The organism is Streptomyces sp. NPDC107538, from assembly GCF_055657445.1.
The window spans coordinates 454,707-512,377 of record NZ_JBVKAY010000007.1 but is presented as its reverse complement, the minus strand read 5'-3'; the positions used below and the strand labels follow the sequence as shown (position 1 = coordinate 512,377).

The 57,671-nt window shown below is 71.1% G+C and carries 45 protein-coding genes and 1 pseudogene (2 of these 46 cut by a window edge); 11 read left to right on the top strand and 35 right to left on the bottom strand.

Annotation, left to right across the window (positions count from 1 at the left end):
* The 10 genes and pseudogenes from ACZ7MG_RS26865 to ACZ7MG_RS26820 all read right to left on the bottom strand — a co-directional run.
* Window positions 1-425, bottom strand: the beginning of a protein-coding gene (locus tag ACZ7MG_RS26865; RefSeq protein ID WP_471381196.1) for an ABC transporter permease subunit. The gene continues 1,363 nt to the left of window position 1, outside the view; only the first 425 of its 1,788 coding nucleotides appear in the window; the start codon lies at window positions 423-425; its stop codon lies off the left edge, out of view.
* A 6-nt stretch (window positions 426-431) separates the two neighbouring features.
* Complete coding sequence (locus tag ACZ7MG_RS26860; protein ID WP_471381193.1) at window positions 432-1,958, bottom strand: ABC transporter substrate-binding protein; 1,527 nt, start codon at window positions 1,956-1,958, stop codon at window positions 432-434.
* Between the two features lie 134 nt (window positions 1,959-2,092).
* Window positions 2,093-2,398: pseudogene (locus tag ACZ7MG_RS26855) on the bottom strand (glycosyltransferase); the annotation flags it as partial.
* Between the two features lie 159 nt (window positions 2,399-2,557).
* Complete coding sequence (gene fdhD / locus ACZ7MG_RS26850; RefSeq protein ID WP_471381191.1) at window positions 2,558-3,493, bottom strand: formate dehydrogenase accessory sulfurtransferase FdhD; 936 nt, start codon at window positions 3,491-3,493, stop codon at window positions 2,558-2,560.
* A gap of 51 nt (window positions 3,494-3,544) precedes the next feature.
* The gene (locus tag ACZ7MG_RS26845; RefSeq protein WP_471381188.1) at window positions 3,545-4,927 is read right to left on the bottom strand and encodes an L-serine ammonia-lyase; all 1,383 of its coding nucleotides are present in this window, start codon (window positions 4,925-4,927) and stop codon (window positions 3,545-3,547) included.
* An 87-nt stretch (window positions 4,928-5,014) separates the two neighbouring features.
* Window positions 5,015-6,274: a serine hydroxymethyltransferase gene (glyA, locus tag ACZ7MG_RS26840; RefSeq protein WP_471381186.1), complete on the bottom strand. Its 1,260-nt coding sequence runs from the start codon at window positions 6,272-6,274 to the stop codon at window positions 5,015-5,017.
* Between the two features lie 79 nt (window positions 6,275-6,353).
* On the bottom strand, window positions 6,354-7,544 hold the full coding sequence (locus ACZ7MG_RS26835) for an NAD(P)/FAD-dependent oxidoreductase (RefSeq protein WP_471381184.1): 1,191 nt from the start codon (window positions 7,542-7,544) through the stop codon (window positions 6,354-6,356).
* 101 nt (window positions 7,545-7,645) lie between these two features.
* Complete coding sequence (locus tag ACZ7MG_RS26830) at window positions 7,646-8,779, bottom strand: aromatic ring-hydroxylating oxygenase subunit alpha (protein ID WP_471381181.1); 1,134 nt, start codon at window positions 8,777-8,779, stop codon at window positions 7,646-7,648.
* Between the two features lie 66 nt (window positions 8,780-8,845).
* Complete coding sequence (locus tag ACZ7MG_RS26825; protein ID WP_471381180.1) at window positions 8,846-9,478, bottom strand: MBL fold metallo-hydrolase; 633 nt, start codon at window positions 9,476-9,478, stop codon at window positions 8,846-8,848.
* Window positions 9,475-10,560, bottom strand: coding sequence for an S-(hydroxymethyl)mycothiol dehydrogenase (locus ACZ7MG_RS26820; RefSeq protein WP_471381177.1), 1,086 nt, complete (start codon window positions 10,558-10,560; stop codon window positions 9,475-9,477). Before ACZ7MG_RS26820 ends, ACZ7MG_RS26825 begins: the two co-directional genes overlap by 4 nt.
* A 314-nt stretch (window positions 10,561-10,874) precedes the next feature.
* Here ACZ7MG_RS26820 and ACZ7MG_RS26815 point away from each other — a divergent pair, with 314 nt between their 5' ends.
* Window positions 10,875-11,672, top strand: coding sequence for an IclR family transcriptional regulator (locus ACZ7MG_RS26815; RefSeq protein WP_471381175.1), 798 nt, complete (start codon window positions 10,875-10,877; stop codon window positions 11,670-11,672).
* Here ACZ7MG_RS26815 and folP read toward each other — a convergent pair.
* From folP to ACZ7MG_RS26765, 10 genes are all read right to left on the bottom strand, one after another.
* Window positions 11,660-12,607 (bottom strand): dihydropteroate synthase, encoded by a 948-nt coding sequence (folP, locus tag ACZ7MG_RS26810; RefSeq protein WP_471381173.1) that lies wholly within the window; start codon window positions 12,605-12,607, stop codon window positions 11,660-11,662. The two genes, ACZ7MG_RS26815 and folP, sit on opposite strands and share 13 nt — an antisense overlap.
* A 41-nt stretch (window positions 12,608-12,648) precedes the next feature.
* Window positions 12,649-13,251 (bottom strand): sarcosine oxidase subunit gamma, encoded by a 603-nt coding sequence (locus ACZ7MG_RS26805; protein WP_471381171.1) that lies wholly within the window; start codon window positions 13,249-13,251, stop codon window positions 12,649-12,651.
* Window positions 13,244-16,483, bottom strand: coding sequence for a sarcosine oxidase subunit delta (locus ACZ7MG_RS26800; protein ID WP_471381168.1), 3,240 nt, complete (start codon window positions 16,481-16,483; stop codon window positions 13,244-13,246). The genes ACZ7MG_RS26805 and ACZ7MG_RS26800 overlap by 8 nt, the downstream gene beginning before the upstream one ends.
* A gap of 12 nt (window positions 16,484-16,495) precedes the next feature.
* Entirely contained in the window at window positions 16,496-17,728 is a 1,233-nt protein-coding gene (locus ACZ7MG_RS26795) for a sarcosine oxidase subunit beta family protein (RefSeq protein ID WP_471381166.1), read from the bottom strand.
* A 58-nt stretch (window positions 17,729-17,786) separates the two neighbouring features.
* Window positions 17,787-18,647: a bifunctional methylenetetrahydrofolate dehydrogenase/methenyltetrahydrofolate cyclohydrolase gene (locus ACZ7MG_RS26790; RefSeq protein ID WP_471381163.1), complete on the bottom strand. Its 861-nt coding sequence runs from the start codon at window positions 18,645-18,647 to the stop codon at window positions 17,787-17,789.
* A gap of 37 nt (window positions 18,648-18,684) precedes the next feature.
* On the bottom strand, window positions 18,685-21,123 hold the full coding sequence (locus ACZ7MG_RS26785) for a GcvT family protein (protein WP_471381161.1): 2,439 nt from the start codon (window positions 21,121-21,123) through the stop codon (window positions 18,685-18,687).
* Window positions 21,124-21,418: 295 nt separating this feature from the next.
* On the bottom strand, window positions 21,419-22,396 hold the full coding sequence (locus ACZ7MG_RS26780; RefSeq protein WP_471381159.1) for an ABC transporter substrate-binding protein: 978 nt from the start codon (window positions 22,394-22,396) through the stop codon (window positions 21,419-21,421).
* A gap of 14 nt (window positions 22,397-22,410) precedes the next feature.
* Complete coding sequence (locus tag ACZ7MG_RS26775) at window positions 22,411-24,429, bottom strand: ABC transporter permease (protein WP_471381158.1); 2,019 nt, start codon at window positions 24,427-24,429, stop codon at window positions 22,411-22,413.
* The gene (locus ACZ7MG_RS26770) at window positions 24,429-25,514 is read right to left on the bottom strand and encodes a quaternary amine ABC transporter ATP-binding protein (RefSeq protein ID WP_471381157.1); all 1,086 of its coding nucleotides are present in this window, start codon (window positions 25,512-25,514) and stop codon (window positions 24,429-24,431) included. The genes ACZ7MG_RS26775 and ACZ7MG_RS26770 overlap by 1 nt, the downstream gene beginning before the upstream one ends.
* A 20-nt stretch (window positions 25,515-25,534) precedes the next feature.
* Window positions 25,535-27,004, bottom strand: coding sequence for an aldehyde dehydrogenase family protein (locus ACZ7MG_RS26765; protein ID WP_471381156.1), 1,470 nt, complete (start codon window positions 27,002-27,004; stop codon window positions 25,535-25,537).
* A gap of 216 nt (window positions 27,005-27,220) precedes the next feature.
* On the opposite strand from ACZ7MG_RS26765, the gene purU reads away from it, so the two are divergent.
* Window positions 27,221-28,093: a formyltetrahydrofolate deformylase gene (gene purU / locus ACZ7MG_RS26760; RefSeq protein ID WP_471381155.1), complete on the top strand. Its 873-nt coding sequence runs from the start codon at window positions 27,221-27,223 to the stop codon at window positions 28,091-28,093.
* 232 nt (window positions 28,094-28,325) lie between these two features.
* Here purU and ACZ7MG_RS26755 read toward each other — a convergent pair whose 3' ends face one another.
* Entirely contained in the window at window positions 28,326-29,162 is an 837-nt protein-coding gene (locus tag ACZ7MG_RS26755; protein WP_471381153.1) for a methylenetetrahydrofolate reductase, read from the bottom strand.
* A 3-nt stretch (window positions 29,163-29,165) separates the two neighbouring features.
* Window positions 29,166-30,836: a choline dehydrogenase gene (gene betA, locus ACZ7MG_RS26750; protein WP_471381150.1), complete on the bottom strand. Its 1,671-nt coding sequence runs from the start codon at window positions 30,834-30,836 to the stop codon at window positions 29,166-29,168.
* 206 nt (window positions 30,837-31,042) lie between these two features.
* Here betA and ACZ7MG_RS26745 point away from each other — a divergent pair, with 206 nt between their 5' ends.
* Window positions 31,043-31,789 carry an IclR family transcriptional regulator gene (locus tag ACZ7MG_RS26745; RefSeq protein ID WP_471381738.1) on the top strand — a complete coding sequence of 249 codons (747 nt, stop codon included), beginning with the start codon at window positions 31,043-31,045 and terminating at the stop codon, window positions 31,787-31,789.
* 16 nt (window positions 31,790-31,805) lie between these two features.
* Here ACZ7MG_RS26745 and ACZ7MG_RS26740 read toward each other — a convergent pair whose 3' ends face one another.
* The 8 genes from ACZ7MG_RS26740 to ACZ7MG_RS26705 all read right to left on the bottom strand — a co-directional run bounded on the left by ACZ7MG_RS26740 (window position 31,806) and on the right by ACZ7MG_RS26705 (window position 43,888).
* The gene (locus tag ACZ7MG_RS26740) at window positions 31,806-32,936 is read right to left on the bottom strand and encodes an aromatic ring-hydroxylating oxygenase subunit alpha (RefSeq protein ID WP_471381736.1); all 1,131 of its coding nucleotides are present in this window, start codon (window positions 32,934-32,936) and stop codon (window positions 31,806-31,808) included.
* Window positions 32,937-33,081: 145 nt separating this feature from the next.
* Window positions 33,082-34,245 carry an NAD(P)/FAD-dependent oxidoreductase gene (locus tag ACZ7MG_RS26735; protein WP_471381149.1) on the bottom strand — a complete coding sequence of 388 codons (1,164 nt, stop codon included), beginning with the start codon at window positions 34,243-34,245 and terminating at the stop codon, window positions 33,082-33,084.
* The gene (locus tag ACZ7MG_RS26730; protein ID WP_471381148.1) at window positions 34,242-34,604 is read right to left on the bottom strand and encodes a bifunctional 3-phenylpropionate/cinnamic acid dioxygenase ferredoxin subunit; all 363 of its coding nucleotides are present in this window, start codon (window positions 34,602-34,604) and stop codon (window positions 34,242-34,244) included. Before ACZ7MG_RS26730 ends, ACZ7MG_RS26735 begins: the two co-directional genes overlap by 4 nt.
* Window positions 34,605-34,820: 216 nt before the next feature.
* The gene (locus ACZ7MG_RS26725) at window positions 34,821-36,587 is read right to left on the bottom strand and encodes a BCCT family transporter (protein WP_471381146.1); all 1,767 of its coding nucleotides are present in this window, start codon (window positions 36,585-36,587) and stop codon (window positions 34,821-34,823) included.
* 175 nt (window positions 36,588-36,762) lie between these two features.
* Window positions 36,763-39,084 carry an FdhF/YdeP family oxidoreductase gene (locus ACZ7MG_RS26720; protein WP_471381144.1) on the bottom strand — a complete coding sequence of 774 codons (2,322 nt, stop codon included), beginning with the start codon at window positions 39,082-39,084 and terminating at the stop codon, window positions 36,763-36,765.
* 338 nt (window positions 39,085-39,422) lie between these two features.
* Window positions 39,423-40,511 carry an S-(hydroxymethyl)mycothiol dehydrogenase gene (locus ACZ7MG_RS26715; RefSeq protein WP_471381142.1) on the bottom strand — a complete coding sequence of 363 codons (1,089 nt, stop codon included), beginning with the start codon at window positions 40,509-40,511 and terminating at the stop codon, window positions 39,423-39,425.
* 135 nt (window positions 40,512-40,646) lie between these two features.
* Window positions 40,647-43,037 carry a SpoIIE family protein phosphatase gene (locus ACZ7MG_RS26710; RefSeq protein WP_471381141.1) on the bottom strand — a complete coding sequence of 797 codons (2,391 nt, stop codon included), beginning with the start codon at window positions 43,035-43,037 and terminating at the stop codon, window positions 40,647-40,649.
* A gap of 134 nt (window positions 43,038-43,171) precedes the next feature.
* Complete coding sequence (locus ACZ7MG_RS26705; protein WP_471381139.1) at window positions 43,172-43,888, bottom strand: NAD(P)-dependent oxidoreductase; 717 nt, start codon at window positions 43,886-43,888, stop codon at window positions 43,172-43,174.
* A 93-nt stretch (window positions 43,889-43,981) separates the two neighbouring features.
* Here ACZ7MG_RS26705 and ACZ7MG_RS26700 point away from each other — a divergent pair, with 93 nt between their 5' ends.
* From ACZ7MG_RS26700 to ACZ7MG_RS26680, 5 genes are all read left to right on the top strand, one after another.
* Complete coding sequence (locus ACZ7MG_RS26700; protein WP_471381136.1) at window positions 43,982-44,680, top strand: TetR/AcrR family transcriptional regulator; 699 nt, start codon at window positions 43,982-43,984, stop codon at window positions 44,678-44,680.
* A 68-nt stretch (window positions 44,681-44,748) separates the two neighbouring features.
* Entirely contained in the window at window positions 44,749-45,600 is an 852-nt protein-coding gene (locus ACZ7MG_RS26695) for a PfkB family carbohydrate kinase (RefSeq protein ID WP_471946160.1), read from the top strand.
* A gap of 150 nt (window positions 45,601-45,750) precedes the next feature.
* The gene (locus ACZ7MG_RS26690) at window positions 45,751-48,102 is read left to right on the top strand and encodes a glycosyl hydrolase family 95 catalytic domain-containing protein (protein ID WP_471381132.1); all 2,352 of its coding nucleotides are present in this window, start codon (window positions 45,751-45,753) and stop codon (window positions 48,100-48,102) included.
* Between the two features lie 260 nt (window positions 48,103-48,362).
* Window positions 48,363-50,075 carry a glycosyl hydrolase family 28-related protein gene (locus ACZ7MG_RS26685; protein ID WP_471381130.1) on the top strand — a complete coding sequence of 571 codons (1,713 nt, stop codon included), beginning with the start codon at window positions 48,363-48,365 and terminating at the stop codon, window positions 50,073-50,075.
* Window positions 50,072-51,337 carry an alginate lyase family protein gene (locus ACZ7MG_RS26680; protein WP_471381128.1) on the top strand — a complete coding sequence of 422 codons (1,266 nt, stop codon included), beginning with the start codon at window positions 50,072-50,074 and terminating at the stop codon, window positions 51,335-51,337. The genes ACZ7MG_RS26685 and ACZ7MG_RS26680 overlap by 4 nt, the downstream gene beginning before the upstream one ends.
* A 103-nt stretch (window positions 51,338-51,440) precedes the next feature.
* Here ACZ7MG_RS26680 and ACZ7MG_RS26675 read toward each other — a convergent pair whose 3' ends face one another.
* The 5 genes from ACZ7MG_RS26675 to ACZ7MG_RS26655 all read right to left on the bottom strand — a co-directional run bounded on the left by ACZ7MG_RS26675 (window position 51,441) and on the right by ACZ7MG_RS26655 (window position 55,799).
* Complete coding sequence (locus tag ACZ7MG_RS26675; protein WP_471381126.1) at window positions 51,441-52,367, bottom strand: alpha/beta fold hydrolase; 927 nt, start codon at window positions 52,365-52,367, stop codon at window positions 51,441-51,443.
* A gap of 155 nt (window positions 52,368-52,522) precedes the next feature.
* Complete coding sequence (locus ACZ7MG_RS26670) at window positions 52,523-53,200, bottom strand: GntR family transcriptional regulator (RefSeq protein ID WP_471381124.1); 678 nt, start codon at window positions 53,198-53,200, stop codon at window positions 52,523-52,525.
* Between the two features lie 10 nt (window positions 53,201-53,210).
* Window positions 53,211-53,714 (bottom strand): flavin reductase family protein, encoded by a 504-nt coding sequence (locus ACZ7MG_RS26665; protein WP_471381123.1) that lies wholly within the window; start codon window positions 53,712-53,714, stop codon window positions 53,211-53,213.
* 26 nt (window positions 53,715-53,740) lie between these two features.
* A complete protein-coding gene (locus ACZ7MG_RS26660) occupies window positions 53,741-54,226 on the bottom strand; it encodes an ester cyclase (RefSeq protein WP_471381120.1) in 486 nt (161 codons plus the stop codon).
* A complete protein-coding gene (locus tag ACZ7MG_RS26655; RefSeq protein ID WP_471381118.1) occupies window positions 54,213-55,799 on the bottom strand; it encodes a BCCT family transporter in 1,587 nt (528 codons plus the stop codon). Before ACZ7MG_RS26655 ends, ACZ7MG_RS26660 begins: the two co-directional genes overlap by 14 nt.
* Window positions 55,800-56,021: 222 nt before the next feature.
* Between ACZ7MG_RS26655 and ACZ7MG_RS26650 the strand changes: the two genes are divergently transcribed.
* The 3 genes in view from ACZ7MG_RS26650 to ACZ7MG_RS26640 are tightly spaced (at most 11 nt apart) and all read left to right on the top strand, a layout consistent with a single transcriptional unit that may run on beyond the window.
* Entirely contained in the window at window positions 56,022-56,636 is a 615-nt protein-coding gene (locus ACZ7MG_RS26650; protein ID WP_471381116.1) for an amino acid synthesis family protein, read from the top strand.
* Window positions 56,633-57,184: an amino acid synthesis family protein gene (locus tag ACZ7MG_RS26645; protein WP_471381114.1), complete on the top strand. Its 552-nt coding sequence runs from the start codon at window positions 56,633-56,635 to the stop codon at window positions 57,182-57,184. The genes ACZ7MG_RS26650 and ACZ7MG_RS26645 overlap by 4 nt, the downstream gene beginning before the upstream one ends.
* Before the next feature lie 11 nt (window positions 57,185-57,195).
* Window positions 57,196-57,671, top strand: partial view of an alpha/beta fold hydrolase gene (locus ACZ7MG_RS26640; RefSeq protein WP_471381112.1) — the 5' portion only. The gene runs 256 nt beyond the window's last position; the window shows 476 of its 732 coding nt (coding positions 1-476); it begins with the start codon at window positions 57,196-57,198; the stop codon falls past the right edge of the window.

Below are 57,671 nucleotides of genomic sequence, written 5' to 3'. Positions count from 1 at the left end.
CGCCGGGAGCCGAGGTGGAGGGTGCGGGCGCAGACCAGGGCGGCCACCACCAGGGTGACCACCAGCGCGCCGAGCATGAGCGTGACGGAGACCCCGAGGGCCGTCAGCACCTGCGGCAGCACCGGTTCACCGGACACCCAGGAGGTGCCCGCGTCCCCGTGCGCCAGTCCGTCCAGCCACCGCGAGAAGTGGACGAACGGCCCTTCGTCCAGGCCCAGTCGCTCGCGTACGGCGGTCAACTGGGCCGGGGTCGGGTCCTGGTCGGCGGAGCGGGCACGCAGCACGGTCAGCGCGGGGTCGACGCCGGAGAGCCAGGGCAGGAAGGCGACGGCCGCCAGCAGCGCGCCTCCCGCGACGGCGCGGCCGGCCCCCGCGCGCCACCGGGTCGGGAGGCTCCGGGCACCGGCCGGCGACGTGATGCTCATCGGTGGTTACTTCAGCCGGGTGTCGACATCGACGAGGGAACGCTCACGGGGGTCGAGGAGGACGCCCTCGACCTTGTCGGAGATGCCCTGGACGACCTTCTCGTGGACCAGCGGCACGACGGCGTCGGTGCGCAGGATCTCGGCCTCTGCCCGCATGATCTTCTTCTGCCGTTCGGCCGTGTCGCCTTCCTGGGCGGCGGACTTGATGGCCGCGTCGACCTTCGCGTCCTTCAGGCCGGCGATGTTGTAGACGCCGTCTCCGGTGTAGTCGCTGGCGAGGTAGGCGACCGCGTCGCCGGTGTCGAGGAGGGTGACCCGGGAGAAGACGAGGGCGTCGTACTTGCCGGCGAGGAGGTCGGCCTCCATCTGCGTGTACTCGCGCACGTCCTGCTTGACCGTGAACCCGGCCTTCTCCAGCTGCTGTTGGAGGACGGTGGCGGCCTCGGGGAGTTCGGCGCGGTTGGTGTAGGTGGCCAGGCGCAGCGTCCTGCCCTTGGTCTCCGTCCTCACCTGCGCGGTGGTCGCGGCCTTCGCGCGGCCGGTGACCTCGACGCGCTGGTCGGCGGCCCAGGGGACGGCGGGACCGAACAGGCCCTGGGCGGGGTCGGCGTAGCCGCCGAAGACGGAGTCGACGAGGACACCGCCGTCCACGGCCTCGCGGGCGGCGGCCCGCAGCCCGGCGTCGGTGAACAGGCCGCCGCCGGTGTTGAGGATCAGGCTGTCGGTGCGCACGGAGGGCACCTCGTGGCGGGTGTTCTCGTCGAGGAGCTTCGCCTGGGCGGTGGGGATCCACTCGGCGATGTCGACGTCTCCGCCGCGCAGGGCGCCCGCGCGAGCGGTGCCGTCGGCGATCCAACTGACGTCGATGCCGGAGGCCTTGGCCTTGCCGCCCCAGTAGCCGTCGTAGCGGCTGAGCGTGGCCTTGGTCTTCCCGGTGAGCTTGGTGATCTCGAAGGGGCCGGTGCCGGTGCCGACGGGGCTGACGGTGCCGTCGGCGGCGTACGCCTTCTCGGCGAGGATGCCGAGGGCGGGGCTGGCGAGCCGCAGCGGGAGGACCGGGTCGGCGGCCTTGGTGGTGAGGGTGACGGTGTCGGTGTCGTCGGCCTCGGCCGTCAGGGTCACATCGCTGAGCACCCGGGGCTTGGTCTCGGCCTCGTTGGCGTGGTCGAGGGCGTTGACGACCGTCTCCGCGGTGACGTCGGTGCCGTCCTGGAAGGTGGCCTTCCGCAGTTCGAACACCCAGGTCGTGGCGTTCTTCCGCATCCAGGACTTGGCCAGGGCGGGTGCGGCGGCGCCGTCCTCGTCCAGGGCGGTGAGTCCTTCGGCCACGGAGAGCTTGCTGAGCACGGTGGCGTCGTTGCTGTAGGGCGACAGGGCCTGCACCGGCGGCACCGCGAGGGCTATGCGCAGCCGGCCCGCGGCTCCCGACCCGCCGCTCGCGCCGGACCCCTCCTCGCCTGCGGCGAAGCAACCGGCCAGCAGCGGGGTGAGGGTGAGGGCTGCCAGGAGGCGGCGGGGGGTGGGGGTGCGCATGGTGGTCCTGTCTTACGGGGGCGGATCAAGGATGAATATAAGGCAAGCCTTACCAACCCTTACAGGTGGGTGCGTACGGCACGGTCGGTGCCCCTTCGAGCGGAAGGGCGTGCCACCGACGGCGGAGCCCCTGCTCAGCCCCGCCGGGACCGGCGTTCCCACAGGGCCGAGGTGTAGACCTCGGCCGCCGCCGCGGCGGCCGAGGCCCAGCCGAAGGAGCGGGCGTGCCGGACCACCGCTTCGCTCATCCGGGCCGCGCGGGCGGGGTCGTCGGCGAAACCGGACAGCGCCCGCGCGTAGTCGGCGGGGTCGTGCCCCGGTACGAGCACACCGCTCACCCCGTCACGTACGGCCACCGGCAGGCCACCGACCCGGGCGGCGATCCCCGGGGTGCCGCAGGCCTGGGCCTCGACGGCCACCAGGCCGAAGGACTCGCTGTGGAGAGCCAGTAGGGGGAGTGCGCCAGGTCGTAGTGGCCGGGGCGATGACCGGCTCGACGATACAGACGTTCATCCCGCCCGCGTCGCCGGTGCCCGGCTGGTGCAGCGGTGAGGTGTGCACGCTGAGCATGGCGACGCGGTGGAGTGCGTCGCGCCAGGTCATGTGTCGGCTCCGGCCGGGTCCTTGGCCCTGGCCCCAATCCCAGCCCCAGCCCCAGCCCCAGCCCCAGCCCCTGCACCTGCACCGGCACCGGCACCGGCACCGGCCCGCAGGTCGAGGCGGTGGTCGCCCGCGTACACGTTCATGGAGGTGCCGCGCAGGAAGCCGACGAGCGTGAGTCCGGTCTCCGTGGCCAGGTCCACCGCGAGGGAGGACGGCGCGGAGACGGACGCCAGCAGGGGGATGCCCGCCATGACGGCCTTCTGGGCGAGTTCGAAGGACGCGCGTCCGGAGACCAGCAGGAGGGTGCGGGACAGCGGCAGCGCACCGGACCGGAGGGCGCGGCCGATGATTTTGTCGACGGCGTTGTGCCGGCCGACGTCCTCCCGCAGGTCCAGCAGGTCGCCCTCGGGCGAGAACAGCCCGGCCGCGTGCAGTCCGCCGGTCCGGTCGAACACCCGTTGCGCGGACCGCAGTCGGTCGGGCAGGAGGGCCAACAGGCCGGGGGTGACCCGGACTTGGGGTGTGTCGGCGAGGGGCCAGGCCGCGGTGGTCCGTACGGCGTCGAGGCTGGCCTTTCCGCACAGGCCGCACGACGACGTGGTGTACACGTTGCGTTCCAGCGTGATGTCGGGCAGCGGCACACCGGGGGCGAGCCGGACATCGACGACGTTGTAGGTGTTCCCGCCGTCCTGGGTGGCGCCCGCGCAGTACACGATGTTCGCCACGTCCGAGGCCCGGCTCACGACGCCCTCGCTCACCAGGAACCCGGCGGCGAGGGCGAAGTCGTCGCCGGGTGTGCGCATGGTGATGGCAAGTGGCCTGCCGTTGAGGCGGATCTCCATCGGCTCTTCCGCGACCAGGGTGTCGGGGCGGGTGTTCGGTTCCCCGTCCCGGATCCGCAGTACGCGCCGTCGTTCGGTGACCCGTCCCATGGCCTCACTCCCAGTTCTGCCGTCGGGGCCGCGCCCGGTGCTCCGCCGCGCTCAGCACTCGATGACGTTGACGGCGAGGCCGCCGCGGGCGGTCTCCTTGTACTTGACCTTCATGTCGGCGCCGGTCTCCTTCATGGTCTTGATGACCTTGTCGAGGGAGACGTGGTGTCGGCCGTCGCCGCGCAGCGCCATACGGGCGGCGGTGACCGCCTTCACCGCAGCCATGCCGTTGCGTTCGATGCAGGGGATCTGGACGAGACCGCCGACGGGGTCGCAGGTCAGGCCGAGGTTGTGCTCCATGCCGATCTCGGCGGCGTTCTCCACCTGTTCGGGGCTGCCGCCCATGACCTCGGCGAGGCCCCCGGCGGCCATGGAGCAGGCCGAACCGACCTCACCCTGGCAGCCGACCTCGGCGCCGGAGATGGAGGCGTTCTCCTTGAAGAGCAGCCCGATGGCACCGGCGGCGAGCAGGAACCGCACGATGCCCTCGTCGTCGGCGCCCGGCACGAACTCCAGGAAGTAGTGGAGGACGGCCGGGATGATGCCGGCCGCGCCGTTCGTCGGCGCGGTGACGACGCGGCCCCCGGCGGCGTTCTCCTCGTTCACGGCCATGGCGTAGAGGGTGATCCACTCCATGGCGCGGGCCAGCGGGTCGCCCTCGCTGCGCAGGGCGCGCGCCGCCGCGGCGGCCCGGCGGCGGACCTTCAGACCGCCGGGGAGGATGCCCTCGCGGCCCAGGCCACGTGCGATGCACGCCTCCATGACGTCCCAGATCTCCAGCAGGCCCGCGCGGATCTCCTCCTCGGTGCGCCAGGCCCGCTCGTTCTCCAGCATCAGCGCGGAGATGGACAGGCCGGTCTCCCGGGTGAGCCGCAGCAGTTCGTCACCCGTGCTGAACGGGTGCGGCAGCACGGTGTCGTCGAGCTTGATGCGGTCCGCGCCGGCGGCCTCCTCGTCGACCACGAAGCCGCCGCCGACGGAGTAGTACGTCTTCTCCAGCAGCGGCGCCCCGTCGGCGTCGTACGCGAAGAGGATCATGCCGTTGGCGTGGTACGGCAGGGACCGCCTGCGGTGCAGGACCACGTCGTCGGCGGTGTCGAGGGCGATCTCGTGGGCGGGGCCGATCTCGGCGCCGAGGAGACGGATGCGCCCGGTGGCGCGGATCCGCTCGACGTCCAGGTCGGCCTGGGCGACGTCGACCGTGTGCGGCTCGTTGCCCTCCAGGCCGAGCAACACCGCCTTGGGAGTGCCGTGGCCGTGGCCGGTGGCACCGAGGGAACCGAACAACTCCGCCCGCACGGCGGCGGTCTGGGCCAGCGCGCCGTCCTGCTTCAGCCGCCTGACGAACATCCCGGCGGCACGCATCGGGCCCACGGTGTGCGAGCTGGACGGCCCGATGCCGATGGAGAACAGGTCGAAGACGCTGATTGCCACGCCACGCTCCGTGGAGTTGGAGGGGACGTGCCGATCGGTGCCGGCACGCCCTCTGCGGGAGGTTGTCGGTGAGGGCCGCGACAGGCCCTACAGGCCGGGGTACAGCGGGTGCTTGTCGGCCAGGACCTTGACCCTGGCCTTGAGCGCCTCCGCGTCGTACGACGGCTTGAGGGTCTCGGCGATGACGTCGGCGACCTCGGTGAAGTCCTCGGCGGTGAAGCCGCGGGTGGCCAGGGCGGGGGTGCCGATGCGGAGGCCGGAGGTGACCATCGGCGGGCGCGGGTCGTTGGGGACCGCGTTGCGGTTGACGGTGATGCCGACCTCGTGGAGGCGGTCCTCGGCCTGCTGTCCGTCCAGCTCGGAGTTGCGCAGGTCGACCAGGAGCAGGTGGACGTCGGTGCCGCCGGACAGCACGTCGACCCCGGCCTCGCGGGCGTCAGGAGCCGTCAGCCGGTCCGCCAGGATCTTCGCGCCCTCGACCGTCCGCCGCTGCCGCTCCTTGAACTCCTCGCTCGCCGCGACCTTGAAGGACACCGCCTTCGCCGCGATGACATGCTCCAGCGGACCGCCCTGGAAGCCGGGGAAGACAGAGGAGTTGAGCTTCTTCGCGAACTCCTTGCCGCGGGCGAGGATGATGCCGCCGCGCGGTCCGCCGAGCGTCTTGTGGGTGGTGGACGTGACCACATCCGCGTACGGCACGGGGTTGGGGTGCAGCCCGGCAGCCACCAGGCCCGCGAAGTGCGCCATGTCGACCCACAGGTAGGCGCCGACCTCGTCGGCGATCCGGCGGAACTCCGCGAAGTCCAGCTGACGCGGGTACGCCGACCAGCCCGCGATGATCACCTTCGGGTTGTGGGCCTTGGCGAGCTGCTCGACCTCGTCCATGTCGACCAGACCGGAGTCGTCCACGTGGTAGGGCACGACGTTGAACTGCTTGCCCGAGAAGTTGATCCGCATGCCGTGGGTGAGGTGGCCACCGTGCGCCAGGTCCAACCCGAGGATCGTGTCGCCGGGCTGGGCCAGCGCGAACAGGGCGGCCTGGTTGGCGGAGGCCCCCGAGTGCGGCTGGACGTTGGCGTACTCGGCGCCGAACAGCTCCTTCACCCGGTCGATGGCGACCTGCTCGGCGACGTCTACGTGCTCGCAGCCGCCGTAGTAGCGGCGGCCCGGGTAACCCTCGGCGTACTTGTTGGTCAGGACCGAGCCCTGCGCCTCCAGCACCGCCACCGGGGCGAAGTTCTCCGAGGCGATCATCTCCAGGGTCGACTGCTGGCGGTTCAGCTCGGCATCGACGGCGGCGGCGACCTCGGGGTCGAGGTCGTGCAGGGACTGGTTGAACAGGGTCATCGGCGGTCTCCTGTGCGGGTTCCGGAGGGAGGAGGCGAGGGCGGGACGCTCACAAGCGGGACGCTCACAAGCGGGGCGCTCAGGACACGGCGACCGCGGCTACCGCGGCGACGGGGACGAGGGTGCGGCGGAGCCGGTTGAAGAACTTCGGCTGGTTGAGGGAGAGCACGGCCACCGGGTCGCCCTGGTAGCGGTAGACGGCCGTGAAGGTACGGCTGTCCAGGTCGCCCTCGACGACCTCGGGGACGGCACCCGGGGCGACGTACCCGGCGAGCTGGATGCGTGTGCGGTACTGGTCGGACCAGAAGTACGGGGCGGTGAGCGGGGCGGGCGCGGGCACACCGGTGAGCAGGGTGCGGGCGGCGGTCTTGGCCTGTTCGGTGGCGTTGCTCCAGTGCTCGACGCGGGCGTGGCGTCCGGTGAACGGGTGGGGCCAGCGGGCCACGTCGCCGACGGCGACGACGCCGGGGACGGTGGTCGCGCCGCCGGTGTCGCACACCACGCCGTCGTCCACCAGCACTCCGGAGCCGGCGAGCCAGTCGGTGTTGGGCCGGACGCCCACGCCGACCACGACGACGTCTGCGGGCAGCACCCGTCCGTCCGCCAGCCGGACACCGGTGACCCGGTCCTCGCCGAGGAGTTCGGCGACGCCGGTGCCGCACAGCAGGTCGACGCCGTGATCGGTGTGCAGGGCGGAGCAGACCAGGCCCATCTCGCGGCCGAGTTGGCGCTCCAGCGGTACCTCGGCCGCCTCCACGACGGTGACGTGCAGGCCGAGCCGGTGGGCGGTGGAGGCCACCTCGGCGCCGATGAAGCCGGCGCCGATGACGACCAGCCTGGGCAGACCGGTCAGCAGCTCCGTCCGCAGGGCCAGGGCGTCGTCCAGGGTGCGCAGGGTGTGCACGCCGGCCAGCCCGTCGGAGCCCGGGAGGGTTCGCGGACTGGCGCCGGTGGCGACGACCACACCGTGGGTGCGCACCTGCCCGCCGCCGGTCAGGGTGACGGTCCGGGCGGCGGAGTCGAGGCGCACCGCCCGTTCGCCGAGCAGCCAGTGCACGTCCAGGTCGTCGTACTCGGCGGGGTCGCCGAGGGCGAGTGCGTCGGCGTCGACTTCGCCCTTGAGGAAGTCCTTGGACAGGGGCGGACGGTCGTAGGGAGTGTGGCGCTCCTCCCCCACGACGACGATCTCGCCGTCGTAGCCCTCCGCGCGCAGCGCGCGGACCGTGCTCAGGCCCGCCAGCGACGCTCCGACGACGGTGATGCTCCTCATGCGGGCTCCAGACGAGAGGATGTCTCACATGGCACAACGACGCGCGTTATGTGCAACATGGTTTCGGTGGATTTCTGAGGTGTCAAGGGGCCGGGGCGGGGTCAGTGCGTGGGTGCCACGTCGAGCTTGTTCTGCAGCCAGGTGTGGAACTCGCCGATGTGGTGCTCACTGGGCACCAGCACACCGCCCTTGGCGTAGGCCTTGGAGCTCATCGCCGGCTGAGTGCGCTCACAGGCGTCGAAGTCCTGCTGGTTCACCCGGTGGAAGAGCTCCACCGAACGCTCCACGTCCTTGCCGCTCTCGACGACGTGCGGCAGATACAGCCAGTCGCACTCGACGACCGTGCGGTCGGCCGCCATCGGGTACATCCGGTGGAAGATGACGTGGTCGGGCACGAGGTTGATGAACACCTGCGGCCGGACGGTGATCGCGTAGTAGCGGCGGTCCTGGTCCTCCGCGACACCCGGGATACGGTCCAGACCTTCGGAGCCGTCCACGGTGAAGCCCTGCACCTCCTCGCCGAACTCGGCGCCGTGGCCCACGTAGTACTGGGCGGCGTATCCGTCCGCGAACTCCGGCAGCACCTCGGTCAGTTCGGGGTGGATCGTGGCGCAGTGGTAGCACTCCATGAAGTTCTCGATGATGAGCTTCCAGTTCGCCTTCACGTCGTACGTGATCCGACGGCCCAGCTGGAGGTTGTCGATGTCGTAGCGGTCGATCGACTCCAGGTCGCCGAGCCGCTCGACGACCGCGCCCTGCACGTCGGCCTCGAAGGACGGCGGCTCGTCGGCCAGGCACACCCACACATAGCCGAGCCATTCCCGCACATGGACGTTGATCAGGCCGTACTCGGTCCGGTCGATGTCCGGCATCGAGGTCAGGTTGGGCGCGGCGACCAGCTTCCCGTCCAGGCCGTACGTCCAGGCGTGGTACGGACACTGGAAGGCCCGCTTGACCTCGCCGGACTCCTCCAGGCAGAGCTTCGCCCCGCGATGCCGGCAGATGTTGAGGAAGGCCTTGATCGAGCCGTCCCGGGCGCGGGAGACGAGGACGCTCTCGCGGCCGACCTGGTAGGTGCGGAAGGCGCCGGGTTTGGCCAGTTCGGAAGCGCGGGTCACGCAGAACCACATGGCCTCGAAGACCCGCTCCTGCTCCTGGACAAAGACTCCGGGGTCCGTGTAGTACTCGCCGGACAGCGTGGGGATCAGGCTGGGCGGCAGATTCGTGAGGGTCATCGAGTCACCTTCGGAAAATGTCGGGAAGCGGTGGCGGGCGGCGGGCGGTTCAGTGGCCGCGGCGGTTCAGTGGCCCCGGGTGATCCACTCGTCGAGGTGGGGCGCCTCGGCCCCGATCGTGGTGGTGTCGCCGTGACCGGTGTGGACGGTCGTACCGGCGGGGAGCGTCAGCAGCCGGTCCCGGATGGAGGCGACGATGGTGCCGAAGTCCGAGAAGGAGCGGCCGGTGGCCCCGGGGCCGCCCTGGAAGAGGGTGTCGCCGGAGAACAGGGCGTTCAGTTCGGGTGCGTGGAGGCAGACCGCGCCGGGCGAGTGGCCGGGGGTGTGCAGCACCGTCAGCTCGACGCCGGCGACGCTCAGGGTCTCGCCCGCGACCAGTGCGCGGAACTCGGGCGCGTCCTCGCCGTGCGCCATCTTCCACAGGACGGTGTCGTCCGGGTGGAGCAGGATGGGCGCGTCGTGGCGGGCAGCCAGGGCCGGGGCGGCGTTGACGTGGTCGTTGTGGGCGTGGGTGCACACGATGGCGACCAGGCGGCGGTCGCCGACGGCGGCCGCGATGACGTTCGCGTCGTGGGCCGCGTCGACGACGAGGACCTCCTCGTCGTCGCCGATCAGCCAGACGTTGTTGTCGACCTCCCAGACGCCGCCGTCGAGTTCGAAGGTGCCGGAGGTGACGAGGCGCTCGATACGGGCGGTCACAGGACAACCACCGAACGCAGGACGTCGCCGTGGTGCATCTTGGCGAACGCGGCCTCGACGTCGTCCAGGCCGATGGTCTCGGTGACGAACTCGCCCAGGTCGAAGCGGCCCTGGAGGTAGAGGTCGATCAGGGCGGGGAAGTCGCGGGAGGGCAGACAGTCGCCGTACCAGGAGGACTTCAGCGCGCCACCGCGGCCGAAGACGTCCAGCAGCGGCAGTTCGAGCTTCAGCTCGGGCGTGGGCACACCCACCAGGACGGCGGTGCCGGCCAGGTCGCGGGCGTAGAAGGCCTGCTTGAAGGTCTCGGGGCGACCCACCGCGTCCACGACCACGTCGGCGCCGAAGCCGCCGGTCAGCTCGCGGATCGCCTCGACGGCGTCGGTCTTCGAGGAGTCGACGGTGTCGGTGGCGCCGAACCGCTCGGCCCACTTCAGCTTCCGCTCGTCGACGTCGACGGCGATGATGCGGCCGGCACCGGCGACCTTGGCGCCCGCGATGGCGGCCATGCCCACGCCGCCGCAGCCGATCACCGCGATGGAGTCACCGCGTCCCACGCCACCGGTGTTGACGGCGGCGCCGAACCCGGCCATCACCCCACAGCCGAGGAGCCCGGCGGCGGCCGGCGAGGCCATGGGGTCCACCTTGGTGCACTGTCCGGCGGCGACCAGGGTCTTCTCGGCGAAGGCGCCGATACCGAGGGCCGGGGAGAGCGGGGTGCCGTCGGCCAGGGTCATCGGCTGGGTGGCGTTGTGGGTGGCGAAGCAGTACCAGGGGGTGCCCCGGCGACAGGCACGGCAGGTGCCGCAGACGGCGCGCCAGTTCAGGATGACGAAGTCGCCGGGGGCGACGTCGGTGACGCCCTCGCCGACCGACTCCACCACGCCCGCCGCCTCGTGGCCGAGCAGGAACGGGAACTCGTCGTTGATCCCGCCCTCCCGGTAGTGCAGGTCGGTGTGGCAGACGCCGCAGGCCTGCACCCGTACCAGCGCCTCACCGGGGCCGGGGTCCGGCACCAGGACGGTCTCCACCGAGACCGGGGCGCCCTTCTTGCGGGCGACGACGGCGCGTACCTCGTGTGTCACGGTCGATCTCCTCGTCGGGGGAGGGAGGGGGTGGGGTGGGGTGGGGAAGGCAATCGCTTCGTCTCATATAGCGCAACCATCTTCGCTATGAGCAACGACGACCAAACTGTCTCCTTGGGGACACCCACTGTCAAGAGGTTGGTCGCGCCGACTTGCCCGCTCCCCTGGACGCCTCCATGGACACCTCTCTGGACGCCTCCCTCTTCCCTGGACAGGAAGGTCCGTGCGAGCATGCGGGCGACTGGTTTCGGCCATGACCGCCGCACTTCGCGAACACCTCGGGCCCGCCGGGAGCGGCTGCGTATAGTTGCACCATGAGCAACTACGCGGCAGAGGGCGCAACAACGGGTCCCGCGGTGAACGGTGTGCAGTCCGTCGACCGCGCCGTCAGCGTGCTGGAGATCCTCGCCCAGCGCGGCGAGGCCGGTGTCAGCGAGGTCGCCGCCGAGATCGAGGTCCACAAGTCGACCGCGTTCCGGCTCCTCGGGGCGCTGGAGGCACGCGGGCTGGTCGAGCAGACGGCAGAGCGGGGCAAGTACCGGCTCGGCTTCGGCATCGTGCGGCTCGCCGGCGCCGTCACGGGCCGGCTCGACATCACCCAGCAGGGCCGGCAGGTCTGCGAGCGGCTCAGCGAGGAGATCGGCGAGACCGTCAACATCGCGGTGCTCCAGGAGCACTACGCGGTCAACCTCCACCAGGTACGCGGCCCGGGCGCGGTCGGCACCCACAACTGGGTCGGCCAGCTCACCCCCCTGTACGCCACGTCCAGCGGCAAGATCCTGCTGGCCCATCTGCCGGAGCAGCGGCGGTCGGAGGTGCTGGAGGCGTCCGGGCTGCGGAAGCTGACGCCGCACACGCTGACGGCCAGGACGAAGCTGGAGAAGGCCCTCACCGAGGCGCGCGAGCTGGGGTACGCGGTGACGCTGGAGGAGCTGGAGATCGGCCTGCACGCCATGGCGGCCCCGATCCGCTCCCGCGAGGGCGAGGTCATCGCCGCGCTCAGCGCCTCCGGCCCGGCCTACCGCTTCACCGAGGAACGCATCCGCGAACTCGTGCCCGTGCTGACGCGGGGCGCCGAAGAGATCAGCCGCAGGATGGGTTACCTGGGCTGACCGCCCACGAGGGGCGACGCACCCAGCGGCGACCGCGTCGCCACCTCGGCGCCCCAACGGGCCGTCACCCGTACCGCGTCCAGCGTCGAGGCGACGTCGTGCACCCGCAGACACCAGGCGCCCTGGGCGGCGGCGAGCACGGACACGGCGGTGGTGGCGGCGTCACGCTCCCGCGCCGGGCGTGGTTCGCCCGTCGTCGGGTCCGCCAACAGCCGCCCCAGGAACGCCTTGCGGGACGCGCCCACCAGGACGGGACGGCCCAGCGCGCGGACCTCCCCGAGCCGGCCCAGCAACTCCCAGTTGTGCTCGGAGTCCTTGGCGAAGCCCAGCCCGGGGTCGACGATCAGCGAACAGGCCGGGACACCCGCCTCCAGGGCCGCGTCGATCCTCAGCCGCAGCTCGTGCAGCACGTCGTCGACCACATCGCGGTAGACGGCGTTCGCCTGCATCCCGGCCGAGTGTCCACGCCAGTGCATCAGTACGTACGGCACTCCCGCCCGGGCCATCAGGGGCAGCATCGCGGGGTCGGCGAGGCCCCCCGACACGTCGTTGACCAGCCGTGCGCCCGCGTCCAAGGCGCGGGCGGCGACCTCGGCCCGCATGGTGTCGACACTGACGACCGCGCCCGCCGCCGCGAGGCCCCGGACGACGGGCAGCACCCGTCGCAACTCCTCCTCGACCGGCGGGCGCACCGCCCCGGGGCGGGTCGACTCGCCGCCCACGTCCACGAGGTCCGCGCCCTGCTCCAGCAGGGCGCGGCCATGGGCCAGGGCCGCGTCGGCGGCGAAGGCCAGCCCGCCGTCGGAGAAGGAGTCCGGCGTGACGTTCACGACGCCCATGACCAGCGCCCGCCCGGGCCTCGGCAGCCCGGGCGGGTGCGGGTCCGGCGTGCCCGGGTGCGCGGGCGTGGCGGGGGCGTGGGCCGTGACGGTCACCGGTGTCCGACTTTCGACGCGCTGACAGGGACTCGCATACCTCAGACGTACTCCGTCGCCGCGTCCAGCAGCCAGTCCGCCAGATAGCCGGCGAACGACGAACGGACCAGGACCCAGAAACCGGCGCTGGGCTCCTCCCGCGCGACCAGGACGACCTGGGTGCGGGCCAGGGTGGTCTGGGCGCAGCGCCCGGCGCCGAAGGCTCTCGGGTGCAGGTCCAGCGCGCAGCCGTGGGCCAGCAGGTCGCGGGCGCGGGCGCCCGCGACGAGGACCGTGGTGCGCTGCGCGGAGACGTCGGTGACGGAGACGTGCTCCTCTCCGGCGGCCTCCCGGATCCGGCTCTCCAGCTCGCGCCCGCCACCCGGCGGCCCGACGAGCAGCCACTCGTCGGGGCCGAGCCACAGCGCGGTCAACTCCCCCGCGCGGGCGACGGTGTTGGGCTCCAGCGGCAGCGGGAGACCCAGCGCGAGGCCGACGGCGTCCGCCGCCGCCCCCTTGGCGTCGAGACGTACGCCGAGTTGGGTGAGGAAGGGCAGTTCGGCCAGCCGGATCGTGCCCCCGGAGGCGCGGGTGGCGGCGGCCAGCCGGTCGGCGGCCCCGGCCAGCGGGCTGCGGGGCCGGGAGGTCAGGGCGGTGTCAGCCATCGCGGCGGGCTCCCTCGGGGTCGTAGAGGACGGGGCTCGCGACGGTCACGGGGACCAGTCGGTCGCCCACGGGGGCGTACAGCCGCTCGCCGATGCGGTCCCGGCCGCCCTTGACCAGGGCGAGCGCGAAGGTCCGGCCGAGGGCGGCGCTGCGGTAGCTGGAGGTGACATGGCCGAGCATCGGGACGGGCGGGGCCGGCAGCACGCTGTCGGCGACCAGGTGCGTGCCCTCGGGAAGGAAGGTGCCCGGGTCCTCGGGGAGCAGGCCCACCAGGTGCTTGCGGTCGGGCCGGACGGTGTCGGGGCGGGTGTAGGACCGCTTGCCGACGAAGTCCGACTTCTTCTTCGAGACCACCCAGCTCATCCCGAGATCCTGCGGCGTGACCGTGCCGTCGGTGTCCTGGCCGATGATCGGATAGCCCTTCTCGGCCCGCAGGACGTGCATGGTCTCGGTGCCGTACGGGGTGATGCCGTACGGGGCGCCGGCCTCGTACAGCGCCTCCCAGAGGGCGAGGGCCTCCCACGGCGACACATTGATCTCGTAGGCGAGTTCGCCGGAGAAGCTGATCCGGCAGACCCGGGCGTCGAGGCCCGCGACGGTGGTCTCGCGCCAGGCCATGAACGGGAAGTCCTCGTTGGACACGGCCAGTTGCGGCGCGAGGGAGCCGATCACCTCGCGGGACTTCGGGCCGACCAGGGCGACCGTGGCCCACTGTTCGGTCACGGACGCGCAGTGGACCTTCAGTTCGGGCCACTCCGTCTGGAGCCACTCCTCCATCCAGTCGAGGACGGTGGCGGCGTTGCCGGTCGTCGTGGTGACCAGGTAGCGGTCCGGCTCGACCCGGATGACGGTGCCGTCGTCGAAGACCATGCCGTCCGGGCGGCACATGACGCCGTAGCGGATCATGCCGACCTTCAGGGTGCTCATCATGTTGGTGTAGAGCAGGTCGAGGAAGACACCGGCGTCCGGGCCCTGCACGTCGATCTTGCCGAGGGTGGAGGCGTCCATGAAGCCCACGCCCTCACGGGTCGCGGCGCACTCGCGGAGCACTGCGGTCTCCATGTCCTCGCCGTCCCGCGGGTAGTACCAGGGGCGCTTCCACTGGCCGACGTTCTCGAACAGCGCGCCGTGCCCGACATGCCAGTCGTGGAGGGCGGTCGTACGGACCGGGTCGCTGAGCACGCCCCGGTCGCGGCCCGCGAGGGCGGCGAAGGAGACGGGGGTGTACGGCGGACGGAAGGTGGTGGTGCCGAGGGCCGAGACGTCCACGCCGAGCAGTTCGGCGACGACCCCGCTGGCCAGCACGCCGGAGGTCTTGCCCTGGTCGTTGGCGGTGCCGGCCGTGGTGTAGCGCTTGGTGTGCTCCACCGAGCGCAGACCGGCGCCGGTCGCGCGGGCCAGGTCGGCCACGGTGACGTCGCGCTGGAGGTCGACGAACTTGGGCGCGTCCGACTCGCCCGGGACGACGTACACATGCATCGGCGGCGTCGGGGCGGGCCGCGCGGCCACCGCCGGGAGGCGGGGCGTCTCGGCCGTGTACCCCTCGGCCTCGATCGCGCGGGCACCGGCGGCGGCACCCTGGGCGAGGATGCCGGCCGGGTCGAGCAGACCGCTCGCGCTGCCGACGACCTCGACCGCCTGACGGCAGGTGTCGGGCACGAAGGAGCCCAGCGTCTCGTCGTGGCGGAGCTTGCCGCCGGACTGGCTGAACAGGTGCGCCACCGGGTTCCAGCCGCCGGAGACCAGCAGCAGGTCGGCGGCGAACACCCGCTGTCCGGCGGACTCGCCGTACGGGGCGACGGTCACGGCGGTCAGGCGGGGCTCGCCCTCGGTGCCGGTGACGGCGTGTCCGGCGAGGACCTCGATGCCGGCGGCCGTGGCGCGCTCGGCCCACTCCCCCGGTGCGGGGCGGGTGTCGACGATCGCCGTGACGGCCAGGCCCGCCGAGGCGAGGTCCAGGGCCGCCTCGTAGGCGCTGTCGTTGGTGGTGAGGACGACCGCGTGGCGGCCGGGCAGGGCGCCGTGGCGGTTGACGTGGGTGCGGGCCGAGGAGGCCAGCATCACGCCGGGGCGGTCGTTGTCCGCGAAGGCCAGGGAGCGTTCGTGGGCGCCGGTCGCGAGGACGACGCGGCGGGCGCGGATGCGCCAGACGCGTTCCCGGGAGACGTTCTCGGGGGCCGCGCCGCCGAGGTGGTTGGTGCGGCGCTCGACGGCGAGGAGGTGGTTGTCGTCGTAGTGGCCGAAGACGGTGGTGCGGCGCAGGACGCGGACCTCGGGGGCGGCGTCGAGCAGTGCGGCGGTTTCGCCCACCCAGTCGAGGTGTTCGGCGGTGCCGAGGAGGCTGCCGCCGGGTTCCGGCTGGTCGTCGGCGAGGATGACGCGGGCGCCGCTGTTCGCCGCGGCGGCGGCCGCCGCGAGGCCGGCCGGGCCGGCGCCCACGACCAGGAGGTCGCAGTGGGCGTGTACGGCGTCGTAGCGGGCGGGGTCGGGGGCCGTGGCGAGGCGGCCCTGGCCGGGGAGGCTGGTGGCGACCAGGCCGTCGTACAGCTCGACGGTGGTCGCGGGGAGCATCGGCTCGGGGAAGGGTTCCTCGATCTGGATGACCGCGTTGGGCTCCTCGACGCCGGCGGAGAAGATGCCTCGGGGGCGGCCGAGTTTGATGCTGGTGCCGGCGTTCATCACTCCGTTGGCGAGGAGGGCGGAGGCGAGCGTGTCGCCTCGGTGGCCCTGGTACTCGGTGCCGTCGAAGGTGAACGTGAGGGTCGTGTCGCGGTCGACGCGGCCTCGGGTGGGGTGGCGGAACGGTTGGGTTGTCTCGCCCCCGCCGCCCCTTCCCGTCCCGTCCCCGGGGGCTGCGCCCCCGGACCCCCCTTCGGCCTGAACGGCCTCGTCCTCAAGCGCCGGACGAGCTGATGGTGCCGGGACCGTCGCGGAAGTGACCGGAGTCAACTCCGACCCGGTCTCCGGGCGTTCCTCGCCCGAGCGGTACACCGACAGGATCTCGTTCGTGGAGGTGTCGCGGACCGCGTTGAACCAGCGGCGGCAGCCCGACGCGTGGCTCCAGCGTTCGGCGAAGGGGCCCTTGGTGTTGTCGCAGAAGAAGAGGTAGCGGGCCCACTCCTCGTCGGTGAGGGCCGAGGGGGTCTCGGGGTAGGCCACGTGGGCCTGGCCGCCGTAGTGGAACTCGGCCTCGTCGCGGGGCCCGCACCACGGGCAGGTGATGAGCAGCATGTGTGGAGCCCCCTAGTGGGCCACCGCGGCCGCGCCGTGCTCGTCGACGAGCGCGCCGGTGGTGAAACGGTCGAGCGAGAAGGGGGCGTTGAGGGCGTGCGGGGTGTCGTGGGCGATGGTGTGGGCGTAGACCCAGCCGACGCCCGGGGTGGCCTTGAAACCGCCCGTGCCCCAGCCGCAGTTGAGATAGAGGTTGTCGACGGGGCTGAGCCCGATGATCGGCGAGGCGTCGGGGCTGGTGTCGACGATGCCGCCCCAGGTGCGCAGGACATGGGCGCGGGCGAAGACCGGGAAGAGCTCCAGGGCCGCGGCCATCTGTTCCTCGATGATGTGGAAGGCGCCGCGCTGGGTGTACGAGTTGTACGCGTCGATGCCCGCGCCCATCACCAGCTCGCCCTTGTGCGCCTGGCTGACGTACACATGAACGGCGTTGGACATCACGACCGTGGGGTGCACCGGCTCCAGGAGTTCGGAGACGAGAGCCTGCAACGGGTGTGACTGGATGGGGAGTTGGATGCCCGCCATGGCGGCGAGGACCGAGGTGTGGCCCGCCGAGCAGAGCGCGACCTTGCCGGCCGCGATGCGGCCCCGGGTGGTGCGGACGCCGACGACGCGGTTGTCGACCACGTCCAGGCCGGTGACCTCGCAGTTCTGGATGATGTCGATACCGGCCGCGTCGGCGGAGCGGGCCAGGCCCCAGGCCACGTAGTCGTGCTTGGCGATTCCCGCGCGCGGCTGGTAGGTGGCGCCCAGGACCGGGTAGCGCACGTCCTGGGAGATGTTGACGATGGGGCAGACCTCCTTGACGCCGTCGGCGTCGAGCCACTCCGCGTCCACGCCGTTGAGGCGGTTGGCCTCCACGCGGCGCACGCTGTCACGGACGTCCTGGAGGCTGTGCGCGAGGTTCAGCACGCCGCGCTGGGAGAAGAGGATCGGGTAGTCGAGCTCCTCGTCCAGTCCCTCCCAGAGCTTGAGGGCGTGCTCGTAGATGCCGGCGCTCTCGTCCCACAGGTAGTTCGAGCGGATGATCGTGGTGTTGCGGGCCATGTTGCCGCCGCCGAGCCAGCCCTTCTCCAGCACCGCGACATTGGTGATGCCGTGGTTCCTGGCGAGGTAGTGGGCGGTGGCCAGGCCGTGTCCGCCGGCTCCGACGATCACCACGTCGTACGACTTCTTCGGCTCGGGGTCGCGCCACAGCCAGTCGGGGTGGTCGGGGAGGTCGGCGCCTGGGGTGCGGGGGCTCATCGGACGTCTCCGTCTGCCGAAAGGTGCGGATGCTGCGGGTACTGGGGGACGTGCGCGTTCATACGGCGGTGGCGTTCCTCTCGGCGGCCTCGACGACGTTGGCCAGCAACATCGCGCGGGTCATGGGGCCCACCCCGCCGGGCATCGGCGCGATCCAGCCGGCGACCTGGGCGGCGTCCGGGTGGATGTCGCCGACCAGGCCCTCGTCGGTGCGGGTGATACCGACGTCCAGGACAGCCGCGCCGCTGCGCAGCATGTCCTTGGTGATCAGCCCGGGTGAACCGGCCGCCGCGATGACGATGTCGGCCTCCCGGGTGTGCCAGGCCAGGCCCTTGGTGCCGGTGTGGCACAGGGTCACGGTGGCGTTCTCGGAGCGGCGGGTGAGCAGCAGGCCGATGGGGCGTCCGACCGTGATGCCTCGGCCGACCACGCAGACCCGGGCGCCGGCGAGCGGTACGTCGTGGCGGCGCAGGAGTTCGACGATGCCGCGGGGGGTGCAGGGCAGCGGGGCGTCGACGCCGAGGGTGAGCCGGCCGAGGTTGACGGGGTGCAGTCCGTCGGCGTCCTTGGCCGGGTCCATGCGTTCCAGTACGGCGTTGGCGTCGAGGTGGCGGGGCAGCGGGAGCTGGACGATATAGCCGGTGCAGGCCGGGTCGGCGTTCAGTTCGTCGATGACGTCCTCGACCTGCCGCTGGGTGGCGTCGGCGGGCAGGTCGCGGCGGATGGAGGCGATGCCGACCTGGGCGCAGTCGCGGTGCTTGCCGGCGACATAGGCGTGGCTGCCGGGGTCCTCGCCGACCAGGACGGTGCCGAGGCCCGGCGGGCGGCCGCCGCCGGCGGTCAACTTGGCCACGCGCTCCGTGAGTTCGCGGCGGATGTCGGCGGCGGTCGCCTTGCCGTCGAGCAGTTGTGCGTTCACCGGCGGTGTTCCTTCCCTCTTCGCTCGTGGCCGGGTGTCAGCCACGCAGGCGGGACATGGTGGGGTCGAACAGGGGCTCCTCGGTGACGACGGCCTCGACGCGCTGGTCGAAGTAGCCGATGTGCAGCGCGGTCCCGGGTTCCGTGAGTTCCGTGGGGAGCCAGGCGTAGGCGATGCCCTTGCCGATGGTGTAGCCGTAGGAGGCGCTGGTGACGTAGCCGACCGACCGGTCCCCGTCGAGGACGGGTTCCTTGCCCAGGACGACCGACCGGGGGTCGTCGATGACGAGGCAGGTCAGCTTGCGCCGGACGTTCTCCTTGCGGCGCAGCAGCGCGTCCTTGCCGATGAAGTCGTCCTTGTCGAGCTTGACGGCGAAGCCGACGCCGGCCTCGTAGGGGTCGTGCTCGTAGGTCATGTCGGTGCCGAAGGAGCGGTAGCCCTTCTCCAGGCGGAGGCTGTTGAAGGCGCCGCGGCCGGCGATGACACCACCGAGCGGCTCGGCCGCCTCCCAGAGGGTGTCCCAGAGCTTCTGGCCCTGGTCGGCGGTGGTGTAGAGCTCCCAGCCGAGTTCGCCGACGTAGCTCAGGCGCATGGCAGTGACGGGCACCGAGCCGATGTAGGCGGGCTTGGCGCGGAAGTACTTCAGGCCGTCGTTGGTGAAGTCGGCGTCGGTGAGGGGCTGGAGGACCTTGCGGGCCAGCGGGCCCCACAGGCCGATGCAGCAGGTGCCGGGGGTGATGTCACGGACCTGGACCGTGCCGTCGGCGGGGAGGTGGCGGGTGATCCAGTCCAGGTCGAGGTTGCCGTTGGCGCCGATCTGGAAGACGTCGCGGGCGAGGCGGGCGACGGTGACGTCGCTGCGGATGCCTCCGTCGTGGTCGAGGAAGAGGGTGTAGGTGACCGAGCCGACGGACTTGGCGACCTTGCCGGTGCACAGGCGCTCCAGCAGGTCGGCGGCGCCGGGGCCGCTCACCTCCAGGCGCTTGAGGGCCGTCATGTCGTACATCGCGACGGTCTCCCGGGTGGCCTGCGCCTCGGCGCCGACGATCGGGGACCAGAACCGCGCGGCCCAGTCGCCCGGGGTGGGGATGGAGCGGCCCTCGACGAGGCCGGCGTTGGCCTCGTACCACTGCGGGCGCTCCCAGCCGTTCGCCTCCAGGAAGAAGGCGCCGTGCTCCTGCTGGCGGGCGTGGAAGGGGCTGGTGCGGATCGGGCGGGGGTCCCCGGACGGCTGGAGGGGGTGGAGGATGTCGTAGACCTCGACGAAGTTCTGGCAGTCGCGGGCCAGGACGTACTCCGGGGAGAGCTGGTGCGGTTCGAAACGGTTGACGTCGCACTCGTGGAGGTCGAAGGAGGAGCAGTGGCCGTCGACCAGCCATTCGGCCATGGCCCGGCCGACGCCGGCGGAGTGGGTGACCCAGACCGCCTCGGCGACCCAGAAGCCCTTGACGTCACTCGACTCGCCGAGGAGCGGGAAGTTGTCGGTGGTGAAGGAGAAGAGGCCGTTGATGCCCTCCTCGATCTTCGCCTCCTTGGTGGAGGGGAGCAGCGACTGGGTCTCGGTCCAGGCGTCGGCGAAGTCGTCCTCGGTGAACTTCAGGACCGACGGCATGTCGTCGGCCTCGTCCACGGAGAGGATCTCGTCGGCCGTGATGGGCATCGGGCGGTGGCCGTAGTAGCCGATGCCGATGCCGTCGAAGCGGTCGCGGTAGTAGAGGTCGGCGTCCTGGTGGCGCAGGATCGGCCGGATCGCCTCCTCGGTCTGACCGGCGAGGGCCGGGACGGGGCCGGTCCAGGCGAGCTGGTGCGCGAGCGGGGTCAGCGGGAGGTTCATGCCGACCATGCGGGCGATCTTCGGGCCCCAGATGCCGGCGCAGCACACGACGATGTCGGCCGGGATCTCGCCCTGGTCGGTGAGGACGCCGGTGACCTCGCCGTCGGCCTTGAGGACGTCGAGGACCTCGTGGCGGGCCAGGAAGGTCACGCCGCGCTCGGTGGCCCGGCGGATCTGCGCCTCGACCGCGAGGACGGCCTTGGCGAGACCGTCGGTGGGGACCAGGAGGCCGCCGAGGACCTTGTCGGGGTTGACCAGCGGGTGCTGTTCGAGGCACTCGTCCGCGGTGAGCAGACGGGACTCGATGCCCCAGGCGGTGATCCAGCCGTGGCGGCGGCGCAGTTCGGTCAGGCGCTCGGGGGTGGTGGCCACTTCGAGGCCGCCGACCTGGAGGAAGCAGGGCTTGCCGTCCACGTCGAGGGAGCAGAACTTCTCGACGGTGTACCGGGCCAGCTCGGTCATCGTCTTGGACGAGTTGGTCTGGAAGACCAGGCCCGGGGCGTGTGAGGTGGAGCCCCCGGTGGCGGGGAGGGGGCCCTGATCGACCACGGTCACCTCGGTCCAGCCTCGCGCGGAGATCTCGTCCGCGAGAGCCGCTCCCACGACTCCCGCTCCGATGATGACCACTCGGGGTCCCGCCATCGCCGCACCTCCGGTCTGTTGATCAGCCGAGCCGATCGAGTTGCTGTTTACGCAACGCGGTTCAGGTTGCGCAACTCAATGTGCCTTCCGCACAGGTGGGTGTCAAGGGTCCCGGGACCTCCGAAAACAGGCCGGAGAAGAGGTCGGAGAAGAGGTCGGAGAAGAGGTCGGAGAACAAGCCGGGGAACGGGTCGGGGAACGGGCCCGGACACGGCGATGCCCGGTGGGCGGCACGCATCCCGCGCGCGCCGCCCACCGGGCATGGTCCGACCGGATTCCCGCCTCCGGGCCCGTCCTACTTCAGCCAGGCGTCCACCTTGACGCGGTTGGCGTCGACCCACTTCTTGGCCGCGGCCTCGGGGGTCATCTTGTCGACGGCGATGTACTTCGCCACGATGTTCTGGTCCTCGTTCGTCCAGCTGAAGTTCTTCACCAGGTCGTAGGCCGGGCTGCCCGAGTCGGCGAACTTCTTGCTGACGATCTTGTCCAGCGTGTAGACGGGGTAGTCGCAGGCGACCTTCTCGGCGTCGGCGTCACAGCCCGCCTTGTAGTCGGGCAGCTTGACCTTCACCAGCGGCACCTCGGACATGAACCACTGGGGCTCGTAGAAGTAGCCGATCACCCATTCCTTGTTCTTCTCCGCCTTGCGGAAGGTCTGGATGAGGGCCGTCTCGCTGCCCGCGTACACGACCTTGTAGTCCAGCTTCAGGTTCTTGACCAGCGCCTCGTCGTTGGTGACGAACGACGGGTCGCCGTCGAGGAGCTGGCCCTTGCCGCCGGACTCGGACGTCTTGAACTTCGCCGCGTACTTGTCGAGGTTCTCCCAGTTGGTGATGTCCGGGTGCTCCTTGGCCAGCCACGGCGGCACATACCAGCCGATCAGGCCTTCGTTGCCGGTGGCGCCGGCGTCCACGGCGGTCTTCTGGTCGGTGATGTACTTCTTCTTCAGGTCGTCGTGACCCCAGTTCTCGACGACCGCGTCCACCTCACCGGTCCCGAAGCCCTGCCAGGCGATCTCCTCCTTGAGGTCCTTCTTGGTGACCTTGCAGCCGAGGTCGTTCTGCGCGACGTAGGCGATGACCGCCGCGTTGGCCTCGTAGCCGACCCACGGGTTGACCGCGAGGTTGAAGGTGCCGCACTTGGCGGAGCTGCCCGAGCCGCCCGCGTCCGAGGAATCGTCACCGACCTTCGCACCGCCACAGGCGGTCAGGGTGAGGCCGAGGACCGCTATGCCGGCCGCGCCGACTCTCCATCGTCTTGCTTGCCTTGCCATGGTCAGTTGCTCCTTCATGCGCTGGTTCGCCGCGCCGCGGCCTGAGTGATGCGGTCGAACATGACTCCGAGAAGGACGATGGCGAGCCCTGCGGCGAGCCCCTTCCCGAAGAGTTGGCCCTGCGAGAAACCGGCCACGACGTCGTAGCCGAGGGCGCCGGCACCTACCAGGCCGCCCACCACAACCATCGACAGCACATAGATCAGACCCTGGTTCGTGGCGAGAGTCAGGGCACCGCGCGCCATCGGCAGCTGGACCTTGGTGATGATCTGCCAGGTGTTGCACCCGGCGGAGGTGGCCGCCTCCACGGTCGTCGCGGGCACGTTCCGCACCCCGTCCGCGATGATCTTCATGGCGACGGGCGCCGCGTAGACGATCGCGGCGACGATCGCCGTGAAACGGGTCGCGCCGAACAGCGCGAGGAACGGCACCAGATAGACGAACGGCGGCATGACCTGGGCCGCGTCCAGGCTGGGCCGCAGCATGCGGTCCGCCAGCCGGCTGCGGCCCATCCACACGCCGAAGCCGATGCCGAGCAGCATCACGAGAATCGTGGCGACCACGGTCGACGCCAGTGTCGTCATGCTGTCCGACCACATCCCGGTGGCGACCAGCAGCCCCACGCACACCGCCGTGGTGATGCCGGCCCGCTGGCCGCCGAGGACGACGCCGAGCGCGATCAGCACCGCGCCGACGAGCCACCACGGGGAGTCCGTGAGCAGCGACTGGAACGGGTTGAGCAGCCCGTTGGTGATGAGGTCGCGGACGGTGTTGGTGACGCCCGAGAGGTTGTCCTGCACCCAGGTCGTCGTGGTGTCCGCCGCGCTCGCGATGGAGCTGCCGAGACCACCCTCACCGGGGAACTCGGCCGCCCACACATAGGTGTGGGACATGAAGACCAGGACGGCGGTGAGGACCGCGCCCGCGCCGAGCAGGGGTCGCCGCCAGGCGAGGAACCGGTTCTTGGAGCGCCGGGCCTCCTCCTCGCGGGTGCTGGCCGCGGTCGTGACCCGGTCGAGGACGATCGCCAGGACGACGATGGACAGACCCGCGTTGAAGGCGGTGCCCACGTCGAGCGACTGGAGCGCCTGGACGACGGTCTTGCCGAGGCCGGGCGCGTCGATCAGGGCGGCGATGGTCACCATGGCCAGGGCGGCCATGATGGTCTGGTTGACGCCCATCACCACGGTCCGCTTGGACATGGGCAGCAGGACCTTCAGCAGGGCCTGCCCGCGTGTCGCCCCGAGGGAGTCGGCGGCCTCCACGGTCGTCTCCGGCACGGTCCGGATGGCGTGCGCGGTGATACGGATCGCCGGGGGCGCCGCGTAGATGACCGTGGCGATGGTGGCGGAGGCGCCGCCGATCAGGAAGAACAGGGTCAGCGGGGCGAGATAGACGAAGGTCGGCATCGTCTGCATGAAGTCCAGCAGCGGGGTGACGACCCGGTTGACCCGGTCGGACAGTCCCGCCCACACACCCAGCGGGATCGCGAACAGCAGCGCCACGAACACCGCGGAGACGGTGAGCGCCAGGGTGTCCATGCTCTCCTGCCACAGGCCCTGGAGGCCGAGGAAGGTGAAGCCGGCCACCGCGAGCAGCGCGACCCGCCAGTTGCCGAACGCCCAGGAGACATAGCCCGCGATGCCGACGACGCCGAGCCAGCCGATCTGCGGCAGGGGGCGGCCGACGGAGGGCTGGGAGATCAGCTCCTGCACGAAGGTCACCAGGGTGTCGATGACCAGGCGGATCTCGTTGAAGAAGTACAGGAACAGGGGGTTGGAGTTGCGGTTCGCGCCGATCGAGTCGTTGACGTCGTTGAACCACCGGTGCAGATCGGTCAGGTCCGCCGCCCCGAGCGCGAGGGTCTGCTTGCCGCGCAGGATCGCGAACAGCACCAGCCAGACGACCAGGATCGCGCCGAGCACCATGGAACGGCTGATCCTCCGGGGCTCCGCGGCGGGGGCGGGCTCCTCGACCGGCCGGGTCTTCTCCGGTCTCCCCGGCGGCTCGGTCTTCTCCACGACGACGGTCATCAGGCGCCGCCTTCCTGTCCGGCGACCACGGCGAGGATCTCCTCGTCGCCGACGATGCCGAGCAGCTTGCCGTTCTCGACGACCTTGACGGGCTTGTCGGCGGCGAGCACCGCCCGGGTGGCCTCCTTGACCACGACGTCCGGTCCCAGCTCGGGGCCGTCCAGGGCGTCGCCGTCCTCCAGGGGCCGCATGATCCACCGCAGGGTGAGCACATCGCCGCGCGGTACGTCCTTGACGAACTCGCGCACATAGTCGTCGGCCGGGGCGCCGACCAGCTCGTCGCCGGTGCCGCACTGGACCATCTTGCCGTCGCGCATGATCAGGATGCGGTCGCCCAGTTTGAGGGCCTCGGAGAGGTCGTGGGTGATGAAGACCATCGTCTTGCCGACCTCGTGGTGCAGCCGGATGACCTCGTTCTGCATGTCGCGGCGGATCAGCGGGTCGAGCGCCGAGAACGGCTCGTCGAAGAAGAGCACGTCCGGATCGCCGGCCAGCGCGCGGGCCAGCCCGACCCGCTGCTGCATACCGCCGGAGAGCTGGTCGGGGTAGGACTTCTCGTAGCCGGCGAGGCCGACCAGCTCGACGACCTCCTGGGCCCGCCTGACCCGCTCGGCCCGGCCCAGGCCGCGGATCTCCAGCCCGAAGGCCACGTTGTCGACGACCCGGCGGTGGGGCAGCAGCCCGAAGTGCTGGAAGACCATGGAGAACTTGCGGCGGCGCAGCTCGCGCAGGCGTCTGTCGTCGGCCTGGCGGATGTCCTCGCCCTCGAAGACGACCTCGCCCGCGGTGGGTTCGATCAGCCGGGTCAGACATCGCACCAGGGTGGACTTGCCGGAGCCGGACAGGCCCATGACGACGAAGACCTCGCCGGGCGAGACGTCGAAGTGCACGTCCCGTACGGCGGCGGTGCAGCCGGTGCGGTCCATCAGTTCACGGCGGGTGAGTTCGCACAGTTCCGCGGACTCCGGCACCCGGTCGGCCTTGGGCCCGAACACCTTCCACAGCCTGCGCACGGAGATGACCGGGGTGGGACCCGAGTCCTGGGGCGTGCCGCGCCGCTGCGGCACCTCGGTCTGCGTGGTCATGTTCGACCTTCTTTCGGCGTTCAGCCGCTGAACCAGCGCTGCGGCCGGGGTTGGATGTTCTGCCAGATGTGTTTGGGCTCTCGGTACTCGTTCAGGCCGGTCGGTCCCAGCTCCCGGCCCACACCCGAATGCCCGAAACCGCCCCATTCCGCTTGCGGCACATAGGGGTGGTAGTCGTTGATCCACACGGTGCCGTGGCGCAGCCGCCGGGCGACCCGCTGGGCCTTGCCGGCGTCCTCGGTCCACACGGCACCGGCCAACCCGTACTCGGTGTCGTTGGCGATGCGTACGGCGTCGTCCTCGTCGGTGAAGCGCTCCACGGTGAGCACGGGTCCGAAGGACTCCTCGTGCACCACCCGCATGTCCTGCCGGCACTCGTCGAGGACGGTGGGCAGGTAGTAGTGGCCGTCCGCCAGCGCGGGGTCGTCGGGCCGGGCGCCGCCGCAGCGCAGCACGGCGCCCTCGGCGATACCGGAGGCGACGTACGCCTCGACCTTCTCCCGGTGCTGGGCGGAGATCAGTGCCCCGGTCTCGGCCTCGGTGTCATAGGGGCCGCCGAGCCGGATGAGCCGGGCGCGGCGGACGACCTCGTCGACGAAGCGGTCGTGCAGGGAGTCCTCGACGATCAGCCGGGCGCCGGCCGAGCACACCTGGCCGGAGTGCAGGAAGACGGCGGTGAGGGCGAAGTCCACGGCCGTCTCGAAGTCGGCGTCGGCGAAGACGACGTTGGGGTTCTTGCCGCCCAGTTCCAGCGCGACCTTCTTCACGGTCGCGGCGGCGGTGGCCATGATGCGCCTGCCGGTGTCCAGGCCGCCGGTGAAGGAGACCATGTCGACGCGCGGGTCCTCGGAGAGCGGGGCGCCCACCTCGGGGCCGGCGCCCAGGACGAGGTTGGCGGCACCGGCCGGCAGCCCGGCCTCCTCCAGCGCCCGCATCAGCAGGACGGAGGTGGAGGGGGTCAGCTCGCTGGGCTTGAGGACGATCGTGTTGCCGGCCAGCAGCGCCGGGGCGACCTTCCAACTGGCTTGCAGGAGCGGGTAGTTCCAGGGTGTGATCAGTGCGCACACGCCGACCGGCTCGTGGACGACACGGCTGACGGCGTCGTCACGGCCGGTGTCGATCACCCGGCCGGCGTCGGTGCCCGCGAGTCCGCCGTAGTAGCGGAAGCAGGAGACGACGTCGGCGATGTCGTACTCGCTCTCCACCACCCGCTTGCCGGTGTCGAGGGACTCGGCGCGGGCGAAGCTCTTGGTGTCCCGCTCGATGATGTCGGCGGTGCGCAGCAGCAGGGCGCCGCGCTCCCGCTCGGGGGTGCCCGGCCAGGGGCCGGCGTCGAAGGCCTCCCGGGCCGCGGCGATCGCCGCCTCGGTGTCGGGGCGCGTCCCTTCCGAGACGGTCGCCGTGAGCGTGCCGTCAGCGGGACATCGGATCTCGCGGTGGCCGCCGGCCAGCGGAGCCCGCCATTCGCCATTCACATACAGGTCTGCCACGCGCCGAGCCTTCCGACTGAAATTCGTTGCGCATCGTGCACCCGATTGCTTGTGATGGAACACCCTGTCGCCTGGTCAGACGGACGTCAAGATGTTGGCCGATGACGATTTGACCATGTGATCACTTACCCGCCCACCCTTGACCGCAAGCCACACCGAGCCGACCATGTTGCGTATCGCTCACCTTGTTGTGCAATACGCACCGACGGAGGCCCCATGTCCCCTCGACCGCAGCCCGGCCGTGAGTTCGTCCTGACCCTTTCCTGCCCCGACAGTGCCGGGCTCGTTCACGCCGTGAGCGGCTATCTCGTCAGGAACTCCGGAAACATCCTGGAAAGCCAGCAGTTCGACGACCGACTCCAGGGCCGCTTCTTCATGCGGGTCCACTTCGACGTCTCCGACCCGAACGTCGACCTGGAGGGCCTGCGGTACCGCTTCGGTCCCGTCGCCCAGGCCTACGGCATCTCGTGGTCCCTCAGCGACGCCTCGACGCCGACCCGGACCCTGATCATGGTGTCCAAGTTCGGGCACTGCCTGAACGACCTGCTCTTCCGCCGGCGGGCGGGCGCGCTCAACATCGAGATCCCCGCGATCGTCTCCAACCACCGGGAGTTCGAGAAGCTCGCGGAGACGTACAACGTCCCCTTCCACCATGTGCCGGTGACCCGGGAGACCAAGCCCGAGGCCGAGGCACGGCTGCTCGAACTCGTCCGTGAGCTGGACATCGACCTGGTGGTGCTGGCCCGCTACATGCAGATCCTCTCCGACGACCTGTGCAAGGAGCTGGACGGCCGCGCCATCAACATCCACCACTCCTTCCTGCCCAGCTTCAAGGGCGCGCGCCCCTACGACCAGGCCTACGACCGCGGGGTGAAGCTCGTCGGCGCGACGGCGCACTACGTCACCTCGGACCTGGACGAGGGCCAGATCATCGAGCAGGACGTGGTCCGGGTCGACCACTCGCTGGACCCCGGCGAGCTGGTCACGGTCGGCCGGGACGTGGAGGCCCAGGTGCTCGCACACGCGGTCAAGTGGCACAGCGAGAACCGGGTGATGGTCGAGGGCAACCGTACGGTCGTCTTCCGCTGAGCGGTACGACCTCCGTATACGAACGCCGGACGGGCTGAGAGCCCGTCCGGCGTTCGGCGTTCGGTCCCAGGCGTCCGTCCGGTGGGGGCTTCTCGCGCAGTTCCCCGCGCCCCTGAAAAAGCGGGGCTGCGCCCCTGCTTTTTCCGCCCGAAAGGGCCGTAGGCCCTTAAGGGGCGCGGGGAACTGCGCGACCAGCCCCCACCGGGCCGGCAGCCGAACCTCGGTGGTGCGCTCAGCCCTCCAACCGGTCCAGCAGAGCCCGTCGCCACCGCTCCGTCTCCGCGATCTGGTTGAAGGTGAACAGGTGCAGTCCCGCCACCCCGGAGAGGGGGTCGGTGAGGGCGTTCTCCGTACGCGTGAGCAGCTTCTCGGGCGAGTAGCCGCCGGGCGCGGCGAAGCGCACGAACCAGGACGCGTGCCTGGTCAGGAAGCGGGTGGACTCCCCCACCCCGATCTTCGTGGCCATCGCCAGCAGCTTCGCCCGCTGCACGGGCCCCGCGACGCCCACATGCACCGGCAGGGTCACGCCCCGGCGGCGTACCCGCGCGAGCCAGTCCCCCAGCACCCGCGGGTCGAAGCAGAGGTTGCTCACGATGTACGTGGCGTGCTCGCGCTTGTCCCACATCGCCTGGACGGTGATGTCGTCGTGGAGGAGCGGATGGCTCTCGGGATAGCCGGTGACGCCGACATGGGTGAACGGCCGTCCCAGCTCGCTCAGCCGGCGCAGCACCGGCAGCGCCCCGTCGTAGGACCCGGCCGGCGGGTCGGCGTCGCCCGCCGGGACGAACACGTCGTCCACGCCCGCCTCACGCAGCCGGTCCACGACCTCCTTCAGGTGCCGGTCGTCGCGCAGGAGCCGGGCGGGGACGTGCGGGACGACCCGGTAGCCGTGCGCGGCGAGCCGGCCCGCGAGGTCGAGAGTGGGTTCCAGGCCCTTGACCGGCGACGCCGTCACGGTGACGACGACGTCGCGCGGGACATGGGCGAGGACCTTCTCCTCGGTCGACTTCGCGGGCAGCACCTCGTAGCGCACCGTCTTCAGCAGTGCGCGCAGCCCCGTGACCCCCAATGTCTAGTCCGCCTGCTTCTGGACGTCGCGGTGGCGGTAGTACGCGGCTTTGGACGCCGGCAGCGGCTCCTTGCCGAGGATCAGGTCGGCGGCCTTCTCGGCGATCATCATCACCGGTGCGTAGATGTTGCCGTTGGTGACGTAGGGCATGACGGAGGCGTCGACCACCCGCAGTCCGTCCACGCCGTGCACGCGCATGCTGGTGGGGTCCACGACGGACATCTCGTCGGTGCCCATCTTGCAGGTGCAGGACGGGTGCAGGGCGGTCTCGCCGTCCTTGGCGACCCAGGCGAGGATCTCCTCGTCCGACTCGACGGAGGGTCCGGGCGAGATCTCCCCGTCGTTGTAGGGGGCGAGCGCGGGCTGGTTGAGGAGCTTGCGGGCCACCCGGATCGCCTCGACCCACTCGCGGCGGTCCTGTTCGGTGGAGAGGTAGTTGAAGCGCAGGGCGGGGTGCTGCCGCGGGTCCTTGCTCTTGATCTTCACCGAGCCGATGGCGTCCGAGTACATGGGCCCGACGTGCACCTGGTAGCCGTGGCCGCCCGCCGGCACGGAGCCGTCGTAGCGGACCGCGATCGGCAGGAAGTGGAACATCAGGTTGGGGTAGTCGACGTCCTCGTTGCTGCGGGCGAACCCGCCGGCCTCGAAGTGGTTGGTGGCGGCCGGGCCCTTGCGGAAGAGCCACTGGAGCCCGATGAAGGGCGCGCGCCACTTCGCCAGGTACGGCTGCATGGAGACGGGCTGCTTGCAGCCGTACTGGATGTAGACCTCCAGGTGGTCCTGCATGTTCTCGCCGACGCCCGGGAGGTCGTGCACGACGTCGATGCCCAGCGCCCTCAGTTCCTCGGCGTTGCCCACACCGGAGAGCTGGAGCAGCTGCGGGGAGTTGATCGCGCCGCCGCAGAGGATGACCTCCTTGGCGCGGACCTGCTTCGGGGCGCCCTTGCCGCGCCGGTACTCGACACCGACGGCCTTCTTGCCCTCGAAGAGGACGCGGGTGACGAGGGCGCGGGTGGTGACGGTCAGGTTGGGGCGCTTGCGGACGGGCTTCAGATACGCCTTGGAGGCCGAGAGCCGGCGCCCGCGGTGGACATTCCGGTCGAACTTGGCGAAACCTTCCTGTCTGTAGCCGTTGACGTCGCCGGTGGGGGCGTAGCCCGCCTCCTCGGTGGCCTTGAGGAAGGCGCCGAAGAGCGGGTTCGACGCCGGGCCGCGCTCCAGGACGAGGGGGCCGTCGTGGCCGCGGAACTCGTCGTCCGGATCGGCGGCGAGACAGTTCTCCATGCGCCGGAAGTACGGCAGGCAGTGCGCGTAGTCCCAGGTCTCCATGCCCGGGTCGGCCGCCCAGCGCTCGTAGTCCAGGGGGTTGCCGCGCTGGAAGATCATGCCGTTGATGCTGCTGGACCCGCCCAGCACCTTGCCGCGCGCGTGGTAGACGCGCCGGCCGCCCATGTGGGGCTCGGGCTCGGACTCGTACTTCCAGTCGTAGAAGCGGCTGCCGATCGGGTAGGTCAGCGCCGCGGGCATGTGGATGAAGACGTCCCACGGGAAGTCCGTCCGGCCCGCTTCCAGGACCAGGACTCGGTTCGCCGGGTCGGCGGACAGCCTGTTTGCCAGTGCACTGCCCGCGGAACCACCACCGACGATGACGAAGTCGTACTGCACAGGAGCCATGGTGCCTCGTCTCGCTCGCGCCGTAGATATGCGAGGCATGGTAGACCCGTAGCGTTATGCGCACCAGGTTGCGAACCGCGCAACTTGTGGAACTTCGTTTCGCGACGGTTACTTGCAGGTGTGTTGTTTACTGCGCGTATAGTTTCACTGTGAGCAACTACAGCCTTGACACAGAAACGTCGAATTCACACGCCGGCGCGGGCGGCGTGCAGTCGGTGGACCGCGCCATCAGCGTCCTGGAGATCCTCGCGCAGCGTGGCGAAGCAGGCGTCAGCGAGGTGGCGGCGGAGATCGAGGTGCACAAGTCCACGGCGTTCCGTCTCCTCGGCGCCCTGGAGGCGCGCGGGCTGGTGGAGCAGGCCGGCGAGCGCGGCAAGTACCGGCTCGGCTTCGGCATCGTGCGGCTGGCCGGCGCGGTCACGGGGCGTATCGACATCACCCAGCAGGGCCGTCCCGTCTGCGAGCGGCTGGCCGAGGAGATCGGCGAGACCGTCAACATCGCCGTGATGCAGGAGCACTACGCGATCAACCTGTACCAGGTGCGCGGGCCGGGGGCCATCACCGCGCACAACTGGGTGGGCCAGCTGACGCCCCTGCACGCCACGTCGAGCGGCAAGATCCTGCTGGCCCACCTGCCGGCGAAGGAGCGCGCCGCGCTCCTCTCCGACGTGGGCATGAAGAAGGTCACCCCGCACACCATCACCGCGAAGACGAAGCTGGAGAAGAACCTCGTCGCCGCACGGGAGCGGGGTTACGCCTTCACGCTGGAGGAGTTGGAGATCGGCCTGCACGCCATGGCCGCACCGGTGCGCAACCGGGACGGCGATGTCATCGCCGCCCTCAGCGCCTCCGGGCCCTCCTACCGGCTCACCGAGGAGCGTCTGCACGAGATGTCCCCGGTGCTGCTCAAGGGCGCCGCCGAGATCAGCCACCGGATGGGTTTCCTGGGCTGATCCACCCCTGGCCGATTCACCCCCGAGGGGTGCCGAGGCGCTCGTTCACCCAGTCGTGGAACGCGCCGATGTGGTGCTCACTGGGCACCAGCACACCGCCCTTGGCGTACAGCCGGGAGCTCATGCCGGGCTGGGTCCGCTCGCATGCCTCGAAGTCCTGGAGGTTGACCCGGTCGAAGAGTTCCACGGACCGGCTGACGTCCTTGCCGCTCTCGACGACGTGCGGCAGATACAGCCAGTCGCACTCCACGATCGTACGGTCCACGGACACCGGGTACATCCGGTGGAAGATGACGTGGTCGGGCACGAGGTTGATGAACACCTGCGGCCGGACGGTGATCGCGTAGTAGCGGCGGTCCTGGTCCTCCGCGACGCCCGGGATACGGTCCAGCCCTTCGGAGCCGTCGACCGTGAACCCCTGCACCTCCTCGCCGAACTCCGCGCCGTGGCCCACGTAGTACTGCGCGGCGTACCCGTCCGCGAACTCCGGCAGCACCTCGGTCAGTTCGGGGTGGATCGTGGCGCAGTGGTAGCACTCCATGAAGTTCTCGATGATGAGCTTCCAGTTCGCCTTCACGTCGTACGTGATCCGGCGGCCCACGGAGAGGTGGTCGATGTCGTACCGCTCGATCGACTCGACGTCGCCGAGGCGGGCGACGATCTCACCGATGACGTCCTCCTCGAAGGAGGGCGGGTTCTCCGCGAGACAGACCCAGACATAACCGAGCCACTCCCGTACGGCGACGCTCACCAGGCCGTACTCGGTACGGCCGATGTCGGGCATCTTGGTGAGGTTGGGCGCCGCGACGAGCTTGCCGTCCAGGCCGTACGTCCAGGCGTGGTACGGACACTGGAAGGCGCGCTTGACCTCGCCGGACTCCTCGGTGCAGAGCTTGGCGCCGCGATGCCGGCAGACGTTGAAGTACGCGCGGATCGAGTTGTCCCGGGCCCGGGTGACGAGGATGCTCTCGCGGCCCACGTCGACGGTGCGGAAGGCACCGGGCTTCGCCAGCTCGGAGGCGCGGGCGACACAGAACCACATGGTCTCGAATATGTGCTCCTGCTCCTGGGCGAAGACCACCGGATCGGTGTAGGAGGAGCCGGGAAGAGTGGCGATCAGGCTGTCGGGCAGGCTGCTGTCGGGCAGGCTGGTCGAGGTCACGGGGCACTCCTCGGGGAACGTCACGGAGGGGTCATGCGGACGCCGGGAGGAACGACTCCGGTCGGCGTTGTGTATGGAGCAACGCTGCGCGCTGTGGGCAACCGCAGCATGGGGTGACGCCGAGACGGTGTCAAGACGTGGTGGCGGCCAGTTCCTTGCGCATCCGCATGAACAGCCGCGGCTGGTTCATCCCGAGGACGGCGACCGGCCGGCCGGCGCGCCGGTAGACGGCGAGGACGTCACGGCCCTCGGCCGAGCCCGCCTCGACGGTGACGCTGTCGGCCTCGGCCGCGTGGCCGGCGAACTGGATGCGGACGCCGTACTGGTCCGACCAGAAGTACGGCGGCCTGGGGACGCCCGGTTCGACCGCGCCCCCCGCCAGCAGGGTGGCGATCGCGGCCTCGGGGCGCTCGCGCGCGCCGGTCCAGTGCTCCACGCGGCGGTGGTGGCCCGCGCGGGGGTCGTACCAGTTGGCACAGTCACCGACGGCGACCACACCGGCGAGGCTGGTCCGGCCGTCGGCGCCGCACTTCACGCCGTTGTCCAGCGCGATGCCGGAGCCCTCCAGCCACTCGACGCACGGGCGGGCCCCGACGCCGACGACGACGATGTCGGCGGGGAGGCTGCGGCCGTCCTCCAGCAGGACGGCGTCGACCCGGTGCTCGCCGCTCAGCCCCTTGACACCCACACCGCACAACAGCCGTACGCCGTGGTCGGCGTGGAGGCCGGAGACGACGGCGCCCATGGTGTCGCCGAGCGGTCCGGCGAGCGGGGTCGCCGCCGCCTCCACGACGGTCACCTCCAGACCGAGGGCCTGCGCGGTGGAGGCGACCTCGGCGCCGATGAAGCCGCCGCCGATCACCACCAGGCGTCCACCGAGGGCCAGTTCGTCCCGCAGGGCGCGGGCGTCGTCCAGGGTGCGCAGGGTGTGCACTCCGGAGAGGCCCTCCGAGCCGGGCAGGGCCCGTGCCACCGCGCCGGTGGCGATGACGAAGCCGTCGGCACGCACCTCGCGGCCGTCGCCGAGGCGGACGGCGCGCGCGGTGTGGTCGAGCGCGGTGGCGCGGGTGCCGAGCAGCCACTCCGCCGCCAGGTCCTCGCCGTCCGTCTCCAGGGCGAGTTCGGCCTCGCCGAGGGTGCCGGCCAGGAACTCCTTGGAGAGCGGCGGCCGGTCGTAGGGGCGGTGGAGCTCGTCGCCGATGACGACCAGGCGTCCGTCGAAGCCCTGCTTGCGCAGGGAGCGCGCCGCCGACAGGCCGGCGAGGGAGGCGCCGACCACGGCGACGGTCCTCACGCGGGACCCCCGGCGAGCCGGGCGGAGATGCAGGGCGGCAGGTTGGGGGCGTCCGTGGAGAGCCGGACGTAGATCACGCCGTCCTCGACGGTGACCTCGTGCGTCCGGACCGGCAGCTTGGCCGGCGGGGAGTCGACCGCGCCGGTGCGCAGGTCGAACTTGGAGGCATGCAGCGGGCATTCCACCTCGCAGCCCTCCAGCCAGCCGTCGGCGAGCGAGGCGTCCTGGTGGGTACAGGTGTCGTCGATGGCGAACACCTCGCCGTCGTCGGTGTGGAACACCGACACCGGCGGGTCGATGTCGAGCCGGAAGGCCTCACCTCGCGGGAGATCCGCGAGACGGCACGCGGGAATCATCATGACACCTCGGGTGCATATAACGAAACGGATTGCGGTAAGCGCAACATCAGTCTGGAGTCGCCCAGAACCCTTGTCAAGGCATCCAGAGGGCCCTTCGGGGCCACTTCTTGCGTTGCGGTATCCAAAACTCGCCTCACATAGAACAACGCGAGCCCGGTGGGGCCGTGGCCGCGCAGGGCGGTGCCACGGCCCCACCGGGCGGTGGGTGCGTCGGTCTCAGACGGCGGAGGTGGTGGACTGCGCGGACTCCCCGGCCCGTTCGGGCCGTACGGCCTCCGTGCCGTCCGTGCCGTCCGTGGACGTGGCGGGTCCGATGCGGAGTTCGAAGTCCCCGTCGTACTTCTCGTGGCCGGCGATGACGGCCGTCTCGATGGCCTCCTTGCCCATGCGTCCGCGGATGATGAGCGGATCGTGGCGCAGATCCCGGTTGAGCGCGACGCACAACCCGATCATCACCAGGGTGAAGGGGGCCGCCGCGAGGATGGTGAGGTTCTGCAGCCCGGTGAGCGCGTCGCCCTTGCCGCCGCCGATGAGCAGCATGACGGCGGCGACCGCTCCGGTCAGCACACCCCAGAACACCACGACGCCCCGGGACGGTTCGAGGGAGCCCCGCTGTGAGAGCGTGCCCATCACGATGGAGGCGGCGTCGGCGCCGGAGACGAAGAAGATGCCGACGAGGACCATGACGACGACGCTCGTCACCGTGGCGATCGGGTACTGCTGGAGCACGTCGAAGAGCTGACCCTGGGCGGTCGCGGCGTCATTGAGACGACCGGACTCCTGGAGGTGCATCGCCGAGCCGCCGAAGACCGCGAACCAGAGCAGGCTGACACTGCTGGGGACCAGGATGACGCCACCGACGAACTGGCGGATCGTACGGCCGCGGCTGATGCGGGCGATGAACATGCCGACGAAGGGCGTCCAGGAGATCCACCACGCCCAGTAGAAGACCGTCCAGCCGGCCAGCCAGTCGGCGACACCCTTGCCGCTGGACGCCTCGGTACGGCCCGCCATCTGGGCCAGGTCGCCGAAGAAGGCGCCGACGGAGGTGGGCAGCAGGTCGAGGATGAAGATGGTCGGGCCGGCCAGGAAGACGAAGAGGGCGAGCCCCACCGCCAGCACCATGTTGGTGTTGGACAGCCACTGGATGCCCTTCTCGATCCCGGACACCGCCGAGGCGACGAACGCCACGGTCAGCACCGCGATCACGACGACCAGCAGTCCGGTGCCGACCGATCCCAGCCAGCCCAGTCCGGTGAAGCCGCTGCCGATCTGGAGGGCGCCGAGGCCCAGGGAGGCCGCCGAGCCGAAGAGAGTGGCGAAGATGGCGAGGATGTCGATGGCCCGGCCGGGCCAGCCGTTCACCCGCTTCTCACCGAGCAACGGGGTGAACACCGCGCTGATCAGCTGGCGGCGTCCGCGCCGGAAGGTGCTGTAGGCGATGGCGAGACCCACGACCGCGTACATCGCCCACGGGTGGAGCGTCCAGTGGAAGAGGGTGGTGGCCATGGCGGTCTCCATGGCCTGGTTGGCGTCGGCCGGGTCGGTGCCCGGCGGCGGCGTCATGAAGTGGGAGAGCGGCTCGCTCACTCCGTAGAACATCAGGCCGATACCCATGCCCGCGCTGAACATCATGGCGATCCACGAGATGGTACGGAACTCGGGCTCCTCCCCCTCCCTTCCGAGGGTGATCCGCCCGTAGCGGCTCATCGCCAGCCAGAGGGCGAAGACCACGAAGCCCGAGGCGGCGAGGACGAAGGCCCAGCCGCCGTTGCGGATCGTTCCGTCCAGCAGCTTCCCGGACACGCTCTCCAGCGTGTCGGTCGCCGTGGCTCCCCACACGACGAAGGCCAGGGTGAGCGCCGCGGCGACACCGAAGACGACGAGGTCGGTCCGGGGGTGGGCGGAGGCCGCACCGCCGCCCGGCAGATCCTTCCCGACGGGATGGCCTGGGCTCCCGTTCCGTTCGCGGGTTGTGCTCATCAGCTCGTCCTTTCCACAGACGGCAGGGGACGCTCTCTGCCGCGGACGACGGTGGCGCGACCGGGCAAGAAGGGGATTGCGGGGGCGAAGAGAGGTGGCCGTCACTCGAATCCGGTTGCGGATGATGCACCTGGATTCACTATGGGCAACACAATCTGACGCCTCAGGGAGGGTGTCAAGGGTCGTGTCGAAGAAGAGTCGAGGTGGTGACCGGCTCCAGCCGGACGACGATCGACTTCGACGTGGGGGTGTTGCTGATGGCCGCCGTGGAGTCCAGGGGGACCAGGACGTTGGTCTCGGGGAAGTAGGCGGCGCAGCAGTCGCGCGGCGTCGGGTAGGGCACCACGCGGAAGGCCGGTGCCCTGCGTTCCACACCGTCGTCGTACTCGCTGACGATGTCGACGAGGTCCCCGTCGGACAGACCCCGGTCGGCGAGGTCGTCGGGGTGCACGAAGAGGACCCGGCGGCCCTGGTGGATGCCGCGGTAGCGGTCGTCCAGGCCGTAGACGGTGGTGTTGTACTGGTCGTGCGAGCGCAGTGTCTGGAGCAGCAGCCGGCCCGGCGGCACATGGGGCCGCTCCAGCGGGTTGGCGGTGAAGTTGGCCAGCCCTGTGGCGGTGGTGAACCGGCGTTCGTCGCGCGGCGGGTGGGGCAGCGCGAAGCCGCCCGGCCGTCGTACCCGGTGGTTGAAGTCCTGGAAGCCGGGGATCACGCGGGCGATGCGGTCGCGAATGGTGTCGTAGTCGGACTCGAAGTCCTCCCAGGGCACATGGGAGCCGGCTTCCCCGAGGGCGGCCCGTGCCGTCCGGCAGACGATGGCGACCTCGCTCAGCAGGTGCTCGGAGGCGGGGGCGAGGCGTCCTCGGGAGAGGTGCACCATGCCCATGGAGTCCTCGACCGTGACCACTTGGGGCCCGCCGGGCCGCAGGTCGGCCTCGGTCCGGCCGAGGCAGGGGAGGATGAGCGCCTGTTCGCCGGCGATGACGTGCGAGCGGTTGAGCTTGGTGGAGATCTGCACGGTGAGGCGGCAGTTGCGCAGGGCCCGCTCGGTCAGTTCGGTGTCGGGGGCGGCGGCGACGAAGTTGCCGCCGAGCGCGACGAAGACGCGTACGTCGCCGTCGCGCATGGCGCGGATGCTCTCGACGGCGTCGTGGCCGTGGTACCTCGGGGGCGTGAACGCGAACTCGGCGGCGAGCGCGTCCAGGAACGCGTCGTCCGGTTTCTCGTAGATGCCCATGGTGCGGTCGCCCTGCACGTTGGAGTGGCCGCGCACCGGGCAGAGTCCGGCGCCCGGGCGGCCGATGTTGCCGCGCAGCAGAAGGAAGTTGACGACGTCCCGGATGGTGGGGACCGAGTGTTTGTGCTGGGTGAGGCCCATCGCCCAGCAGACGACGATCTTCTCGGCGGCCAGCACCTCACGGAACGCGGCGCGGATCTCCTCCTCGGGCAGGCCGGTGGCCGTCAGGATCTCGTCCCACGGCACCTTGCGGGCATGCTCGGCGAACTCCTGGAAGCCGTACGTGTGGCGGTCGATGAAGGAGGTGTCGAGGCAGGTGCCGGGGGCCTCGTCCTCCGCCTCCAGGAGCATACGGTTGAAGGCCTGGAACAGCGCCTGGTCCCCGCCCAGTCTGATCTGCAGGAACTGATCGGCCAGCCGGGTGCCGCCGCCGAGGACGCCGGACGGCTTCTGGGGGTTCTTGAACCGCAGCAGTCCGGCCTCGGGCAAGGGGTTGACCGCGATGATCCGGGCGCCCCGGCGCTTGGCGGTCTCCAGCGAGGAGAGCATCCGGGGGTGGTTGGTGCCGGGGTTCTGGCCGACCACGAGGATCAGGTCGGCGTCATGAAGGTCCTCCAGGGTGACGCTGCCCTTGCCGATCCCGATGGTCTCCGTCAGGGCCGAACCGCTGGACTCGTGGCACATGTTGGAGCAGTCCGGCAGGTTGTTGGTGCCGAGCATCCGGACGAAGAGCTGGTAGAGGAACGCGGCCTCGTTGCTCGCCCGGCCGGAGGTGTAGAAGGCGGCCTGGTCGGGGTGGTCGAGGGCGGCCAGTTCGCGGGCGATCACGGCGAACGCGTCGTCCCAGGAGATCGGCCGGTAGCGGTCGTCGCCGGCCGCGCGGTACATGGGGTGGGTCAGCCGGCCCTGCTGTCCGAGCCAGTAGTCGCTGCCGGGGAGCAGGTCCTCCAGCGTGTGCTCGGCGAAGAAGTCCGGGGTGACCCGGCGGACGGTGGCCTCCTCGGCGACGGCCTTGGCGCCGTTCTCGCAGAACTCCGCCCGGTGGCGGTGCTCCGGCTCGGGCCAGGCGCAGCCGGGACAGTCGAAGCCCTCCTTCTGGTTGACCCGCAGGAGGGTGAGCAGGCTCCGGCGGGCACCCATCTGCTCGCCGGCGTGCCGGAGGGAGGAGGCGACCGCGGGGAGGCCGGCGGCGTACTCCTTCGGCGGGCCGACCCGCAGCCGGGCGTCGCCGGGGTCCTCGACAGGTGCGTTGCGAGTCATCTGAAGCGCCACTCCAGGAGGCAGGGGAATGCGGAGCCGTTCCGTGCCGCCGGGCCTCTCGCTCTGGTGGGCGGGCCGCCGTCGGACATCGGAGGTTGCGAATTGCACAACAGTGCCGCGATACGCAACGAGAACAAGAAAGCGTGCGGTGTGATCCCCTGTCAAGACCGGTGCACCACCTGATCGACACGGGCGCGCGGTTTCTGGGACACGGCGACGAGCCGTGGTCGGGGGCACCCCCGACCACGGCTCGTCCGTCACGCTCCGCGGCTACGCCGCCGCGGCCGCTGTCTCTGCCTCTGCCTCTGCCTCTAACGCTGTCGCGGTCCGCCCGGCCGTCAGAGGACCACCACCGAGCGCAGGACGTCGCCGCCGTGCATCCGCTCGAAGGCCTTCTCGACCTCGTCGAGTGCGATGGTCTCCGTGACGAAGGTGTCCAGGTCCAGGCGCTTCTGGAGGTAGAGGTCGATGAGCATGGGGAAGTCGCGGTCGGGCAGGCAGTCGCCGTACCAGGAGGACTTCAGGGAGCCGCCGCGTCCGAAGACGTCGAGGAGGGGCAGCTCCAGCTTCATCTCCGGGGTGGGGACGCCGACGAGGACGACCGTGCCGGCGAGGTCGCGGGCGTAGAAGGCCTGCTTGTAGGTCTCCGGGCGGCCGACCGCCTCGATGACCACGTCGGCGCCGAAGCCGCCGGTCAGCTCACGGATCGCCTCGACCGCGTCGGTGTCCTTGGAGTTGACCGTGTGGGTCGCGCCGAGCTTCCTGGCGGTCGCCAGCTTGGCGTCGTCGATGTCCACCGCGATGATCCTCGCGGCGCCCGCCAGCTCCGATCCGACGACTGCGGCAGCCCCGACTCCGCCGCAGCCGATGACGGCGACGCTGTCGCCCCGGCCCACATTGCCGGTGTTGATCGCGGCACCGATGCCCGCCATCACTCCGCAGCCCAGCAGTCCGGCGACGGCCGGCGACGCGGCCGGGTCGACCTTGGTGCACTGACCGGCGGCGACGAGCGTCTTCTCCGCGAACGCGCCGATACCCAGCGCCGGGGACAGCTCCTGGCCGGTCGAGGCGAGGGTCATCTTCTGCTTCGCGTTGTGGGTGCTGAAGCAGTACCAGGGGCGGCCGCGCCGACAGGCCCGGCAACTGCCGCACACCGCACGCCAGTTGAGGATGACGAAGTCACCGGGGGCGACATCCGTGACCCCCTCCCCCACCGACTCCACCACACCCGCCGCCTCATGGCCGAGCAGGAAGGGGAAGTCGTCGTTGATGCCGCCCTCCCGGTAGTGCAGATCGGTGTGGCAGACCCCGCAGGCCTCGATCTTCACCAGGGCCTCGCCCGGTCCGGGGTCGGGCACGATGATCGTTTCCAGGCTGACGGGGGCGCCCTTGCCCCGCGCGACGACAGCACGGACCTGGTGCGTCATGGCCACTCCTCGGCTGGTACGAGACCTGAGTCTGAAGTTGCTTATGGCGGTACGCATCGCGCGTACCGCAACACAGCATCATGGAGGTCCGCGCAGTGGTCAAGGATTTCCACGGCCCTCGGTACCGCCACGGGTCTACGCGCCGGGCTCCTCGCCGGGGAGCGCTTGCTCGGCCCAGATGGTCTTGCCCGTGCGGGTGTGGCGGCTGCCCCAGCGCTGGGTGAGCTGGGCGACGAGCAGCAGGCCGCGCCCGCCCTCGTCGAAGGCGCGGGCCCGGCGCATGTGCGGAGCGGTGGCGCTGGAGTCCGAGACCTCGCAGATCAGGGTGGCCTCGCGGATCAGCCGCAGCTGGATCGGGGAACCGCCGTAGCGGATGGCGTTGGTGACCAGCTCGCTCACGATGAGTTCCGTGACGAAGGAGACCTCCTCCAGCCGCCAGGCGGCCAGCTGGTCGGAGGCCAGTTTGCGGGCGTGGCCGACGAACGCGGGGTCGGCGGGGATCTCCCAGGTGGCGACCCGGTCGGCGTCCAACGCCCGGGTCCGGGCCAGCAGGAGGGCCACGTCGTCGACGGGCCGGTCCGTGAGCAGGCTTCCCAGGACTCCGTCGCAGGTCTCCTCCAGGGGGCGGCCGATGCCCCGCAGAGCCCGGCGCAGCCGGGTGAGGCCGTCGTCCAGGTCGCGGCCGGACGCATGGACCAGACCGTCGGTGTAGAGGGCGAACACACTGCCTTCGGGGACGTCGAACTCGGCGGTCTCGAAGGGCAGCCCGCCCACGCCCAGCGGCGGCCCGATCGGCAGGTCGAGGAAGGCGGCCTCGCCGTCCGGGGTGATCAGGGCCGGTGGCGGATGGCCGGCCCGCGCCATGGAGCAGCGGCGCGCGACGGGGTCGTACACGGCGTACAGGCAGGTGGCGCCGATCTCGCCGAGGCTCTCCGCGTCCTCGGCCTCGTCCGCCGTCCGCTCGGAGTCCAGGCGCAGCACGATGTCGTCGAGCTGGGTGAGCAGCTCGTCCGGGGCGAGATCCACGTCGGCCAGGGTGCGGACGGCCGTACGGAGCCGGCCCATGGTGGCGGAGGCCTGGACGCCGTGGCCGACGACATCGCCGACGACGAGGCCCACGCGGGCGCCGGACAGCGGGATGACGTCGAACCAGTCGCCGCCGATCCCGGCGCGGGTGCTGGCGGGCTGGTAGCGGGAGGCGACCTCGACGGCGGCCTGCCGGGGTGCGCGGTGCGGCAGGAGGCTGCGCTGCAGTTCGAGGGCGATGGCGCGTTCGCGGGTGTAGCGGCGGGCGTTGTCGACGCAGACGGCGGCGCGGGCGGCGAGTTCCTCGGCCAGCAGCAGATCGTCCTCGCCGAAGGGCTCGGCCGTGCGGTGGCGGGAGAGGATCGACAGGCCGAGGGTGATGCCGCGGGCGCGCAGCGGCACCGCCATCATCGAGTGGATGCCGTGCACCTCGATGCTGTGGGCCCGCTCCCGGGAGCCCGCCGCCCAGAGCTGCGCGGTGACGTCGTCGACCTCGTACAGCAGGGCCCGGCCGGTGGTCAGGGCGCGGCCCGGGGGCGAGCCGTCGACATAGGTGTGTCTGCTGCCGACCGGGATCACGGCCTCGGGGCAGCCCTCCAGGACGGACCGCTGGGCGGTGCGGCGGAAGACGAGCGGGTCGGCGCCGGGCGAGGCGGCGGCCTCCTCGCCGGCCAGCACCGAGTCCAGCAGGTCGACGATGACGAAGTCGGCGAGATGGTCGGTGCACACCTCGGCGAGTTCCTCGGCGGTGCGGGTGATGTCCAGGGTGGAGCCGATGCGGTTGCCGGACTCGTTGAGCATGCTCAGCCGGCGGCGGGCGAGGAACTGCTCCGTGCTGTCGATCGCGGCCAGGCACATGCCCCGGACCGCGCCGCCGGCGTCCTTCAGCGGGCTGAGCGAGACCAGCCACGCGTGTTCGCGGGACTCGCCCGGTGCGCGCAGCCATGCCTCGTACGGCTTCGGCTCGCCGGTGCGCAGCACCTGCCGGACGGCCTCGTCGAGCCCCTCGAAGCCGGGGAGGCGGCGCCGGCCGTCGACGGAGACGCCGACCCGTCGGCCCAGCAGGTCCTGCTGCGGCCTGCCCATCACCCCTTCCATCGCGGAGTTCGCGGACACCGCGAGTCCGTCCTGGTCGAAGAGGGCGATCGGCACGGGGAGCTGGTCCAGGGCCCACCGCCGCAGCCGCGCGGCCGGTTCCGGCACGGTGGCCGTCAGGAACCACTGGGTGTCCCCCGCCGCGTCCAGCAGCGGATGCGCCTCCAGCTCCAGCTCCACGTCGTGGCCGTCGCGGTGCCGGGCGCGTACGGGGCCGTGCCACTCGGCGGGCTCGGCGAGTCGGGCGCGGGCCGAGGCGGGAAGGGTGTCGGCCAGCAGGTCGGCGGCCCGGCGGCCGATCACCTCGCCGGGCTCGTAGCCGAGCACCCGCCGGGCGCCGGCGCTCCACGCGGTCATCAGCCCCCTGGCGTCGACCGCGGCCGAGGCGACACCCTGCTCGCCCATCGTTCCTTCTCTCCGTACGACCTCGGCCGTCGGTCCATGGGCCCACGGACCGACGGCGAGCACTGTTCGACGGGTTCATTGTGCTCCGGGCGCACCGCACCTCGCGCGCGACCGCCCGGATCCGACGAACCCGGTTACGTGTGGTCGTGCGGATCCCGGGCGTGGGCGCGGGCGCTGGGGGTCGTCCGGCCGACGATGGCGGGGGCCTCCCGGACGAGGGTGTCGTCGGTGAGCGCCTCCACCATGAACAGGGCGAAGTCCACCCGCCGTGTGAGGTCGCTGGCCAGGATGGGGTCGCCCACGTGCCGGCTCCACACGGGCAAGCCCTGGCTCTCGCCCTCCTCCAGGCTGCTGCCGCGGACCACGGTCCAGCGGGTGTCGCTCGCGAAGATCCGCCGGCACGCCTCCACCTGGTCGTCGATCTCGACGGCACGGACGAGCCGGCCCAGCACGGCGGCGATCCGCACGCCCAGGGTGAACATCCGGGAGTACCGGTCCTTGCCGTCGCGTGTGATGTGCCAGCCGCAGGAGAAGACCAGCCGCGCGCCCGGCCGGGCATGGTCGAGGACCGCCTGCGCGGTGCCGGAGGAGTACTGCCGCACACCCCAGGGCACCAGCACGGTCAGCACCCCGTCGCAGTCGGCGACCGCCCGCCGGATCACCTCCGGATCGTCGGTCTGTCCGGGTACGACGATGATCCGGCCCTCGAACGCGGCCAGCTTCGGCACACTGCGCTCCCGGCACACACCGACCACCTCGTAGCCGCGCTCCAGCGCGTGTCCGACCATGTACCGCCCGAGCTTCCCCGAGGCTCCGACGACGCAGACCTTCTTCACCCGTTCCGCACCCATGGTCCGGCCCCCTCGCCGACAGGTTCACCTTATGGTGTAAGGCAAGCTAGCCTTATGCCGTAAGGCGGTCAAGGGGCGTGCGAAGGAGGGCCGATGGGCGCGGCGGGGACGGGTGCGCGGGGTGCGGGGCAGCGGGGTGCGGCGGGACGCACTCCGCTCAGTCGGGAGCGGGTGATCCGTACGGCGGTGGCGGTGGCCGACGAGAAGGGGTCGGCCGCGCTGACCATGCGGGCCGTCGCGGAGCCGCTGGGCGTCGAGGCGATGTCGCTCTACCACCATGTGGCGGGCCGGGAGGACATCCTCGACGGCATGGTGGACACGGTGTTCGGCGAGATCGACCTGCCGCCGCGCGACACGGACTGGAGGACCGCCATGCGGGAGCGCGCGCTCTCCGCCCGTGCCGCCCTCGGACGCCACCCCTGGGCCATCGGCCTGATGGACTCCCGCACCCGGCCCGGCCCGGCGACCCTGCGCCACCATGACGCCGTCATCGGAGCCCTGCGCGCCGGAGGCTTCTCCGTGCCGATGACCGCGCACGCCGTCTCCCTCATCGACAGCTATCTGTACGGCTTCGTGCTCCAGGAGCAGAGCCTGCCGTTCACCGGCCCGGAGGAGGTGGACGAGGTCACGGGGGCCATCCTGAACGAGATGCCCGCCGACGCGTACCCCCATCTGACCGAACTGGCCGTCGAGCACGTCCTCAGACCCGGCTACGACCACTCCGACGAGTTCGCCTACGGTCTCGACCTCATCCTGGACGGGCTCCGCCCGGACGAGATCCCGCAGGACTGAGAGGGGAAACCGTGGCCAGGACAGGGCACGAGCGGGGACGCGGAGGTCCCCGTGGTCTGTTCGTCGGGTTGTGCACGCTGGATGTCATCCAGCTCGTCGACCACGTGCCGGGGGCCGACGAGAAGCTGACGGCTCGGGAGCAGGTGGTGGCGGCGGGCGGTCCGGCGGCGAACGCGGCCGTCACCTTCGCCCACCTGGGCGGTACGGCCACGCTGCTCACCGCGATCGGCCGCCATCCGCTGGGCGTGGTCGTCGCGGCGGACCTGGAGGGGCTCGGGGTGAGCGTGGTGGACCTGGCCGCGGACTCGGCCGAGCCGCCCGCCGTGTCGTCCGCGCTGGTGACGGCCGCCAGCGGGGACCGTGCCGTCGCCTCCACCAACGCGACGCGGCACCGGCTCGTCCCGCCCGACGATCTCGACGCGCTGGTGGCGGCCTGCGACATCGTCGAACTCGACGGCCACCACATGGAGTTGGCCGTCGCCGCCGCCCGCGCGGCCCGTGCCGCCGGCCGTCGGACCGTCCTCGACGGGGGCAGCTGGAAGGCCGGAACGGAGGCGCTGCTGCCGTCGGTCGACGTGGCGGTCTGCTCGGACGACTTCCACCCGCCCGGCGCGGGAACTCCGGCGCGGACCCTGCGGTTTCTGCGGGACCACGGGGTCGGGTGGGCGGCGGTCAGCCGGGGCGGGCGGCCTCTGGTGTGGGCGGGTCCGGACGGTGGGGGCACGGTGGAGGTCCCCGCCGCGCGGGTGGCGGACACACTGGGCGCGGGCGACGTGCTGCACGGGGCGCTCACCCATGGTCTCGCGATACGGGACGACTTGACGGCGCGGGGCTTCGCCGAGGCCCTGCGCGGCGCCGCCGAGGTGGCGTCCCGGGCGTGCGCGTCGTTCGGGACGCGGGCGTGGATGCGGCCGGAGTGAGCTGACGTACCGCCAAGCCCCGTCCATACATCGGAGCTATCTCCTCCCCGCACTACCTCCATGCCGCCTCATTGACGCACGCTCACCCCTGTCCCTATGTTTCATCGCGGGATTGCTCCGATGATTCGCGTGAGCCTGTTTGGAGGCACCATGCCCTCTCCCTCCGCGTCCGATCCGTCCAGACGTACCGTCCTCGCCACCGGCTCAGCCGTCGGTGGCGCCCTGCTGGCCACGGGTCTGCCCGCGCGGACCGCCGCGGCGGCGGCGCCCGTCGACCCCTGGCGCGCCGTTCTCGACGACGCCGACATGGTCTGGCGGCAGCTGCCGACGACCTGGTACGAGGGCCCGTTCCTCGGCAACGGCTTCCTCGGCTCCGGGATCTACGCCGAACCGGGCGCCGCGTCCGACACCGATGCGGGCGCCGATGCGGGCGCCGCGCCGACGGCCGTGCGCTTCAATGTCCAGCACTCCGAAGTGCAGGACCACCGACCGGAGTTCGGCTCGCTGTTCGGGCTGGCCCGGCTGCCGATCGGGTACTTCACGCTGGAGCCGGTCGGTGCGATCACCGGCGTGGACTGGCGACTGTCCCTGCGGGACGCCGAGTTGACCGGCACGCTCACCACGGAGAAGGGCACACTGTCCCTGCGGGCGCTCGTGCACAACGACCGTTCCGTGCTCGCCGTGGAGGTGACACCGAGCCGGGGTGAGCGTGACTTCCGCTGGGTGTTCCACCCGGCGGACGCGATCAGCCCGCGGGCCGCCTTCAAGCCGCTGCCGGACGGCTATCGCGGCAACCCGCCCGCCGAGGTCTCCGACCACGACGGTGTGCGTGCCGCCGTACAGCCGCTGCTGGCCGGCGGACAGCATGTGACCGCGTGGCGGGAGCGGACCAGGGGCCGGACGCGGACGCTCTACGCGCATGTCGCGCACTCGTATCCGCGGGCGACCGCGCTGGGCCGGGCGCTCTCGGCGGTCCGCGCCGCGGACCGGCTGCCGTACTCCGCGCTGGCCGCGCCCCATCGCGCCTGGTGGCACGCCTTCTACCGCAAGGGTTTCCTGTCCGTCCCGGACGCCCGGATCCAGCGGTTCTACTGGATCCAGCTCTACAAGACCGCCGCCGCCGCGCGCCGCGACGCCCCGGTGATGGCGACCTGCGGCCCGTGGCTGGAACCGACGCCCTGGCCCAACACCTGGTGGAACCTGAACGCGCAGCTGGAGTACTGGCTCGTCCATGGTTCCAACCATCTCGAACTGGACGCGATCACCAGGGCATTGAGCGAGTACCGGGACACCCTCGCCAAGGAGGTGCCGGCCCCGTACCGGGCCGACTCGCTCGGCATCCCCCGCACCACCGATCCCCAGCTCGTCAACGGCGCGGCCAGCGCCCTGATGGGGTACGGCGTCGGTGTCCCCGGCCAGGATCCGCCGACGCCCGAGGTCGGCAATCTGACCTGGGCGTTGCACAACGTCTGGCTCAGCTACCGGCACACCATGGACGAGTCGATCCTGCGGGACGTCCTGTTCCCACTGCTGCGCGGGGCGGTCAACTACTACCTGCACTTCCTCGAACCCGGCCCGGACGGCCGGCTGCATCTGCCCGCCACCTTCTCCCCCGAGTACGGCGGCAACTCGCGGGACTGCAACTACGACCTGATGCTGCTGACCTGGGGCTGCCGCACCCTCCTCGAATCCGCCGAACTCCTGGGCGTGAACGACCCGTTGGCACCCCGCTGGCGCGAGGTGCTGCGCAAGCGCGCCCCGTATCCGACGGACGCGAACGGGTTCATGATCGGCGCGGATCTCCCCTTCGCGAAGTCGCACCGCCACTACTCCCATCTGCTCGCGGTCTATCCGCTGTACGAGGTGACGGGCCGCGATCCCGCCGAACGCGCCCTGATCGAGCGGTCGTTGGAGCACTGGGTGGGCTTCGAGGGCGCGCTCCAGGGCTACACCTTCACGGGCGCCGCCTCGATCTCCGCGCTGCTGGGCAAGGGCGAGGACGCGTTGCGGTACCTGGGCGAGCTGATGACCCGCTTCATCAAGCCGAACACGATGTACCAGGAGTCGGGGCCGGTGATCGAGACCCCGTTGTCCGCCGCCCAGTCGCTGCACGACATGGTGTGTCAGTCGTGGGGCGGCGTCATCCGGGTCTTCCCCGCCCTGCCCGCCGCGTGGGCGGAGCTGGCGGTGCACGACTTCCGCACCCAGGGTGCCTTCCTGCTGAGCGCCCGGCGTCAGGGCGGCACGACCCGCTGGGTGCGGCTGGTCAGCGAGGCGGGCGCGCCCTGTGTGGTACGGCACGGGATCACGGGGCCGGTCGACGTACGGGACGGGCGGGGGCGTCCGCTCCGGTACTCCGCCGCCGGTGACGGCGCGATCCGCGTGCCGCTGCGCAAGGGCGGGTCGGCGCTGATCACCGCCCGGGGCGACCGTCCCGACCTGACCGTCCGGCCCGTACGCGCGAACGGGCCCGCACCGCGCTGGGGGTTGCCCGGCGACTGATCCACGGGCGGGAAGAGGAGGGAGGGCCTCCTTGCCGGTTCACTCATCTGAACCTGGCAAGGAGGCCCTCCCTTTCTGGGCCGCGATAGGTCCACACCAATGAACACTGCACCAGACCTTTCGTCCCACAGCGCGTCATGGCATGCTCACCGCTCAGCGCACATCTGAACGTCGTTCACATCCATGAAAGACCATGGGAAGGGCGAACGGGCATGAGAGACGCACAAGCACATGGGGCCACGCACGGCCATCGGAATGTCATGGGCATGACCAGGCGCGCTCTGCTGGGAAGCGCGATCGCCGTAGCGGCAGGTGCCGGTGTCGCCGGTTCCGGTGCCGGTGCCGGTGCCGCCGCCGCGGCCGGACCGGGAACCCGGCCGAGCGACACCCCGCTCCTGTGGCGGGAGTTCACCCGCACCCCCTTCACGCACCCGCAGATCCCGTACGTCGGACGGGCCGGCTGCCACGGAGGCGCGGTCCGTCTCCCCCGCCGCCCCGTGGTCGCCGACGTCCGCGACTTCGGCGCCGTGGCGGACGGCAGGACCGACTCCGCCCCCGCGATCAACCGGGCCATCGCCGCCGCCGGCCGGGCCGGAGGCGGCACGGTCACCCTCCCGCCGGGCACGTTCCGGATCGACGACGTGATCCGCCTGGACCGGTCGCACGTGATCCTCAAGGGCGCGGGCAGCGGCCGTACGACCCTGTACGCGACCAAGAACCTCACCGAGCTGATCGGGGCGTACGGCTCCCGCTACGGCGGCGACAAGTCGGGCTGGTCCTGGGCGGGCGGGCTCATCTGGCTGGCGCCGCAAGCCCGTTGGGCCTCCCTCGTCGCCGCGATCAGGGCGAAGGCGTGGCCCTTCGAGGGGTGGACGGGCAACCGGCGCGACGCATGGCGTCCGCTCACGGCCCTCGCCCCGGCCCGGCGCGGCTCCTGGACGGTCACGGTGACGGACCCGTCCTCACTGCGCCCCGGCGCCCTGGTCCTGCTCCGGCTGTCCGACGACGCGGACCACACGCTGCTGGAGCACATGTGCGGTGGCGGCCCGGGGCCGGAGGCCTACTCCTGGGACGACAAGACGAAGCTGACCTCGTACGTCCCCTACGAATGGCCCGTGCGGATCGCCCGGGTGCGGGGCCGGAGGGTCACCCTCGAACGCCCGCTCCCGCTCGACGCCCGCCCGGAGTGGAATCCGCAACTGATCACCCATGTACCGGAGTTGACGGGTTCGGGGGTGGAGGGTCTGACCCTGGAGGCGGTGGAGGCCCCGCAGCAGCCGCATCTGCTGGACAAGGGCCACAACGGGGTCGTGCTGCAGTGCGCGTACGACTGCTGGGTGGACGACGTGACGGTCCGGCACGTCGACAACGGCTTCGGTCTCGTGTCCGCCTCCGCCTGCACCCTGCGACGGACACGTGTCACCGGCCGTGGCTCCCACCACCCCTACTTCTGCCGCGAGGGCTCGCACGACAACCTGATCGAGGACTTCACCATCGAGGAGCGCACCGGTCCCGCCCCCTCGAACACCCAGCTGCACGGCATCAACGTGGAGGGGCTGTCCTCGTACAACGTCTGGTCGCGCGGCGACATGCGGATGGGCACCTTCGACAGCCACCGGGGTCTGCCCTTCGCCAACGTCCGTACCGACATCACCCTGAACAACAACGGCCGCCACGGCGGGGACGCGAGCGCCGGGCCGCTGTTCGGGGCCCGCTTCACGCACTGGAACATCCGCGTCACCAACGCCCGCGCGGGACTGGTCAGGATCGACGGGCTGGCGCCGTACTCGGCGACCGTCGGCATCGACGAGGTCCGGGAGTTCGACCAGATCGACGTCCCCGACTTCCCGGGTGACCTGCACACGCGCCTGGAGCTGTACGGCCGCCCGCACGCGGTACGGCCGTCCAACCTGTACGAGGCCCAGCGCGGACGGGTTCCCGCGCCCTCGCACCTGACCGGAGGCGACGCATGAGGGCCCGGGCCCGCCTCGGCGTCGTCCTGGCCCTGCTCACCGCGACGCTCACCACGGGAACCGTGCCCGCCTCGTCGACGCCGACAGCACCGCGCCCCCACACCTCCGTCCTGGACGGCGCCCGCCTGCAGCAGACGAAGGAGCGCCTGGACCGTGGCGACCCCCGACTGCGGCGCGCCGTCGCGGCGTTGAGGGCGCGCGCCGACCGGTGGCTCGACCAGGGCCCCTGGACGGTCGTCGACAAGCCCCGTCCCGCGCCGAGCGGCGATGTCCACGACTACCTCAGCCAGGCCCCGTACTGGTGGCCCACCAAGCCCCCGACCGCCGACAACCCGTGGGGCTGCCCGTATGTGCAGCGCGACGGTGAGCGCAACCCCGAGGTGGACACCGGCACCGACCGCCAGGACGTCGAGAAGACCTTCGACTCGGCGTACGACCTCGCGCTCGCCTGGTACTACACGGGCGAGCGGCGTTACGCCCGCAAGGCCGGGCAGGTCCTGCGCACCTGGTTCCTCGATCCGGCGACCCGGATGAACCCCAACCTGAACCACGCGCAGTTCATCCCCTGCAGGTACGACGGCCGCGCGATCGGCATCATCGACTTCTCCCAGTCGTACACGAGCGTCCTCGACGCGCTCGCCCTCCTGGACACCGGCGCCCCGGGCTGGACCCGGACCGACCGGAACGGCATGACGAAGTGGAACACCGACTTCCTCGGCTGGCTCAGGCACAGCGACTTCGGACAGCAGGAGGCCGCCGCCACGAACAACCACGGCACCTTCTACGACATGCTGCTCGCCGGTCTCGCCCACGCCACCGGGGACACGGCCCTGGCCCGCCGCACGGTCCTGGCGGCCGGGAGCAGACGCGTCGCGCCGCAGATCGGGGCGGACGGCAGCCAGCCCCAGGAGCTCTCCCGGACCCGGAGCTGGCACTACTCGACGTTCTCGCTGGTCGCCCACACCCGGCTCGCGGCCATCGGCCGGCAGGTCGGGGTGGATCTGTGGGCGTACCGGGGGCCGGACGGGCAGAGCCTGTTCAAGGCGGTGGAGTATCTGTTGCCCGCCGCCACGGGGGCCGCCGTCTGGCCGCACCCGGAGCTGGGCTTCCAGCGTTACGCCGCGACCGATGTCGTCCACGCGGCGGCCGACGCCGGGAGCGCGCGGGCGCGGCGGGCGGTGCCGTCCTTGGAGGCGCCGCCGGGCGGGGACCTGTGGGCCCTGCGTCCGGCGGCGGAACAGCTGGACTCCCTCGCCGGCTGACCGGCTTCGCCCCGGGTCGGGCCGCTCCGGGCGGAGTGCCGTCCGTCGGCTCGCATGGCCGGCGGCCCCGGGACCGGGCCCGCCCGGCGTCCTCCGGGCACGGTCAGGGGACCGTCGCCGACGGCTCGGGGTGGGCGGTGCGTGGGGTGAGGGTGGTCTCGCGGGCGGTCAGGCAGTCCTCCAGGAAGGCGAGGGCCCGCAGATGGTAGGAGCGGGCGGCCCAGCCGAGGCTGATGTTGTGCCCGGCCGCCGGCTGACGGTCCACGCTCACGCGCGGCGCGGCCGTGAAGTGCGCGGCCAGATCGGTGAGGGCCTCCTCGTCGTGGCGCCACCAGGCCTCGTGCTCGGCGAACGTCAGCCGTACGGGTACCCGGACACGGGGTGCGGTGGCGCGGAACAGCCGCGGCCAGCGCGCCAGTTCGGCCCGTTCCAGGGCGGGCACGGGCTCGACGATCGTGCCGCTCTCCCGGAAGGTGCCCGAGGGATACAGCCGTAGCGGCCCCCAGCTGCGGCGCAGTCGGCCCCGGTCGTCGGGGTCGGTGGGCAGTTCGTGCGGCTCGACGGCGTACAGGTGGCCGCAGCCGGAGATGTCCAGGCCGAGCAGGTGCGGCGGGCCGGGTTCGGCGGCGGCGGTGAGGGCCACTTTGCCGCCGTAGGAGTGGGCGAGCAGGAACAGGCCCGCGCCCGTGTCGTGGCGGGAGGTGAAGTCGCGCAGGGCGGCGCGCAGGGAGACGGCCTGTTCCGCCAGTTCCTGTCCCTCGGGCAGCCGGGCGGCGGAGTGCCGGTAGCCCGGCCGGTCCAGGGCGAGCACGGTGTAGCCGAGACTCGCTCCGAGGGTGAGCAGCGACTGCTGGGGGTGGGCGCGGCAGTCGAAGTAGCCCGCGTTCATGCCGCCACCGTGCACGGCGACCACAACGGCTCGCGCGGAGCCGCCGGGCGGCTCGCCGAGCAGGGCCGACAGCGGCAGTCCGGCCGCGTCGAGGGTGATCCGGCGTACCTCGTGCGGGGATGCGGGGGCCGGTCCGGTCATGGTCGCACTCCTCCGGGTGGGGGCAGCCAAGGGTCTCCCGCCCGGCCGGTCCCCGCACCCGCGCCACCACGGGTGGGTGAACCGGCGGCCGGGCCCGGCGGGGCGGAGGTGTGGCTGGGCGTACTCGTGGCCGGCGCGTACACGGCTGGATACGGCTAGCCCTGGTTCGCGCCGCCGAGGGGCAGCCCCGCCAGGAGAGCCCGGCGGCTGGCCCTGACGTGTTCGCGCATCACCTGCTCGGCGCTGTCGCCGTCCTTCTCCAGGATCAGTTCCAGGACGACATGGTGCTCACGGTCCGACTGCAGGGCGCGGCCCGGCCGGCTCAGCGAGGTGTGCACCAGCCGGGAGTAGTAGGCCAGTTGGTTCATCAGCATCCGGTAGTGGGCTTCCAGTTTGCTGTTGTCGGCTCCCGTTATCAGCAGGTCGTGGAACTCCTGGACCAGTTCCGCGTACCGCTCCCGGTCGTCGCGGGCCACCGCCTCGTCGGCCTCGCGCAGATTGCGTTCGAGGAGGTCGATCTCGGCGACGCGCCCGCGCCGGGCGAGCAGTCGGGCGGCGGCGCCCTCGATGAGTTCCTTCATCTCGAAGAGTTCGGTGATCTCACGGCGGGAGGGAGTGGAGACGAACGTCCCGACCCTGGGCCTGATCTCGACCAGACCTTCGGTCTGCAACTGTTTGAGGGCTTCGCGCACCGGCGTACGGCTGACGCCGAACTCCTCCGCGAGGGCGAGTTCCGAGAGCGGCGCGCCGGGTTCGATGTCTCCCTTGATGATCCGTCGGCGCATGTCGGCGATCACTCTGGCCTGCATCGAACCGTTCTTCAGCTCGTTCACCGAACCCTCCTCATCCCAGTGGCGCCAGCGCGCCGCCGTCGAAGAACTTACCCGCGCTGTAGACCATCGGATGGTTCTCGGCGACCTCGGCGTGCACCACGCGGCAGATGAACACGGTGTGGGTGCTGGCCTGCAGCCGCTCGCGGATCTCGACCTCCATCCGCGCGCTGCTGCGGGCGAGCAGCGGGCTGCCGTAAGGGCCGCTCTCCCACTGCACCTCCTTGAACTTGTCGTCGGCCTTGCCCGCGAACGTGGCGACGACGTCGAGCTGGTCCGTGGACAGGATGTTGATCGCCAGGTGGGTCGCCCGGAACAGACAGTCGTGGGTGGTGGAGGTGCGCTGGACGCACACCATCACGGTGGCGGGGTCGAGCGAGATGCTGGAGAACGCGTTGACGGCCAGCCCCCGGGGGGTCTCCCCGTCCATCGCGGTCACGACCGTGACACCGGTGACGAACCGTCGGTTGACCTGCTTCATCACATCGAGGCCGGGCTGGGCGGCGAGGGGGGTCATGATGCTGCTCCTGGTCATCGTGATCGTCAGTCCTGTCCCACCCGGATGACACCCAGCGCCGAGAGCAGCGCCCGGGGGTCCCAGGTCACGTGCTCCTCGACGATGCGGTCCCCTTCGAAGCGGGCGAAGGTGGCGCCGCTGACGTCGACCTGGCGCCGGGTGGGCGGGACACCGAGGAAGGAGTGGGTCTGGGTACCGCTGCTGTGCCAGCGGATCGCGGCCCGGTCGCCCTCGACCACGAGGTCGTCGATGGTGGTGACGAGGTCCGGGAAGGCGGTCCGGGTCGAGACGATCGCGGCCTTGAGGGCGTTCAGGTCCGTCGGGTGCGGGTCGCCGCCGTGGCGGAGGTAGGCCGGGCTCAGCAGGTCGTCGAGGGCGTCGACGTCACCGTGGCCCCAGGCCGCGGCCCAGGTCCGCTCGATGAGCGCGCGCCGGGCGTCGGGGCCGGCATCGGAGCGGGCATCAGAGCGGGCATCGGGGTGAGCGTCGGCGTGGACGTCAGAGGGTGACACCGGTCTTCTCCTTCTTTCTGTCCGTGTTGAGTTCCTTCCAGAAGGACACCGCCAGTCCGGCGATGATCACGAGGAACGGCAGGGACGTCACGATGACGGTGTTCTGCAGGGCGTTGAGTCCGCCGGCGAGCATCAGGACGACGGCGGTGACTCCGGTGAGGACGCCCCAGAGGACGAGCACCGAGCGGCGTGGGGTGAGCGAGCCGTCGGAGGTCATCATCGACAGGACGTAGGTGTTGGCGTCCGCGCCGGAGACGAAGAACATCACGACCAGCAGGATGGCGATCGCCGAGGTGAGGCCGGCGAGCGGGAAGTGGTCGAGGGTCGCGAAGAACGCGCTGTTGATGTCGGCGGCGGTCTGCTTGGCGATGTCGCCGCCCTCGAACATGTCGATGTGGATGGCGGTGCCGCCGAAGACCGTGAACCAGGTGAAGAAGACCACGCTGGGGACGACGAGGACGCCCATGATGAACCCGCGGATGGTGCGGCCCCGCGAGATCCGGGCCAGGAAGACACCGACGAAGGCGCCCCAGGAGACCCACCAGGCCATCATGAAGTAGGTCCACCACTGCATCCATTCGAGCCCGCCGAAGGCGGTGCCCTGGAGGCTCATCCGGAAGAAGTCGGTGGCCCACTGGCCCACGGACTCGATGTACAGGTTGGCGACGAACACGGCCGGGCCGGCGACCAGGATGAAGGCGAACAGCACGATCGCCAGCAGGGTGCTGCCCTGGCTGAGGAACTTGATGCCCTTGCTGACGCCGGTCACCGCCGACAGGGTGAAGACCGCGGTGACGGCGGCGATGATGAGCACCTGGCTCACGTTGTTGACGGGCATCCCCCACAGCCGCCCGAGTCCGTTGTTGACCTGGAGGGCGCCGAGGCCCAGGGACGTCGTGGTGCCGAACAGCGTGGCGAACACGGCGAGTACGTCGATGGTCTTGCCGATCGGCCCGTTCACCCGGTCGCCGAGCAGCGGCTCGAAGAGCTGGCTGACCAGGGTGCGCCGGCCCTTGCGGTGGGTCGAGTACGCGATGGCCAGCCCGAACACGGCGAAGATCGCCCAGGCCTGCAGTCCCCAGTCGAAGTAGGAGTACTGCAGGGCGCGTACCGCCGCGGCCGGGGTGTTGGGCTCGGCGAGGCCGTGCGGGGGTGTCGCCAGATGGGAGATGGGTTCGGCGACGCCGTACGAGACGAGGCCGATGCCCATGACCGCGCTGAGGATCATGGCGAACCAGGTGAGGGTGGAGAACTCGGGGCGGTCCTCGTCCTTGCCGAGGCGGATGTCGCCCGCGGGGCTGAAGGCCAGGAACACCAGGAAGATCAGGATGGCGAGCGTGATCACCAGGTAGGACCAGCCGAAGGTGGAGGTCACCCAGTTCAACGAGGTGTTGGTGACCTTGTTCAGGTTGTCCGTGAAGAGCACGGCCCACGCCACGAAGACGGCGGAGACACCGAGCGAGGTCCAGAAAACGGAACCGAGTCTGCCGCCGTCCTCTGCGGCGGCGTCCCGGCCGCTGCCCGACGGTGACGCGGACTCCGCTTCTCTACCGGTTCGAAGGTGACTGGACATGAAACTCCTTAGAGTCCGCAGAGCCTTATATCCCCGCTCTGGCATGCAAGGAGCAGTAAGGCATGGCGCGGATGGAGCGTCAAGGGATCGGTCGCACGTACCCCCACCGACTTTGCGTATGGCGGATCATCACAGCTCATCGACGCGTTGCCAGCCGCGTTCACCCCATCCCTTGACCGGCCCGAGAGACGGCACCTATCGTCCTGTGGCATGCAAGAGTGCATGGATCACCTCGACGAGCGCATCGGTCTCCGCAAGCTCGTGGTCTACCGCGACATCGTCCTGACCGAGGCCGGCGAGGCACCCGCGCGGCCCGCGCGGCGGGCCAGTGTCGCCGCGGTCATCCGGAATCCCTGGGTGGGCACCGGCCCCTCGGCCGATCTGTCCGAGGAGCAGGCCCGGGTCGGCCCGGTGCTCGCCCGGCTGCTGACCGACCGGCTCATCGCCTGTCTGGGCGGTGTGGACGGGATCGAGGCGTTCGGCAAGGCGGCCGTCGTCGGCGCGGCCGGCGAGATCGAGCACGCCGGGGCCCTCATCCACACCCCGTACTTCGGCAACCTGGTGCGCGAGTTCCTCCAGGGCGAGTCGATCATCTGCTTCGCCGACACCCGGGCCGACGCGGGCGAGACGCTGGTCGTCCCGCTCTGGCACAAGACCCGGGCCTCGACCCGCAGCCACTACCAGACCATCAGCGCCCGCGTCTCCGACGCCCCGCGGCCCGGCGAGATCGTCGTCGTCGCGGCGGCGTCCACGGGGCCGCGTCCGCACCCCCGGATCGGGGACCGCACGACCGATCCCGTCGTCACCACCGAAACCCTGGAGGTTGTTCCCTCATGAGCGTCCGCAAGATCGTGACCGTCGTCGAGGAGATCCGCACCGAGGGCGGTCGCGCGCTCGCCCGCCCGGCCCGGATCGCGGTCGTCGCGGCGGTGATCGACAACCCCTGGGCCGGTCAGGGCTTCGTGGAGGACCTGCATCCCGGTATCGAGGCGCACGCCTCCGACCTGGGCGCGCTGCTGGCCCCGGCGGTGCTCGACGCGCTGGAGGCCCCGGCGGAGGCGTACGGCAAGGCGGCGATCGTCGGGCTGGACGGCGAGATCGAGCACGGCTCGGCGCTGATCCACACGCTGAAGTTCGGCGACCACTTCCGCAAGGCCGCGAACGCCACCACCCTGCTGCCGGCGGTCGAGAAGCGCGGGCCCGCCGGGGTGCTCTTCGACATCCCGCTGAAGCACATCACCGACGCCACGATCCGCTCGCACCACCAGAGCATCGAGGTCCGGATCGCCGACGCACCCCACCCGCACGAGATCGTCGTCGCGCTGGCCGCCGCCGCCCAGGGGCGCCCCCAGCAGCGTCTGGCTCCCCTCTCGACCGAGCAGTAGGCCAGGCATACATGAGCAAGCCGACCGTGGTGCTGCTCCACGGCGTCGGGCTCGACCACACCATGTGGGAGCCCGTCGCCGCGCTCCTGGCCGACCGTTTCACCGTCGTCACCCCCGACCTGCCGGGCCACGGCACCCGCCCGGCCGTACGCGACGGGGTGACCCTCGCCGAACTGGCCGCCGCCGTGGTCGACGGGATCCCCGCCGGCTCCCATCTGGTCGGCTTCTCGCTGGGCGCCCTGGTCGCCCAGCGGGTGGCGCTGGACCGGCCGGAGCTGGTGGCCACGCTCACCTCGGTCAGCTCGGTGTGCGCGCGGACGGCCGGGGAGCGGGCGTCCGTGCTCGACCGGCTGCGCGCCGCCGAGGCCGACTTCCCGGCGAGCGCCGCCGCGTCCCTGAAGCGCTGGTACGACGGTACGGGCGTGCCCCCGGACCAGGTGGCCCGTACCGAGGCGACCCTGCTCGCCAACGACGTCGCGTCCTTCCT

What these genes read in the sequence shown, in the direction of transcription:
- ACZ7MG_RS26860 (WP_471381193.1), bottom strand. Translation starts at nt 1,958, where the DNA reads ATGCGCACCCCCACCCCCCGCCGCCTCCTGGCAGCCCTCACCCTCACC.
- fdhD (WP_471381191.1), bottom strand. Translation starts at nt 3,493, where the DNA reads ATGGGACGGGTCACCGAACGACGGCGCGTACTGCGGATCCGGGACGGG.
- glyA (WP_471381186.1), bottom strand. Translation starts at nt 6,274, where the DNA reads ATGACCCTGTTCAACCAGTCCCTGCACGACCTCGACCCCGAGGTCGCC.
- ACZ7MG_RS26835 (WP_471381184.1), bottom strand. Translation starts at nt 7,544, where the DNA reads ATGAGGAGCATCACCGTCGTCGGAGCGTCGCTGGCGGGCCTGAGCACG.
- ACZ7MG_RS26830 (WP_471381181.1), bottom strand. Translation starts at nt 8,779, where the DNA reads ATGACCCTCACGAATCTGCCGCCCAGCCTGATCCCCACGCTGTCCGGC.
- ACZ7MG_RS26815 (WP_471381175.1), top strand. Translation starts at nt 10,875, where the DNA reads ATGAGCAACTACGCGGCAGAGGGCGCAACAACGGGTCCCGCGGTGAAC.
- ACZ7MG_RS26805 (WP_471381171.1), bottom strand. Translation starts at nt 13,251, where the DNA reads ATGGCTGACACCGCCCTGACCTCCCGGCCCCGCAGCCCGCTGGCCGGG.
- ACZ7MG_RS26800 (WP_471381168.1), bottom strand. Translation starts at nt 16,483, where the DNA reads ATGCTGCTCATCACCTGCCCGTGGTGCGGGCCCCGCGACGAGGCCGAG.
- ACZ7MG_RS26795 (WP_471381166.1), bottom strand. Translation starts at nt 17,728, where the DNA reads ATGAGCCCCCGCACCCCAGGCGCCGACCTCCCCGACCACCCCGACTGG.
- ACZ7MG_RS26785 (WP_471381161.1), bottom strand. Translation starts at nt 21,123, where the DNA reads ATGGCGGGACCCCGAGTGGTCATCATCGGAGCGGGAGTCGTGGGAGCG.
- ACZ7MG_RS26780 (WP_471381159.1), bottom strand. Translation starts at nt 22,396, where the DNA reads ATGGCAAGGCAAGCAAGACGATGGAGAGTCGGCGCGGCCGGCATAGCG.
- ACZ7MG_RS26775 (WP_471381158.1), bottom strand. Translation starts at nt 24,429, where the DNA reads ATGACCGTCGTCGTGGAGAAGACCGAGCCGCCGGGGAGACCGGAGAAG.
- ACZ7MG_RS26770 (WP_471381157.1), bottom strand. Translation starts at nt 25,514, where the DNA reads ATGACCACGCAGACCGAGGTGCCGCAGCGGCGCGGCACGCCCCAGGAC.
- purU (WP_471381155.1), top strand. Translation starts at nt 27,221, where the DNA reads ATGTCCCCTCGACCGCAGCCCGGCCGTGAGTTCGTCCTGACCCTTTCC.
- betA (WP_471381150.1), bottom strand. Translation starts at nt 30,836, where the DNA reads ATGGCTCCTGTGCAGTACGACTTCGTCATCGTCGGTGGTGGTTCCGCG.
- ACZ7MG_RS26730 (WP_471381148.1), bottom strand. Translation starts at nt 34,604, where the DNA reads ATGATGATTCCCGCGTGCCGTCTCGCGGATCTCCCGCGAGGTGAGGCC.
- ACZ7MG_RS26725 (WP_471381146.1), bottom strand. Translation starts at nt 36,587, where the DNA reads ATGAGCACAACCCGCGAACGGAACGGGAGCCCAGGCCATCCCGTCGGG.
- ACZ7MG_RS26720 (WP_471381144.1), bottom strand. Translation starts at nt 39,084, where the DNA reads ATGACTCGCAACGCACCTGTCGAGGACCCCGGCGACGCCCGGCTGCGG.
- ACZ7MG_RS26715 (WP_471381142.1), bottom strand. Translation starts at nt 40,511, where the DNA reads ATGACGCACCAGGTCCGTGCTGTCGTCGCGCGGGGCAAGGGCGCCCCC.
- ACZ7MG_RS26710 (WP_471381141.1), bottom strand. Translation starts at nt 43,037, where the DNA reads ATGGGCGAGCAGGGTGTCGCCTCGGCCGCGGTCGACGCCAGGGGGCTG.
- ACZ7MG_RS26705 (WP_471381139.1), bottom strand. Translation starts at nt 43,888, where the DNA reads ATGGGTGCGGAACGGGTGAAGAAGGTCTGCGTCGTCGGAGCCTCGGGG.
- ACZ7MG_RS26700 (WP_471381136.1), top strand. Translation starts at nt 43,982, where the DNA reads ATGGGCGCGGCGGGGACGGGTGCGCGGGGTGCGGGGCAGCGGGGTGCG.
- ACZ7MG_RS26690 (WP_471381132.1), top strand. Translation starts at nt 45,751, where the DNA reads ATGCCCTCTCCCTCCGCGTCCGATCCGTCCAGACGTACCGTCCTCGCC.
- ACZ7MG_RS26685 (WP_471381130.1), top strand. Translation starts at nt 48,363, where the DNA reads ATGGGCATGACCAGGCGCGCTCTGCTGGGAAGCGCGATCGCCGTAGCG.
- ACZ7MG_RS26680 (WP_471381128.1), top strand. Translation starts at nt 50,072, where the DNA reads ATGAGGGCCCGGGCCCGCCTCGGCGTCGTCCTGGCCCTGCTCACCGCG.
- ACZ7MG_RS26675 (WP_471381126.1), bottom strand. Translation starts at nt 52,367, where the DNA reads ATGACCGGACCGGCCCCCGCATCCCCGCACGAGGTACGCCGGATCACC.
- ACZ7MG_RS26665 (WP_471381123.1), bottom strand. Translation starts at nt 53,714, where the DNA reads ATGACCCCCCTCGCCGCCCAGCCCGGCCTCGATGTGATGAAGCAGGTC.
- ACZ7MG_RS26655 (WP_471381118.1), bottom strand. Translation starts at nt 55,799, where the DNA reads ATGTCCAGTCACCTTCGAACCGGTAGAGAAGCGGAGTCCGCGTCACCG.
- ACZ7MG_RS26650 (WP_471381116.1), top strand. Translation starts at nt 56,022, where the DNA reads ATGGATCACCTCGACGAGCGCATCGGTCTCCGCAAGCTCGTGGTCTAC.
- ACZ7MG_RS26645 (WP_471381114.1), top strand. Translation starts at nt 56,633, where the DNA reads ATGAGCGTCCGCAAGATCGTGACCGTCGTCGAGGAGATCCGCACCGAG.